Origin of the sequence: Pseudomonas putida NBRC 14164 (genome assembly GCF_000412675.1) — a bacterium.
Taxonomy (GTDB): domain Bacteria; phylum Pseudomonadota; class Gammaproteobacteria; order Pseudomonadales; family Pseudomonadaceae; genus Aquipseudomonas; species Aquipseudomonas putida.
In genome coordinates this window covers 4,449,770-4,504,281 of record NC_021505.1, presented here as the reverse complement: position 1 = coordinate 4,504,281, position 54,512 = coordinate 4,449,770, and the positions used below count along the sequence as shown (strand labels likewise).

Genomic DNA, 54,512 nt, shown 5'->3' with positions numbered 1-54,512 from the left:
ATTACCTGGCCCAGGGCCACGGGAGGGATGTAGGACTTGCCTTCGTTCATCCAGCCGCGCATGGCCGGGTCCAGCGACAGGTACAGGTTGCGTACCAGCACCTGGCCTTCGCCGGGTTGTTCGGCAGGCACGCTTTCAAAGGTGAAGTCGTCACGGCGCACGGCTCCGACCGGGCGTTTGGCGAGCAGGAAGCGGCGGTTGGTCTGGGTCATGGCGGGGTCCTTGTGGGCAGTGGAAGATGCTAGGTGTTCAATCTACCTTGTTGATGTAGGCAGGTGGTTAACATCACTGACAAGCATGGTAGCCCAACCGTTGGTGTGATGATGCTGCCCGGCCAGACGGTGGCTGACTATGCTCTGAACCCCACCATCCCCTTCAGGAGCACGCAATGAGCATGACCTTTTCCGGCCAGGTAGCGCTGGTCACCGGCGGCGCTGCCGGCATTGGCCGGGCAACGGCCCTGGCGTTCGCCCGCGAGGGCCTGAAGGTGGTGGTGGCCGACCTCGATCCGCTGGGTGGCGAGGCCACCGTCGCGCAGATTAACGCCGCAGGCGGCGAGGCGTTGTTCATTGCCTGTGACGTCACCCGCGACGCCGAGGTGCGCCAGTTGCACGAGCGGCTGATCGCCGCCTTTGGCCGGCTGGACTATGCCTTCAACAACGCCGGCATCGAGATTGAGCAGCACCGGCTGGCTGAAGGCAGCGAGGCGGAGTTCGATGCCATCATGGGCGTGAACGTGAAGGGCGTATGGCTGTGCATGAAGTACCAGTTGCCCTTGCTGCAGGCCCAAGGCGGTGGGGTGATCGTCAATACAGCCTCGGTGGCGGGGCTGGGAGCGGCGCCGAAGATGAGTATCTACAGCGCCAGCAAGCACGCGGTGATCGGCCTGACCAAGTCGGCAGCCATCGAATACGCGAAGAAGGGTATCCGCGTGAATGCCGTGTGCCCGGCGGTAATCGACACTGACATGTTCCGCCGCGCCTACGAGGCCGACCCACGCAAGGCCGAGTTCGCCGCGGCCATGCACCCGGTGGGGCGCATTGGCAAGGTCGAGGAAATCGCCAGCGCCGTGCTGTACCTGTGCAGCGATGGCGCGGCGTTTACCACCGGGCATTGCCTGACGGTGGATGGCGGGGCCACAGCGATCTGAGCCAACTCAGATTCCCTGTTCTGGCCCTATCGCCGGCAAGCCAGCTCCCACAAGGCCCGCGGGTACCCGAAGTTAACGCGAACCCTGTGGGAGCTGGCTTGCCGGCGATAGGGTCCGGCCAGACCAACACAATGCCAGCCCAACCGCTGCACTGCCCACTACCAACACCCCGCCAAACACCAGCAACGCCATCCGTGACCCCAACCGGTCACTCAGCAACCCGGTAAAGATTACCGGCAAGCTGAACCCCAGGTACGCCAGCAAGAAGAACCCGGCACTGGCCCGTGTTTTCTCACTGCCAGCCAACCGGTTCACCGCCGCCAGCCCACCCAGGTAGATAAACCCGTAGCACGCACTGCTGGCCGCCAAAGCACCCAGCAATACCGCACTCAGTTGCCCGCTGTCCGCGCCCCAGGCCAGCACGGAATAGCTGCAGGGCAGTATCAGTAGCCCCAGCAGCGTGGCCGTGCGGCTGCTCAGGCGCCGGGCCATTGGCTGGAACAACAGCCCGCAGCTGATCACGCAGAAGGTCGAAAACCCTGACCAGGCACTAAGGCCATGCTGGCGCAGGATGCTTGGCAGCAAGGCGATGACCAGGCCCACGCAGGCCCATGCCAGCAAAATGGCCAGGCCATAGGCCACGCTGCCACGCGGGTAGCAGGGCAGGCGCAGCATGGGGTTGTGTTGTGCCGGGCGGGGGTCGGGCAGGCGCCATACCAGCACGATGGCCAAGGCTGCCAACAGCAGTTGCAGGTGGAAGCTGCCGGGAGTGAGGTTGGGGCCGCGCAGCAGGAACAGGCTGGTCAGCGCTGCGCCCAGGCCAAAGCCCAGCGAGGTGCTGGCAGTGACCCAGTTGGCGGCCCGGGGGCTTTGCTCGCTACCCATCAGCTCGCCCATATAGGCGGTGGCCGTCGCCGAAGCCAGCCCGGTGCCCAGGCCCAGGAACAGCCGGGCAAGGCCGAGGGTTTGCAGGCTGGGGGCCAGCAGCATCAGCACGGTGGCGATCATCGACAGGGCAAGTGCCGCCACAATCAGTGGCCGGCGCCCGACCCGGTCGGCCAGGCCGCCCAGGGCCAGTAGCACGGGCAGTACGCCCAGCACATACCCGGAGAACGCCACCGCAGTGGCAGCGGCGCCCTGGCCGGAAAGGTCGGCGTAGGTGATGTACAGCGGGGCCTGCAGGTTGACGGCCAGGGTGATCAGGCAGAGGGCGAAGGCCAGACGGGCCGGGGCGGAGGGCATGGGTAGGGGTCCTGGTTTCTCTAGTGGCTGTACCGGCCCTTTCGCGGGTGAACCCGCGAAAGGGCCGGGCCTGCTCACTCTGATGCCAGGCTATTCCACCTGCCAGACACACCGTCACTCCATTTATGCTTAACTGTTCGCTCAAAATCTGCGAACACTTACCCATGCACTTCTCCCTCGATCGCACCGGCCCCGCCCCATTGGTGCAGCAACTCACCGACCACCTGCAAGCCTGGATCGACCAGCAACGCCTGCGCCCCGGCGCACGCCTGCCATCGATCCGCGCGCTGGCCCGCAGCCAGGCGGTCAGCGCGTCCTGTGTGATCGAGGCCTACGACCGCCTGGTCGCCAGCGGCTGGCTGGAGGCCCGCCACGGCACCGGCTTTTTTGTCGCCGAGCGCAAGCCCGGGCCCCCGGCTGACGATACGCAGCCTTGGGGTGAGTCTGGCGACGGCAACTGGCGGCAGTTTCGCGAGGGCCATGACGAGTTGCTGAAACTGGGCTGCGGCTGGCTGCCCAGCAATTGGCGCGCTGCAACCGAGCTGGCCCAGGCGGTGCGGCAGGTAAGCCGCGGCGCCCCGCAGGATCTGTTCGACTACTGCCCACCCCTGGGCCTGGCCAGCCTGCGTCAGCAATTGCACAAGCGCCTTGCGCAGCTGGGCATCGCTGCCGGCCCCGAGCACATCCTCACCACCCACGGCGCCAGCCACGGTCTGGACCTGCTGGTGCGTACCCTGCTGCGTCCAGGCGACACGGTGTTGGTGGAAAACCCTGGTTACTACAACCTGTACAACCTGCTGCGTCAGCACCAGGTGCACATGCTGCCGGTACCGCGTACCGCAGAGGGCCCTGACCTGGCGGCCATCGAAACCCTGCTGGCCACGCACAAGCCGCGCTGCCTGTTCATCAACAGCCTTTACCAGAACCCTACCGGCACCAGCCTGACACCCAAAGTCGCCTACCGCCTGCTCGAGCTGGCCCGTGAACATGATCTGCGCATTGTCGAGGATGATATCTACGCCGACTTCCAGGAGGGCCCGGCTACACGCCTGGCCACCCTCGACAGCGAGCAACGGGTGATCTACATGGCCAGCTTTTCGAAAACCCTCAGCAGTTCGTTGCGGGTCGGCTACCTGGTCGCCGACCCTGCGTTGCTGGCGCGTCTGGCCGAGCTGAAGATGGTCAGCGGTATCGGCACGTCACGCTTTGCCGAGCAGGTGGTGGGCCAGATGCTCGCCAATGGCAGCTACCGCAAGAGCGTGCAACGCCTGCGCGTACGCCTTGGCCAGCACATGGCCAAGCTGCTGGGCCAGTTGGAGCAGGCGGGTTGGCAGGTATTTTGTGAGCCTTGTGGCGGTATGTTCGTCTGGGCGCGCGTGCCCGGCCGGGACTTCGCCAGCCTTGAGCAGGTGGCGCGGGAGCATGCGGTGCTGCTTACCCCGGGCAGCGCGTTCGATTACCAAGGCACGCCCAGCAGCTGGCTACGCATAAATGTCGCCTATGGGCAGGATTCCCGTGCCCAGGCCTTCCTCCAGCATGCGGGGCGACCTCTGCCAAGCTGAAAACGACACGCCCATAGCTATTTGACACTATCCTGACGCCAGGCCCTTGTTCATCGGCGGGCAACGTTGCCACCCTTGGCCTTCGGGATAACCTCGCACGCAGAAGGGGAATCGGCGATGGGCGCGAGCAAGCACAGTGTGCTGGCCAACCTGGGCATGGCCCGCAAACTCGGCCTGGGCTTTGCCTTGGTGCTGGTGCTGACCCTGGCGGTGGCGGCCATCGGCATCGCCGCGCTGCACAGCGTGGGCCAGCGCTTCGACAGTTTGCGCCAGCTGGCACAGTTCAATACCGACCTGCTGCGTTTGCGTCAGCATGAGCAGGCGTTTGCCCTGCGCTCCGATATCCAGCAGGCCGAGGCCTTGCGCAGCGGCTTGCAGGGCTTGGCCGAGCGGGCCCGAGGCCTGCCGGCGCTGGTGGCGGCCGAAACCGATCTGGCTGCCTACGGCCAGGCGTTCGAAGCTTATGTGGCGGCGGTGCAGGCCAAGGAGCTGGCGCTGGACATGGCCAGCTGGTCGGTGTCCAGCGTCGCCAATAACCTTGATGTGCTGCAGGCCGGCCTGGCCGACGACGGCGTATACACACTCAAGCAGTCCCAGGGCCAGCAGGGGGGCGAGTTTCTTGAGCAGGCTGCGCAAGTGGCGCAGGTGTCGCGGCTGATGTTGCAGGCCATGGACGAAGCGCGGGTGCGCCTGGAAAAAAGCCGCAAGGGCGAAGAGGGCGTAAGCCAGGAGCGTATCGCCCAGACGGTGGAGGCCGCCAGCCTGGTTGGCCAGTTGCAGGCCGCGGTCAGTGATGCCGGTTACCAGAGCGTGCTGGGCGAGGTGGCGGGGCACATCGGCAGCTTCTCGGAAAAACTCAACGAATACACCGACCAGTTGGCCCGCGAGCAAGGGCTGAAAGCCCAGTTGCAGGCCAGTGCCGAGCAAGTCACCGGGAGGGTCGACCAGGCTTACCTGGGGCAGGAGCAGGCGCTGCAGGGTGAGCTGCAACGCAATGCCGTGGCCATTGCCCTGGCCACCGGCCTGGCACTGCTGGTGGGTGTGCTGGCCGCCTGGCTGATCACCCGCGCGGTGGTCGGCCCGCTCAAGCATGTGATCGCCCGCGCCCAGCGCATTGCCGCTGGCGAGCTGGGTTTTGACGCCCAGGCACCGCGTGGTGACGAGGTGGGGCAGCTGATGCAGGCCATGCAGCAGATGGCCGCAGGCCTTTCAGGCATTGTCAGCGGCTTGCAGCAAGGCATCGAACAACTGGCGGGTAGCGCTCAGGCGTTGTCGGCAGTGACGGAGCAGACCAATCGCGAGGTGGGCAGCCAGAAGGAGGAAACCGAGCAGGTGGCCACTGCCATGCAGCAGATGACTGCCACCGTGCACGATGTGGCGCGCAATGCCGAGGAAGCGGCGCAGGCGGCCCAGGCGGCGGATGACAAGGTTGAGTCGGGGCAACAGGTGGTGCGCCAGAGCATGCAGCGCATCGAGCAGTTGGCGGCGGCGGCAGAAACCGCCAGCGCCGGCATCGACAGCCTCAGTGCCGAAATCCATACCATTGGTGACGTGCTGGAAGTGATCAAGAGCGTGGCCGAGCAGACCAATTTGCTGGCGCTGAACGCCGCCATCGAGGCTGCCCGCGCTGGCGAGCAGGGGCGTGGTTTTGCTGTGGTGGCCGACGAGGTGCGTGCGTTGGCGCGGCGTACCCGGCAGTCTACCGAGCAGATCGAGGTACTGGTTGCCAGCCTGCGCGGTAACGCCCAGCAGTCGGTGGCGCAGATTCGTGGCAGCACTGAACTGGTTCGCCTGGCAGTGGCTGATGCGCTGCAGACGGAGAGCGCGCTGGGCAGCATTGCGGCTGCGGTTTCATTGATCCAGCAGATGAACCAGCAGATTGCCGCGGCAGCCGAGCAGCAGAGCTCGGTGGCGGAAGAGATCAGCCGCAGTGTCACGCAGATTCGTGGCAGTGCGGACCAGGCGGCGCTGGCGATGCAGGACAATGCCCGGTCGAGTGTGCAACTGGCGCAGTTGGGCACCGATTTGAAGGGGATGGTGGGGCATTTCAGGTTGTGAGCCTGGCCCGGAATGTCTGCTGCCTGTGCGGGCCTCTTCGCAGCACAAGGCTGCTCCTACAGGAATATCATTGGGCCTGAGGGCTGTGGTGCCCTTGTAGGAGCAGCCTTGTGCTGCGAAGAGGCCCGCACAGGCACCAATAAACCTTAGGCCTTGCGCGGGTTGAGGATCATCAAGGCCAGCACCCCCGCCACAATCCCCCAGAACGCCGAGCCAATCGAGAACAACGTAAGCCCCGAGGCGGTGACCATGAAGGTAATCACTGCCGCCTCCCGCTCGCGCGCTTCGCTCATGGCCACCGTCAGCCCGTTCATGATCGAGCCGAACAGTGCCAGTGCGGCAATCGACAGCACCAGCTCTTTCGGCAACGCTGCAAACAGCGCCGCCAACGTCGCGCCGAACACCCCGGCAATACCGTAGAAAATCCCGCACCACACCGCGGCGGTATAGCGCTTGCTCGGATCTTCATGGGCGTGCGGCCCGGTGCAGATCGCTGCGCTGATCGCCGCCAGGTTGACCCCGTGCGAGCCGAATGGCGCCAGCAGCAGGGAGGCAAAGCCCGTGGCCGAAATCAGCGGCGAGGCTGGCACCTGGTAGCCGTCGGCGCGCAGCACGGCCACGCCGGGCATGTTCTGCGAGGTCATGGCCACCACGAACAGCGGAATGCCAATGCTGATGGTGGCCGCCAGCGAGAAGCTCGGAGTGGTCCACACCGGCTTGGCCACTTCCAGGTGGAAGCCGCTGAAGTCCAGCAGGCCCAAGGCGCCGGACAGTGCCGTGCCCACCAGCAGCGCCGCCAGTACGCAGTAACGCGGCGACAGCCGCTTGACCAACAGGTAGCTGAAGAACATGCCCAGCACCAGCAATGTGCGATGCTGCGCCGCAACGAAGATTTCGCTGCCGATCTTGAACAGGATGCCCGCCAGCAATGCCGAGGCCAGCGAGGCCGGGATACGCTTGACCAGGCGCTCGAAGCTGCCAGTGAGGCCGCAGATCAGCACCAGCACGGCACAGGTGATGTAGGCACCAATGGCTTCGCCATAGCTCACCCCGCCCAGGCTGGTGATCAGCAGGGCGGCGCCGGGGGTAGACCAGGCCACGGTGACCGGCGTGCGATAGCGCAGCGACAGGCCGATGCTGCACACCGCCATGCCGATCGACAGCGCCCAGATCCATGACGAAATCTGCGCGGTGGTCAGCCCGGCCGCCTGGCCAGCCTGGAACATCAGCACCAGCGAACTGGTGTAGCCGGTGAGCATGGCGATGAAGCCGGCGACCACCGCCGACGGGGAGGTATCTGCCAGGGGCCGCAGGCGTGCGGAAGTGGCATCGGTCATGAACAAAGTCCTTGTAAAGGTGTAAGCAGTTTTTTCAGACTACAGCGAGCAAGATTGATCCTTGCCATACAGCGGCCATTGCTTTTAGCCGTACAGTCGCCAACTATTGGGCGCAATTGCGAAACTGCTTGGGAGGGGAGGGGCGATGTACAAGGTCTATGGCGACTACCAGTCGGGCAACTGCTACAAGGTCAAGCTGATGTTGAGCCTGCTGGGCCGGCCGTATGAATGGCACCCGGTGGACATCCTCAAGGGCGAAACCGAAACGCCCGAGTTTCTGGCGATGAACCCCAACGGCAAGGTGCCCGTACTGGAGCTGGAGGACGGCAGCTACCTGTGGGAGTCCAATGCCATTCTCAACTTCCTGGCCGATGGTAGTGAGTTCCTGCCCAGCGAACCGCGCCTGCGCACGCAGGTGTTGCAGTGGCAGTTCTTCGAGCAGTACAGCCATGAGCCGTACATTGCCGTGGCGCGCTTTATCCAGTTTTACCTGGGGCTGCCGGATGAGCGGTTAGACGAGTACCGCAAGCTGCACAAGGGCGGCTACAAGGCACTGAGGGTGATGGAGCGACAGCTGCAGATGACGCCTTACCTGGTAGGTGACCAGTACTCGATTGCCGATGTGGCCTTGTATGCCTACACCCATGTGGCGCAGCAGGGCGGCTTCGACCTGGCCGAATACCCGGCGGTCCGGGCCTGGCTGGAGCGTGTCAGCAGCCACCCGCGGCACGTGCCGATGGTGGGTTGATTTTCATCCTGTGCTGGCCTCTTCGCGGGCATGCCCGCTCCCACAGGTACTGCACAGGCTTCAGCCCTGCGGTAAACCTGTGGGAGCGGGCGCGCCCGCGAAGGGGCCGGCACAGGATTGCTAACAACAGTCAGGCCGAGGCAAACCGCTCATCGAGGTAGGCAATGATGGCTTTGGACTCATACATCCAGGTCACCTTGCCGGCCTCTTCAATGCGCAGGCACGGCACTTTCACCCGGCCGCCACCTTCCTGCAGGGCCTGGCGGTGCACCGGGTCGTTCTTGGCATCGCGCAGCGCCACCGGCACGTTCAGCCGGTGCAGGGTACGGCGGGTCTTGACGCAGAACGGGCAGGCATGGAACTGGTACAGCTCCAGGCCCTTGGCCGCCTGCTCGACGCGGGCCTGGGCAGCGGCGTCGCGCTTGCGCTTGGCCGGGCGGCTGATCCAGTCAGCGAACACGATGAGCTGGCCGAGGCCAACCCGCAGGGCTTTGACGATCATGGGCAACTCCTGAAATGCAAAAGCCGACCCGGAGGGGGTCGGCTTGGGGTCAGCAGCCAATCACTTGATCAGGCTGAGGAACTCGCTGCGGGTGGCGGCGTTATCGCGGAACTCACCCAGCATCACCGAGGTGATCATGGTCGAGTTCTGCTTCTCGACACCGCGCATCATCATGCACATGTGCTTGGCCTCGACGACCACGGCTACACCGGCGGCACCGGTGACCTGCTGCACGGCTTCGGCGATCTGGCGGCTGAGGTTTTCCTGGATCTGCAGGCGACGGGCATACATGTCGACGATGCGCGCTACCTTCGACAGGCCCAGTACCTTGCCCTTGGGCAGGTAGGCCACGTGTGCCTTGCCGATGAACGGCAGCATGTGGTGTTCGCACATCGAATACAGCTCGATGTCCCGGACCAGCACCATTTCGCTGTTGTCAGAGCTGAACAAAGCGTTGTTGGTGACTTCTTCCAGTGTTTGCTCATAACCGCGGCAAAGGTACTTCATCGCCTTTGCAGCCCGCTTGGGCGTGTCGAGCAGGCCCTCACGGGAGACGTCCTCGCCAATCTGGCTGAGGATCTCGGTGTAGTTCTGTTCCAGGGACATGGATCTACCTGTGGGAAAAAATCGCAAAAACGAAGGTTACGGCGGTGAGGGCGGCGCTGCAAGCGCGGCGTTACTCGTCGCGGCCTTCGAGCATGGTTCGCTTGAGCATCACATACACCGCGCCAGTGCCGCCGTGGCGGGCGCTGCACGAGGCAAAACCGAGCACTTGCGGGTGCTGGCGCAGCCAGGTGTTGACGTGGCTCTTGATCATCGGGCGCTTGCCGTCCAGGCGTGCCGCCTTGCCGTGGGTAACCCGTACGCAACGCACTTCCAGCCTGGTGGCTTCGGCTATGAAGTCCCACAGGGTTTCGCGGGCCTTTTCCACGGTCATGCCGTGCAGGTCGAGGCTGCCCTCGAACGGGATCTGGCCCAGCTTCAGCTTGCGCAGCTGGCCTTCCTGCACGCCGTCGCGGCGCCACATAAGCTCGTCTTCGGCGCCAACGTCGATGACGAACTGGTCGGACATGCCGTCGATGACCAGGGCCTTGTCACTGCGCACGGTTGCAGCCTGGCGCAGCCCGGCCAGCTTCTGGCGGTCGGCCTTGGGCTTGCCGACTTCGGCGCGGTCGTGGCGAATTTGCTTTACGCCACGCACTTCGGCCTTGAACAGGGAAAAATCGTCGTCTTGCATGATGCCTCCACGTGGGCGGCGTAGTTTACGCGACTGTGGGGCCATGTGCAGCCTGTGCGGGCCTCTTCGCGGGTGAACCCGCTCCCACAGGGATATCACTGAACCTGAGGGCAGCGGTGTACCTGTGGGAGCGGGTTTACCCGCGAAGAGGCCCGCACAGGCGACATAAAATCATCAGTCGTGCTTTTTCATCAGATGCGGCGACAGGTTCAGTTCCCGCCCGCGACGCAAGCGAATGCGGCTGCGCCGCCAGAAACGCACGCCCAGCCACAGCAGCAACAAGCCAGCCCCGGTGAGGATGCTGGACAATGGCTTGTTGGTATTGAGTTCTTGCAGGGCAGGGTAGTTGCCCAGCAGGCCTGCGACGCCGGCCATGGCCAGCAGCACGCCCAGGGTCGCCAGCAGCGCCGACAGGCCGGCCGCCAGGCGGGCACCCCAGTTACGCGGCTGGCGCGTGCGCAGGCGCTTGGCGTCGAAACTGCCTTTAAGCTTCATTCCGCTCTCCTCTGTGGATATCCGGAATTCGACCTGCCGCCGCCCATCGGGTTCCGCCCGGCTGCCGGGCGGTCATGCCCAGCCGCTCAGATCAGGCTGGCGGTGGGGGCCACGCAAGCGAAGTTGTCGGCCATGACGGCCATTTCGCACTGGTGAATCTGCGCCGCCGGGATGACGCCATCCTTGAAGGCCAGGTCGCGGGTTGCCGAGGCGTCTTCCACCAGGGTGCACCGGTAACCATAGTCCTTGGCGCGGCGAACGGTGGTGCTGACGCTGGAATGGCTCATGAAGCCGCAGACAATCAGATCGAGATGGCCAAGCGCCTGCAGCGTTTCGTGCAGCTGGGTGTTCTTGAATGCGTTGGGCATGCGCTTTTCAATGACGATTTCACCTTCCAGTGGCTCCAGCCCCGGAATGAACTGGCCGGCAGGCCCCTGTGGATCGAAGCGGCCACCGACTGTGCCCAGGTGGCGAACATGGATGATCGGACGGCCGCTCTTGCGGGCGGCGTCGAGCAACCTGGCGATGTTGGCCACGGCCTCGTCCATGCCCGACAGCTGCAGGGGCCCACTGAGGTACTCCTTTTGCGCATCGATGATGATCAGGCTGGCGTGGCTCAGCTTGGCCGGCGGGTAGTCGCGGCCAGTGAGGCGGAACATCGTGGTTGGAACGGACATCAAGGGCTCCTTGGAAGGGCTTTTGTATACCTATTGTCCCCTGCCTTGACGCCAATGGGAATGGTTGACAACGCAAGCGGCATGGTTACTGGCCTGTGGCTAGCCTTTGGGCGCTGCAAACGAACAAATGTGCGGGTGGGGCTGTTAGACTTTTGTCCGGTCTGAAATAGGAGTACCCCGTGATCACATCCCGTCTGCGCACGTTGCGCGACTACATCCGCTGGGCGGTCAGCCGCTTCCACGAGCACGACCTGTTCTTCGGCCACGGTGCCGACAACGCCTGGGACGAGGCCCGCCTGCTGGTGCTGGGCGCAGTGCACCTGCCATGGGAGGTGGCCGACAGCTACCTGGACTGCATGCTCGAGGACGACGAGCGGGTACGCCTGCAGCATTTGCTCAAGCGCCGTATCGAAGAGCGGGTGCCAGCCGCCTATCTGTTGGGCGAAGCCTGGTTCTGCGGCATGTCGTTCATCGTCGACGAACGTGTGCTGGTGCCGCGCTCGCCCATTGGCCAACTGATCGAAAAACGCTTCGAGCCGTGGCTGGCGAGCGAGCCGGCGCGCATTCTCGACCTGTGCACGGGTTCGGGCTGCATCGGTATCGTCGCGGCCGACGTGTTCCCCGAGGCCGAGGTGGTGCTGGCCGACCTGTCGTTCGAGGCCCTTGAAGTGGCCAACCAGAATATCGAGCGCCATGGCCTGGACGGCCGTGTGTACACCGTGCAGGGCGATGGCTTTGGCGGTTTGCCGGGGCAGCGTTTCGACCTGATCCTGTCCAACCCGCCGTATGTCGATGCCGAAGACTTCGACGACATGCCGGCCGAGTACCACCACGAGCCAGAACTGGGCCTGGCCTGCGGCAACGACGGCCTGGACCTGGTGCGGCGCATGCTGGCGGAAGCTGCAGACCACCTGACCGACAAGGGCTTGCTGATTGTTGAAGTGGGCAACAGCCAGATCCATGTCGAGGCGTTGTACCCCGAGGTGGACTTTGCCTGGCTGGAGTTCGAGCGTGGCGGGCATGGGGTGTTCATGCTCACCGCGGAGCAGTGCCGCCAGCATCAGGAATTGTTCAAGGCCCGCGTTTAGGTCGGGAGGGGCTGCGTTGCAGCCCAATCGCCGGCAAGCCGGCTCCTACAGGTTATTCACAATATTCAAGCCTGTGGTAATCCTGTGGGAGCTGGCTTGCCGGCGATGGCCGCGACGCGGCGTCAGCGGGTGGCTATCCAGATCAACAACCCCGCCTGAAACACCGCAAACGCCACCAGGCAGGTAATGGTAAAGCGCAGGCCGCTGTCTTCGCGGTGGTACTTGGCCACCCGCTCATCGCGCTCGCGCAGTTGCCCTTCCTTTTCCTGCAACTGCTGGTCCGCCTGCTGCAGCAGGTTGGCAGCATCCAGAATGTCCACCCGCTGCAAGCGCTCGTTGCTCCATGCGGCCTTCAGCTGGCCGACGGTCATGTCCACGGTACGTCCCTTCAGGTGCTGACCGTCCTCGTACTCCACCTCGATACCCACCCCGCGCAAGCAGTGGTCACGGCGCAGGCGTGAGTCCTCGTTGAGGGAATCCTTGCTCGGCAGCGCCATGCCTTCCACCCGGTAGTGCGGCCATTTGCGCTGCAGCCACTGTGCGGCCTGGGCCAGCATGAAGCGGCCGATGCCACGGTTCACCGGCTCCAGTTGCAGGCCATGTTCACTGCCAATGCGCACCAGTCGCTCGGCATGGTCGACGCGGATATCCAGGCGGTTTTGCTCTTTGTGCACCTTTTGCCCAGGCAACTGGATTTCCATGCGCAGCAGGCTGTGGGCCTTGTCGTGGCGCTCGGCATAGCCGAACTGCACAAAGCGCAGCGGCCGTGCGCCGGTGCTGCGGTCGGTGGGCAGAGCGGCCAGGCGCAGCAGCTGGAAGTGTTCGGCGGCCAGCTCGGCCCAAGGCAGGGCAGGGCTTTCCTGGGGTTCATCGGCCGGCTCTACGGCGGCGGGGGCTGTGGTCATCAGGCTTGTCCTCGGCTATGCCTGCTGTATCGGCAGGCTTGCCACGGACCTGAGCCCATACCTCACGCCGAAGGCAAATGCTGGATGAACGTCACAATTCGCTCCCCCAGCTCGCGCGCCAGCGGCAGCTCGGGGTTGAGGTAACTGTCGCGCTGCTGGCTCATGCCCCTGGGGCTGATGCGCAGCATGTGGTTCATGCCGTCGATCAGCACAAGCTGCGCATCCGGCTTGGCCGCCTTCAGCCGTTCGGCGTCGGTCACGTCCACCTGCACGTCGTTGCGCCCCTGCACGATCAATGCGGGCATGGGCAGGCGGGCAAAGGCTGCCGCCGGGTTCTGCTGGAACAGCGAGATCAGGTACGGCTGCACGCTGGGGCGGAACACCTGGCGCAGTGGCGCGGGCACTTCCAGGCTGGTTTGCCCGGCCTGCAGGCGGTCGAGCAGGGCGCTGCCACCGGCCAGTTGCGCCGGGGGCAGGCGCTGGGCCAGTTGCTCGCGCAGTACGTCGGCCAGCGGCCTGCCGCTGCCGGCCAAGGTGATCACTGCGCTGGCGCCGGCCTGCTCGGCGGCCAGGCTGGCGATCAGCGCGCCTTCGCTATGGCCGACCAGGATCAGCGGGCCGAAGCGCGGGTCGGCCTTGAGTTTGTGGCTCCAGGCGACCACATCGGCCACGTAGCGCTCCACGCTGAGGTCGCGCTCATCGGGCGTGGCCGGCTGGCTGGCAGCCACCCCGCGCTTGTCGTAGCGCACGCTGGCGATGTGCTCGCTGGCCAGCAGCAGGGCCAGCCGCTTGAGGTTGTCGATGCGGCCCGACGCCGGGTTGTTGCCATCGCGGTCGGTGGGGCCGGAACCAGCGATGATCAGCACCACCGGCGGCGGGGTGGCCTGTTGCGGCAGCAGCAGGCTGCCGTGCAGCACGCCCTGGCCAGTGTCCAGGTCGATCGGGCGTTGCAGCACGGTAGGGGCGGCGGCCTGGGCCAGGCCGGTGCACAGCAGGAAGAGCAAGGCGACGAGGCGCGACATCATGCGGTACTACATGGGGAGATGAAGGTTTGACCCAGTGTTTGCGGGAAGGTTCTAGGGTTGTGTGTTGCAGGCTCGGCCCTATCGCCGGCAAGCCAGCTCCCACAGTTCTGCAACAGGCCCAGGCCTCGTAGATTATCTGTGGAGCTGGCTTGCCGGCGATAGGGCCAGTACAGACAACCAATCCATCTGTATACTGCCGCTTTCGTCCATTTCAGGCAGAACTCGCGGAGCGTCCATGTCCGGTAATACCTACGGCAAGCTGTTCACTGTCACCACCGCTGGCGAAAGCCATGGCCCGGCGTTGGTCGCCATTGTCGATGGATGCCCACCGGGCCTGGAAATTTCCCTGGCCGACCTGCAGCACGACCTCGACCGGCGCAAGCCCGGCACCAGCCGGCACACCACCCAGCGCCAGGAAGCCGATGAGGTGGAAATCCTTTCCGGCGTGTTCGAAGGCCGCACCACCGGCTGCTCGATCGGCCTGCTGATCCGCAACACCGACCAGAAGTCCAAGGACTACTCGGCCATCAAGGACCTGTTCCGCCCGGCCCACGCCGACTACACCTACCACCACAAGTACGGCATCCGCGACTACCGCGGCGGTGGCCGCAGCTCGGCCCGCGAAACCGCCATGCGCGTGGCCGCCGGTGCCATCGCCAAGAAGTACCTGGCCACCCAGGGCATCACCGTGCGTGGCTACATGAGCCAGTTGGGCCCGATCGAAATCCCGTTCAAGACCTGGGAGTCGGTGGAGCAGAACGCCTTCTTCAGCCCCGACCCGGACAAGGTGCCGGAGCTGGAGGCGTACATGGACCAACTGCGCCGTGACCAGGACTCGGTGGGTGCCAAGATCACCGTGGTGGCCGAGGGCGTGATGCCGGGCCTGGGCGAACCGATCTTCGACCGCCTGGACGCAGAACTGGCCCATGCGCTGATGAGCATCAACGCGGTCAAGGGCGTGGAAATCGGCGCCGGCTTCGCCAGCGTGGCCCAGCGCGGCACCGAGCACCGTGACGAGCTCACCCCGGAAGGCTTCCTCAGCAACAACGCCGGCGGCATCCTGGGCGGCATTTCTTCGGGCCAGCCAATCGTTGCCCACCTGGCGCTGAAACCGACCTCCAGCATCACCACCCCGGGCCGCTCGATCGACGTCGACGGCAACCCGGTGGACGTCATCACCAAAGGCCGCCACGACCCGTGCGTGGGCATCCGCGCCACGCCGATCGCCGAGGCGATGATGGCCATCGCGCTGATGGACCACCTGCTGCGCCACCGCGCACAGAATGCCGATGTGAAGGTAACCACCCCGGTGCTGGGCCAGCTCTGATTCACCTGCACAGGCCTCTTCGCGGGCTTGCCCGCTCCCACAGGTATTACGCGGCCCTCGGGTCCTGTGATATCCCTGTGGGAGCGGGCAAGCCCGCGAAGAGGCCACTGCAGGACACAACGTGATTGGCTGAACCCATGCCCGCAATTCCCTACTGGCGCCTGTCCAGCTTCTACCTCTTTTACTTCGCCCTGCTAGGCTCCACCGCCCCCTTCCTGGCGCTGTACTTCGACCACCTGGGCTTCTCCCCGGCGCGCATCGGCGAGCTGGTGGCCATTCCCATGCTGATGCGCTGCATCGCCCCCAACCTGTGGGGCTGGCTGGGCGACCGTACCGGCCAGCGCTTGCTGATCGTGCGCCTGGGCGCGTTGTCTACCCTGGCCACCTTCGCCCTGATCTTCTTCGGCAAAAGCTACGCCTGGCTGGCGCTGGTGATGGCCCTGCATGCGTTCTTCTGGCATGCCGTGCTGCCGCAGTTCGAGGTCATCACCCTGGCCCACCTGCACGGGCAAACAGCGCGCTACAGCCAGGTGCGCCTGTGGGGCTCGATCGGCTTCATCCTCACGGTGGTTGGCTTGGGCCGCCTGTTCGAATGGCTGAGCCTGGACATCTACCCGGTGGCCCTGGTCACGATCATGGCCGGCATCGTCGCCGCCAGCCTGTGGGTGCCCAATGCCCAGCCGGTGGAGCAGGGCGAGCGCAGCGGGGCGGGTGGTTTTGTGCAGCAGTTGCGTGCCCCGGGGGTGATCGCGTTCTACGCCTGTGTGGCGCTGATGCAACTCAGCCACGGGCCGTACTACACCTTCCTTACCCTGCACCTTGAGCACCTGGGCTACAGCCGCAGTGCCATCGGCCTGCTGTGGGCGCTGGGGGTGGTGGCCGAGGTGCTGATGTTCATGGTCATGAGCCGGCTGTTCGCGCGCTTCAGTGTGCAACGCGTATTGCTGGTCAGCTTCCTGCTGGCGGCGCTGCGTTGGGTGTTGCTGGGCAATCTGGCCCAGGAACCGGCCGTGCTGATCTTCGCCCAGCTGCTGCACGCGGCCACCTTCGGCTGCTTCCACGCTGCCAGCATCGCGTTCGTGCAAGCCAGTTTCGGCGCCCGCCAGCAGGGCCAGGGCCAGGCATTGTACGCGGCGCTGTCGGGCACCGGCGGTGCGCTGGGGGCATTGTATTCGGGCTACAGCTGGAAACTGCTGGGCCCCACCTTCACCTTTGGTATGGCCAGTGCCGCAGCCTTGGCTGCAGCCGTTATCATTGCCCTTTGTTCGCAACCGACCAGGACCCGCCCCTGATGAGCATTCTCAGCGTTTTCCACCTCGCCAGCCCGGAACTGCCGAACAAGGTGCTGACCCACCACGAGGACATCGCCGCCACCCTGGCCGAACAGGGCGTGCGTTTTACCCACCGCGAGCATGGCCTGCGGGTGCGGCCCGGCACAGCGCAAGACGAGGTGCTGGACGTATGCCGTGAGCATCTGGACCAGTTGATGACAGCACACGGCAGCAAGGCCTGCGTGTTGTTGAACCGTGACGGTGAAGCCCCGGTGCAGGCCGATGTACGCGATGAGCATGTGCATGGCGCCGAAGAGGTGTTTGCCGTGGTCAGTGGACGTGCTCAGGTTGGCCTGCGGTTGGGCGACTGGGTGTACTCGGTACTGTGCGAGAAGGGTGATCAGCTAGTGATACCAGCGGGCACGCGTCGCTGGGTAGAGCTGGGCGATACGCCGTTTTGCCTGGCGCTGCGTCTGTACGGCAGCGAGCAAGGCGTGAAGGCGCAGTTTACCGGGGATGCGACTGCGCGGGCGTTTCTGGGGATTGACCAATTCTGACGGCCTTGCCGTCCTCTTCGCAGCACAAGGCTGCTCCTACAGGAGATCGCGTCCGGTCGGCGGTCGCGCTCACTTGTAGGAGCAGCCTTGTGCTGCGAAGAGGCCAGATCAGGCAATACAAAACTCAGCGGTAGGTCGGCAGGGCAAACCGTTGCTGGCTTTGCAGCATGCCAATCACCGGCAATTCACTGGCCTGTTCAGCCAAGTCACGGCGGATGGCGCTGATCGCCCAGGACAGCTGTTCGGCGCTGTGCAGTTGCCCATAGGTCAACACCCGGCGGGTCACCTTGCCATCCGTCGCGCGCAGGGTAAGCAACACCCCGCCATCAGGGCGCGCCTGGGTGTTCACTTGATAGGCCGAAAATACCGAGACGAACTTTTGCTGGATGAGGTCCATATCAACTCCTGGCTGTTATGTGGCAGACATGAGTTGATGGTTGCAGCGACCGTGCCAGAACTTGATCGAAAGAAAAATCCAGTAAATTCAGGAACTTATGGGTTGTTTTCAGAGGCGGCACCGTGCAGGTTGCATGGTCGTGCATTTTGCACAGTGCATTTTGCACGGATCCGGCTTTGCCTATCGGCCCTATAGAATCTGAACCTTTGACCGCAATGGCGTGCCTGACAAAGACTTGGGCAATCATTTATGCCAGGAGGTTCCCGATGTCCAGCCAATCCGCACCCGCCACCATGACCGATGACGAAACCGCTGCATTCGCAGAGCAGGTATTCGAACGTGCCCGCCAGGGCGATGCCGAAATGCTTGGGCGCTTGCTCGCCAGCGGGCTGCCGGCCAACCTGCGCAACCACAAGGGTGACACGCTACTGATGCTGGCCAGCTACCACGGCCACCACGAGGCGGTGCGCGTGCTACTGGCGCAAGGTGCCGACCCGCTGATTGCCAACGACAACGGCCAGTTGCCCATTGCCGGAGCCGCGTTCAAGGGGGACCTGGCCATGATCCGCCTGCTGCTGGAGCACGGCGTGCCGGTGGACGCCGCTGCGCAGGACGGGCGCACCGCGTTGATGCTGGCGGCCATGTTCAACCGCAGCGAAATCCTTGAATACCTGTTGGCCCAGGGCGCCGACCCGGCGCGCCAGGATGCCCGCGGCGCCACCGCGCTGATGGCGGCGCAAACCATGGGTGCAGTGGACGCTGCTGCACGCTTGCAAACGCTGGCCGGCTAACCGCAAGGGGGCATTTGCGGCTATCCTTGGCGACTTTTCACCCGTCGCAGGCCCCCTTTCATGAAAACTCAGTTGCTCGAATTCATCAGCCTCATTGGCGCCGGCTGCATGCGTGAGGCCGACATCGAGCGCATCGCCGACGAGGCCGCCCAGGCCTACGCCGACCCGGCCGCTTTCTTGGCAGCCAACCCGGATATCAACTACGACGACAGCTTCCCCATCCCCTTGGGCGAATGGGTGGTGCTGGGCAGCCTGCCGGACACGGTGGTGTTCCAGGCCGACAGCTACCAGGACCTGTTCCAGCAGATCAGCGACTCGTTCGACAACAGCGTGCCGTTCACCCTCAAGCCCAAGCAGCTGGCCCGCACCGAGCCACTCACCGCGCTCAACCGCATCCAGGTACAGATGGGCGCGTTGAACAAAGAAGCCGGTGGTTATGTGCTGTTGAACTTCAGCCAGCTGCTGGATGACGAGCTGCAGGTGGTGATGGTGGGCCAGAACGACCTGGCGCGGGTGCTGGAGCTGGGGGCCGAGCTGGGCATCAAGGTTGAGCCGGCCCTCGAAGCCCTGAAAGTCGCTGTACACGTCTGATTTCATCGTTTGTTTCTTCGCGGGCTTGCCCGCTCCCAAAGGTATAACACTGGGCCTGAGGACAGCGGGGTTCCTGTGGGAGCGGGCAAGCCCGCGAAGAGGCCGGCACTGGCAAACTCAAAACTTCAGCCCAGCGCGGTATCCAGAAACATCATCACCGCAAACCCGCCCATCAAGCCCAGGGTCGCCGCCGTCTGGTGCCCGTTACGGTGGGTTTCGGGGATCACCTCGTGGCTTACCACAAAGATCATCGCCCCCGCCGCCAGTCCCATGCTGATCGGGTAGGCAAGGGCAAAGCCGGTCGAAATCCCAAGCCCGATTACCGCACCCAGCGGCTCCATCAGCCCGGACCCGATCGCAACCAGTGCGGCTTTCATGTTCGACAGCCCGGTGGCGCGCAGGGCCAGCGCGACGGCCAGCCCCTCAGGGATGTCCTGAATGGCGATGGCGCTGGTCAGTGGCAGCCCGATGTTCAAGTCGCCATTGGCGAAGCTCACGCCAATCGCCATGCCTTCGGGGAGGTTGTGCAGGGTGATCGCCAGCACGAACAACCACACCCGGCTGATGCGCTCGGCCTCAGGGCCGCACGGGCCGGTACTTTCGTGCTCATGCGGGGTGAAACGGTCCAGGCCCAGCATCAGCAGCACGCCCAGGCCCATGCCTAACACCACGGTAAAGGCCGCAGCGGGGCCGTTGCCGGTGATCTCGCGGGCGGCGTCCAGGCCCGGCAGAATCAGCGAAAACGAACTGGCGGCCAGCATCATGCCGGCGGCAAAACCAAGCATCACATCCTGGTTGCGGGCGCTGACGTCGCGCAGCACCACTGCCAGCACCGCACCCAGTGCGGTGGCGCCAAAGCCGGACAACCCACCCAGCACGGCCAGGTGCAGGTTATCGGCATGGTCGCCGTTAACCGCATTCCAGAAGCTGGCCGCCAGCAGTGCGACCACAGCCAGCAGGCTCAGGCCCAGACCGGCACTGAGCCAGGGGGTGTTGGCAACCTGCTGGCGCCAGGCGTGCAGCAGTGACGATGGGGCGGCGCTTTGGCTGTGTGCGGGGGGCATGCGAACCTCGAATCAATTATTGCAGTCAGTCTACTCAGGGACCTGCGCCAACGGCCAAGGATTCCCTTCTATTGGTGCGATAGCTGGCTATGCTGTGCAGCAAAGCCTCTGGGCAAGGAGTTTAAGCATGGGGTCTACATTCAACAGCCTGGTCGGGCTGATCATTCTGGCGCTGGATATCTGGGCCATCCTCAATGTGATCAAGAGTGGCAGCGAGGTGGGTATCAAGGTGTTGTGGATCTTGTTGATCGCACTGCTGCCGGTGGTGGGGCTGGTGATCTGGGCGATTGCCGGGCCGCGGGGGAATGTGCGCATCTGAACGCCTGTGCCGGCCTTTTCGCGGGCTCGCCCGCTCCCACAGGTATTGCGTCGCTCTCAACAGTTGTGGGGCTCCTGTGGGAGCGGGCAAACCCGCGAAGAGGCCGGCACAGACAAAAGCCGCAACATCCCAGTGACAAAATTTTCACATTGGTTTAAACAGAATCCGCACCCGCACAATGCTGCGTTGGTCTAGCGCCAGCGCCTCTTCGCAAACCGCAATCCTAGGACCTTCCCATTCATGGCTAACACGGACGCCTTGAAGCAACAGGGCGCGCGAACGTCGTTTTCGCCGACCCTGAAATCCCACCTGGCCTACACGCTGCTCAGCGGCCTTGTGATCATGCTGATGCTCAGCCTGGTGCGCCTGGCGCTGCTGGTCTACAACAGCGACATGATCGGCGATACCCCTTATTCGACTGTCGCCGAGGGCTTCCTCAACGGCTTGCGCTTCGACCTGCGGGTAGTGGTGTACCTCAGCATTCCGCTGCTGCTGGCCATCCTCAGCCCTTGGGCGATGGCCCGGCGTGGCGTGTTCCGCTTCTGGCTGACCCTCACCTCGAGCGTGGTGATGTTCCTCGGCCTGATGGAAATGGACTTCTACCGCGAGTTCCACCAGCGCCTCAACGGCTTGGTGTTCCAGTACATCAAGGAAGACCCTAAAACCGTCATGAGCATGCTCTGGTACGGTTTCCCGGTGGTGCGCTACCTGCTGGCCTGGGCCTTCGGCACCTGGCTGCTGAGCCTGCTGTTCAAAGGGATCGACCGCGCCACCCGTGGCGATGGCCTGCACCGCGTTGCCCCGTGGTACAAACGCGTGGCAGTGTTCATGGTGATTTTGCTGGTGGCCGTGGTCGCTGCCCGTGGCACCCTGCGCCAAGGCCCGCCAATGCGCTGGGGTGATGCCTTCACCACCGACTCCAACTTCGTCAACCAGCTGGGCCTGAACGGTACCCTGACACTGATCGACGCCGCCAAGAGCCGCTTTGGCGAAGACCGCGCCAACATCTGGAAGCCGGTGCTGGAGCAGAACGTGGCCACGCAAAGCGTGCGTGAACAGCTGCTGACCCCCCACGACACCCTGGTCGATGCCGACGCGGCTGCCATCCGCCGCGACTTCGTGCCGCCGGCTGAGCGCACCCTGCCGATCAAGAACGTGGTGGTGATCCTGATGGAAAGCTTCGCCGGCCACTCGGTGGGCGCGCTGGGCAGCCCCAACAACATCACCCCGTACTTCGACAAGCTGGCCAAAGAAGGCCTGCTGTTCGACCGCTTCTTCTCCAACGGCACCCATACCCACCAGGGCATGTTCGCCACCATGGCCTGCTTCCCCAACCTGCCAGGCTTCGAATACCTGATGCAGACCCCGGAAGGTGGCCACAAGCTGTCTGGCTTGCCGGCACTGCTCAGCGCCCGTGATTACGACGACGTGTACGTCTACAACGGCGATTTTGCCTGGGATAACCAGTCCGGGTTCTTCGGCAACCAGGGCATGACCACCTTCATCGGCCGTAACGACTTCGTCAACCCGGTGTTCTCCGACCCGACCTGGGGCGTGTCCGACCAGGACATGTTCGACCGCGGCAACGAGGAACTGGCCAAGCACGACGGCAAGAAACCGATCTACGCGCTGCTGCAGACCCTGTCCAACCACACCCCGTACGCGCTGCCCAAAGACCTGCCGGTCGAGAAGGTCACCGGGCAAGGCCGCCTGGACGAGCACCTCACTGCCATGCGTTATTCGGACTGGGCGCTGGGCCAGTTCTTCGAGAAGGCGCGCAAAGAGCCTTACTTCAAGGAAACACTGTTCGTCATCGTCGGCGACCATGGTTTTGGCAATCACCAGCAAGTCACCGAGCTGGACCTGGGCCGTTTCAACGTGCCGCTGCTGCTGATTGCCCCGGGCATTCAGGAGAAGTTTGGTGCGGTGAATCACACCGTGGGCACCCAGGTCGACATCGTGCCGACCATCATGGGCCGCCTGGGTGGCGAGACCCGCCACCAGTGCTGGGGGCGCGACCTGCTCAACCTGCCTGAGGGTGACCAGGGCATGGGCATGATCAAGCCCTCGGGCAGCGAGCAGATCGTCGGCCTGGTGCAGGGCGACCGCATCCTGATCGAGTCCAAGGACATGACCCCGCGCATGTACCGCTACCAGCTGGGCAGCGAGTTCAAGGCCGAGCTGATCGAAAGCCCGGACCAGCCGGAAATGCTGAAGAAGCTGGAAGCGTATATTCAGACGGCGACCAAGAGCCTGCTGGATAACACGGCCGGTGTGGTACACGGCACACCGAAGTAAGGCTGCAAAAGGGGCCGCTTTGCGGCCCGTTCGCGGGGCAAGCCCGCTCCCACAGGGATAACATCGCAATCCCGCCGTTGATATCCCTGTGGGAGCGGGCCTACCGCGCGAAGAGGCCCTTACAGACTGAACATTTTCCCAGCCCCAAGGTCAGTTGATCAGGCATCACACCTTGGTGTCTCTGGATTGGGAGGACTTGTTCAATGAAAGAGTGGGAAGTCACTTTTGCCGATCAAAAAGGCGAACCGTCCACCATGATGCTGCGGGCTGAGCATCGTCCCAGCGAAGAGGAAGCCGCAAGGGCCATCCGTTCGCAGCTGTTCCCGGTTATGGATGAACTGGACCTCAACGACTTCCAGGACCGCACCATCTCCCCGACCGCCCGCTGGCTCAAGGAGCATAGTGGGGTGACCATCACCAGCATCCACGAAGCGCCTTGACCCACACGTTTGCGTGGCGCCTGTTCAGGCGCTACGATGATGAAAGGTGCCCGCCTATTCTGCGGGTTGGCGCCGTTTCAATTCGCGTCTTGCATCAGCTCGAACTGTTCGGCCATTGATTGCCGGCAGGTGCGTAGTGCACGGAAAGTCTATCCATTGCTTTATTCAGGAGGACGATTCATGAGCAGCCAGAACGACGATATCAGCACCAACGTCCTGCGCCAGATGAAAGCAGGCGGTTTCGACTTCACCCAGATCCACCCCATCGAGTTCTATGCCGTATTCCCCGACGAAGCAGGGGCCCGTCGTGCCGCCGGGCAGTTTCGTGGCGAATCGCTCAATGCCCAGGTGAAAGAGCTGGGCGACGGTGCCTGGCACCTGGAGCTGAGCAAGGTCATGTACGCCACCTATGGCGGTATTGGCGACTTTGAAGAGACCTTTGAGCAGCTGGTGACACCTTATGGGGGGGAGGTGGAAGGGTGGGGCGTCAAGCACGAACGGCAGACTGCCTGAAGCTATCCGTTGCCTTTTTCGCGGGGCTCCCAGAGGTATCTCACAATGTTTAGCCCTGTGGTGATCCTGTGGGAGCGGGCAAGCCCGCGAAAAAGCACACGCTGCGCTTACGGTTTACGCCCGGCCATGTGCCCCAGATAGGCCAGCAAGGCATCCAGCTCCTGTTCACTCAGTACACTTTCAGTAAACCCCGGCATCTTTGCCTGTGGCCACTGCCGCAGGCTTTGCGGGTCGCGAATCAACTTGCGCAAATAACCCGGTTGAAAATACTCGGTCGGGTTGTGCGGCATATTCAAATCCGGCCCCATCTGCGCATCCCCGGCGCCGTTCAGGCGGTGGCACGCCATGCAGTTCTGCTGGAACAAGGCAAAGCCCTCGCGCACGGAGCTGTCAGCTGGCAACTTCGGGTCGGGTAGCAATGCCGGGAACCGCGTCTCGACAGCCGCCAGTTTACGCAGGGTAGAAATCTGGAATGGCCACTGCTCCGGGCGGATGCCGCTGGCCCGGGGTTCAGTCCACACGAGATAAAACGGCCCCGCGCTGGGTTTGCCCTTGCCCAGTGCGGGCCAGGGCTTGTCGGGGTCTTCCACGGCCAGCCAGGCCCGTGCCGGCCCTTGCTGCAGCAGCGGTGCGGCGGGCATCTCGGCGGCAAAGCCATCCAGTGCCACGGCTTGCAGGTGATCGCTGGGGCTCACGCCTACAAGCAGTGTGGCCAACGGCACCGCCCGATAGTGCATGGGGCGTTTGTAGGAAACATCCTGGTCGACGCTGATATCCTGCGCCTCTGGGTGGCCGAGCAACTCGGCGCTGCTCCACTCGCGCGCGCTGGCACCCAGTTCAAGGTGCAGTTGCGCCGCCGACAGCGGCAGGCTCAGGAACAACGCAAACAGGGCAAGGCAGTGGCGCATGGGCAATCTCCGACCATCAAGGCCGGCAGGTTACCTGTGTGCTGCCTGTTGGCGCCACCGCCGCTGTCAGCCGAACAAACGTGTCAGGTTCGGCAAAATCAACAGCAAAGTTGTGGCAAAGAGAATGAGCCCAGCTTGGCGAATTTTCGATTGTCTGAACATGGCGGACCGCCTTCTTGTTGTTATTCCTGAATACCCGTTGGCTTCCTTGTCGCGCTTCGGGTCGATCACAGTGGCACCGCGTGGTGCCTCAACTGCCTGCCTCTTGAAAGTGGATATACAACCAACAGTAGGGTGTGTGTGATCCATGTTTGAGAACCCTTTGTTCTAATTGTCTGGGTCAGTGATTTCCATTCGCTATGAGGCCATGTGCCATCTGGCTGGCATGCTCTGGCTAGACAGTGGCGCAAGTGCCAGGCGGTTACCGACGAAATGTGACCGTTCGTCAGTGCAGCCTACTTGCTTGTACGTGCCTTTCGCGTCAGTCTCTACAGCAGATTCCCACCCATGTCGTTCAGGACTACCCCTATGTCGTTACGCATCTGCATCCTTGAAACCGATGTCCTGCGACCGGAGTTGACGGCGCAGTATCAGGGCTACGGCAGGATGTTCGAGCAGCTCTTCTCGCGTCAGCCGATCGCCGCCGAATTTCGTGTCTACAACGTGATGCACGGCGACTACCCCGCCGACAATGAAGTGTTTGATGCCTACCTTGTGACGGGCAGCAAGGCCGATTCGTTCGGTACCGATGCCTGGATCCAGACACTCAAGGCCTACTTGCTGAAACTGTACGAGCGTGGCGAGAAGCTGTTGGGTGTGTGTTTTGGCCATCAGTTGCTGGCGTTGACCCTGGGTGGCAAGGCCGAGCGGGCCGACAAGGGCTGGGGCGTGGGCATCCATCGCTACTCGCTGGCGGCCCATGCGCCGTGGATGGACCCGGAGGTGTCGGAGCTGACCTTGCTGATCAGCCACCAGGACCAGGTGACCGAATTGCCGGAAGGCGCCACGGTGATTGCTTCAAGCGATTTCTGCCCGAATGCGGCGTACCACATTCGTGACCAGGTGCTGTGCTTCCAGGGCCACCCGGAGTTCGTGCACGACTACTCCCGCGCGCTGCTGGATGCCCGCCAGGAGTACCTGGGGGATGAGGTGTACCACAAGGCCGTGGCCAGCCTGGCTAGCGAGCACCAAGGCGACCTGGTGGGGGAGTGGATGATGCGCTTTGTCCAGCAGCCAACGAGCAAGCATAACGCGGCGTAGTGGCAGGGGCTGCCTTGCAGCCCAATCGCCGGCAAGCCAGCTCCCACAGGACTGCACTGCCTGGGAGGCCTGTGGAGCCCTTGTGGTGCTGCCTTGCAGCCCGATCGCCGGCAAGCCAGCTCCCACAGGACTGCACTGCCTGGGAGGCCTGTGGAGCCCTTGTGGTGCTGCCTTGCAGCCCAATCGCCGGCAAGCCAGCTCCCACAGGACTGCACTGCCTGGGAGGCCTGTGGAGCCCTTGTGGTGCTGCCTTGCAGCCCAATCGCCGGCAAGCCAGCTCCCACAGGACTGCACTGCCTGGGAGGCCTGTGGAGCCCTTGTGGTGCTGCCTTGCAGCCCAATCGCCGGCAAGCCAGCTCCCACAGGACTGCACTGCCTGGGAGGCCTGTGGAGCCCTTGTGGTGCTGCCTTGCAGCTCAATCGCCCAAGCCAGCTCCAACAGGACTGCACTGCCGGGAGTCCTGTGGAGCCCTTGTGGTGCTGCCTTGCAGCTCAATCGCCGGCAAGCCAGCTCCCACAGGACTGCACTGCCTGGGAGGCCTGTGGAGCCCTTGTGGGGCTGCCTTGCAGCTCAATCGCCCAAGCCAGCTCCCACAGGACTGCACTGCCGGGAGGCCTGTGGAGCCCTTGTGGGAGCTGGCTTGCCGGCGATTGGGCCGCAAAGCGGCCCCAGTAATCTCAGAGCCAGCCAGACTTCTTGAAGCTGGCAAACAACCCCGTACACCCCAGCACGATTACCCCCAGTACCCCGAAATACCCATAGTGCCACCCCAGCTCCGGCATGTTCTGAAAGTTCATGCCGTAAATCCCGGCAATCGCCGTAGGGAACGCCAGGATCGCCGCCCAGGCCGCGAACTTGCGTTGCACGATGCTCTGCCGTGACGACTCCAGCAGCATGCCGATCTCTATGGTCTGGCTGGCGATGTCACGGATGCCGGCCAGGTCTTCCATCTGCCGTGTCACGTGGATCTGCACATCTCGAAAATACGGGCGCATGTTCTTGTCGATAAACGGGAAGCTCAGGCGCTGCAACTCCTCGCTCACTTCCACCATCGGCGCCACATAGCGGCGCAGGCGCAGGATGTCGCGACGCAGGCTGTGCAGGCGGCGGATGTCGTCTTCCTGCAAAGAACCGCCGAGCACGCTTTGTTCCAGCTCTTCGATCTCGCCATGAATGGCCTCGCTGACCGGCTGGTAGTTCTCGGTGACGAAGTCGAGCAGGGCGTACAGCACAAAGTCTTCACCGTGCTCCAGCAGCAGCGGCCGGGCCTCGCAGCGCTGGCGCACCAGGGCGTAGGACTTGGAGTGGCCATTTCGGCAGGTGATGATGTAACCGTTGCCGGCAAAGATATGGGTTTCGATGAACTCCAGCTTGCCTTCGTGGCGCACTGGCGAATAGGTGACGATGAACAGCGCGTCGCCGAAGGTTTCCAGTTTGGGCCGGCTGTGCTTTTCCAGGGCGTCTTCGATGGCCAGTTCGTGCAGGTTGAACTGGCGTTGCAGGTTGGCCAGCTCCTCGGCGTTGGGCTCTTCCAGGCCGATCCACACAAAGTGCCCCGGCTTGCGCGCCCACTCGCTGCCTTCGTCGATGCTGATGTTGGTGACCTTTCTGCCGGCGCTGTACACCGCCGATGCCACGACTCGACCCATGGTTGCCCGCTTATTCCGGTTGAACACGGGGTACAGCTTGGGCCGTACCCGGCCCAAGAGCAACCCGCTTCAGGCCAGCTCGTGTTCCATGCGGTCGATGCATTGCTGCATCTGCACCCGGCACTGCTCGATCAGCGCCGGAATGTCCTTTTGGGTCATGCCGGCGGTGGCGATGGGCGGCAGTGAGCGCACTACTACCGTGCGCTGGCGCCAGCTGTTCAGGTTCATGCGCGTGGCGTAGCGGCTGACGCACACCGGCACAATCGGCACACCTGCCTCGATGGCCATGTGGAACGCGCCTTTCTTGAAGGGCAGCAAGTGTTCGCCAGGGTTACGCGTGCCTTCGGGGAATACCCAGATCGAGGTGTCATCCTGCAGCACGCGGGTGGTTTCCTGCAGCGCCTTGCGGGCCTGGTAGCTGTTCTTGCGGTCGATCAGCACGTTGCCGCCCAGCCAGAACAGCTGGCCGAACAACGGCACCCAGCCCAGGCTCTTCTTGCCAATGGCCACGGTGCGTCGTGGCACCGCTTGGCCCACCACGAACAGGTCGTAGTTGGATTGGTGGTTGGCGATGATCACGCAACCGGGGGGCTGGTCCCACAGCGGGCCGACCTCGGCCTTGACCTTGATGCGCATCAGCCAGGTGGCCGGCCGGCTGTAGAGGTGGGCGAATATCCTGCTGTTGTCGGGGTTGAAAGGGCGGCACAGGCCAATGACCAGGCCCACGACGCCAACCACAAGGAAATGCAGCGCCAGCAGAAGCATGCGCAAGGAATAAAGCATGGTACGACTCACACCAGACGGTCGCCGGAGTGTACGGGTGTGCACTGGTTCGGGCAAACCTTGGTGTAGGTCTGGGCCGGCCCTTTCGCGGGCACGCCCGCTCCAACAGCATTACCACATGCCTGAAGATTGTGGTTTTCGTGTGGGAGCGGGCGTGCCCGCGAAGAGGCCGGTGCGCCTAGCCCATATGGTGCTGGTCCAGCTCGATCGCCTTGTCCAGCGCCTCCAGCAGGCCTTTACGCACTTTCAGCTTGGTGTTCTTGTGCGCCAGCATGTTCAGCTTCTTCAATTCACGCGCCGCCGTCAGTGCCGCTTCTTGCAGCTGCTCGGCAGGCACCACCTTGTCCAGGAAGCCGGCATCGACCGCCGCGTGCGGGTCGAACACCTCGGCATTGATCACCGCGCGGTGGAAGGCTGCGGGGCTCAGGCGGTCGCGGGCCAGTTCGATACCGGCATGGTGCATGGTCATGCCGATCTGCACTTCGTTCAGGCACACCTTGTACATGGGCCCTTTGGCTTCTTCGACTCCAATGCGGTAATCGGCCGATAGCAGCAGGAAGGCACCCTTGGCCACGGCATTGCCCGGGCAGGCAACCACCACCGGGAACGGGTGCGACAGCAGGCGGCGGGCGAGGGTGGAGCCGGCAGTGACCAGGCCGATGGCCTCTTTCGGGCCGCTGGTCATCACCTTAAGGTCGTAACCACCCGACAGGATGCCTGGCTGCCCGGTGATTATCACCACTGCACGGTCTTCGATCGCGCGGTCGAGCGCGGCGTTGAAGGCGGTGATGACGTCTGGCGAGATGGCGTTGACCTTGCCGTTGTTCAGGGTCAGGGTGGCGATGCCGTCTTCGGCGTGGTAGGTAATCAGCTCGCTCATGGCAGAGTCCTTTTGTTGGCGTGGCGACGACGTTACCCAGCGCCAGAGGCCAGGTAAAGCAGCAAGGCTGACTGGTCGGTCAGTGTTCACCGCGGTCCAAATGCAAATACATGAAAAATTTGAAAAAAGTGCTTGCCAAAGGGAATGTCTTTCACTAAATTAGCGCACCTCGACGGGCCGCAAGGCTTGAAGAGAAACGGTGAAGTGTCCGAGTGGTCGAAGGAGCACGCCTGGAAAGTGTGTATACGAGAAATCGTATCAAGGGTTCAAATCCCTTCTTCACCGCCACATTCTACGAAGAGCCCCCGCGCTGAAAAGCCCGGGGGCTTTTTGTTTTCAGGGCCATTGGGGCCGCTTTGCGGCCCATTCGCAGCGCAAGGCTGCTCCTACAGGAGGGAGCGAGCCCTGCAACTGGCGCAGTCCCTTGTAGGAGCAGCCTCGTGCTGCGAATGGGCTGCAAAGCAGCCCCAACAAACCTAGAAGCTGACGGAGGCCGACAGCCGAGCCGTGCGTGGCGCGCCCTGGAACAGGTAGTTATCCCCCAGGTAATCCCCCACATCGCGCCAATAGCGTTTGTCGAACACGTTATCCACGGTCAGGCGCAGCACCGTGTCATACCCGCCAATGCGCGTACGATACCGGCTCCCCACATCGAACACGGTGTACCCGCCAACTTCCACATTGCCCGCCTGGCTCGCATACTTGCTGGCGCTGTAACGCGCCCCGCCCAGCAGTGCCAAGCCCGGTACCGGCAGCGAGTATTGCACGTGCAGTGCTGCCCGGAACCTGGGCACATTGATTGCCTGATGGCCTTCATAGGCATCGGTACCGCTGTTTTTCACCCGCGCACGAATGGCTGCGGCGCTGGCCTGCACTTGCAGGTTCTGGCTCACCCAGCCGCTGGCGCCCAGCTCCAGGCCGGTGTTTTTCTGCTGGCCCTGCTGTACGTAGGTGAAGTTGCCAGCACCGTCCGGGCGTGCGTACTGGTAGGCCTGGCGGATCTGGAACAGCGCGGCGCTGAAGCTCACGCCTTGCCAGTCGTGCTTGAGGCCAAGTTCCAGTTGGTGCGCAGTCGTGGGCGCGAGGATTTCAGCGGCGTTGCTGGCAAACCAGGGTGCCGTGCCGCCGGCAGAAAGGCCCTTGGCGTAGCTTGCGTATAGCGTGGTGTCTGGCTGCGGCTTGTAGATAAGTGCAGCAGTGGGCAGCAACTCGTATTGGCGGGTATGGCGCCCGGCAACACCGTTCTCGTCCCAGGTCTTTTCATCCAGGCGCACTTCACGGGCGCCCAGCACGGTCTGCCACTGTTCGTTGAAGTTGATGCGGTCGCTGACGAACAGGCCGTACTGGCGGCTGTCCAGCCGGCGTTCGCTGGCGCCGACGGTTTTGTCGGACGGGTCGAAGGCGGGGGCGCCGGTGTAGATGTTGCCGGTACCAAGCCACTCGTTGTAGTACGGCCGTTGATCCAGCGTGCGCCGCTGCGCACTGGTGCCCACGGTCAGTTCATGCCCCACGCCCAGCGCATCGAAGTGCCCGTTGAGCATGGCCTGTGCTTCATCGGTGCGGCGGGTGTCGTCGGGGCTGCGGAAGTCGTAGATGTCGTAGTCGCCGTTGCTGCCAAAGAACGCGCCTTCGCTCGAACCCCAGGCAAACGCGCTGTAATCGTCGATCACCACCTTGCTGCGCGAGGCACTCAAGGTGCCGGTCCAGGCCTCGTTGAAGCGGTACTCGAAGCGCCCGCCCAGGTTCAGCGAGTCGTTTTGCACAGGCTTTGCCCAATCCTGGTAAGCCAGGCGGTCGTCCGGGTCGATGCCGTGGGGCACTTCGGTGCCACCCAGCAGTTGATAACCCGGCACCGAGCGCTGCTCGCGGTGCTGGTATTCGGCATCCAGCTGCAGGGTGGCATCCGGGCTGATCTGCCAGTCGAATGCCAGCGAAGCGAAGTCGCGTTTGCCATCTGCGTGGTCGACGTAGGAGCGGATGTCTTCATGGGCGAGGTTGGCGCGCAGGCCGAACTGTTTTTCGCTGCCAAACCAGCCGCCCAGGTCGGTGGCCAGGTAGCGTTCGCCTTGTTCGTTGGTCGACACCGTCACGCTGCGCACATCTTCGGCGCGCTTGGTTACGTAGTTGATCAGCCCGCCCGGCTCCGACACACCGCTTTGCAGCCCCGACAAGCCCTTTAGCAGCTCTACCTGCTGCTTGTTCTCAAGGGCCACGTTCTGCTCGCCAGCGATGGTCTGGCCGTTGATGCGGTAGCTGCTGGCGGCATTAAGCTCGAAGCCTCGGACGTTGAAGTTTTCGTAGTAGCCGATGGGGGCGTAGCTTTCGCCAACCGAGGCATCGCTTTGCAGCACTTCGCTGAGCTTGCGCACCTGGCGGTCTTCCAGCAGTTGCTGGCTGAACACGCTGATGGTGGCAGGGGTATCAAGCAAGGGCGCGGGCTGGAAGCTGCCCACCGCTGCCTGGCGAGCCTGGTAGCCGTCGTTGGCATAGGTGTCGGACACCTGCAGTGGGGCCAGCACCACGCTGTCTTCGGCGAGCACATGGGGGCAATGCAGGGCCAGGCCCAGGCTGAGCAGGCTCAGGGGCAGGCGGGGGTGACACGGGGGCATGCGGGGCTCCTGGATGGGCACAGGCCATGAAAAAGGCGGCATCTTAGCAGCCGCCTTCAGCATAAAACGATCCAGGCCCCGCTATATTCAGCCCTGGTTGGCGGGGCGCTTGTGCTGGCGCCAGCTGTCATCGATCTTCGACCAGGTCTTGCCGTCGGTAATGGCCATGAGCTTGCGCCCATCCTTGAAGGTGGCCAGGAAGGTGGCTTCTTGCTCCTTGCCGCCTAGCCACAGCCCGGCAAGCAGCCCCACCGGCCCGGCCACCAGGGCCCCGGCGACGCCCCAGCCCAGGGCGCTGCCCAGGCTGCGGTTGGTTTCGAGGCTGGCCAGCCTGAGGTCGCTGATGCGGGCCAGGGAAATCCGCTCACCCGGGGAAGGGCTGCGCGGGGTCTTGAGTGTGAGCGATCCATTGCGATACTCGCCTTCACCTTGCAAGAAATCGCCGGATTGCACCGTGAGTCTTGTCATAAAGTCGTCCTGTCAGGAAAGGGCATTGACCAGCGCCTAATGAGCGCTGCACGGGCAGGCAAGTCAACGACCATGCGACGGAGGGTAGTGCGGTGCATTGTCGCCGTGGCTAATGGCCTCTTCGCGGGCACGCCCGCTCTCACAGGCTTGTCACTGCCCTGAGGTTTGTGATGCACCTGTGGGAGCGGGCGTGCCCGCGAAGAGGCCAGCAAGAAACTTTCAGGCCACCTGCAAGGTGTTCTTGCGCTTACGCTCCGTCAGGCCCCACACCAGCAACGCCAGCCCGCCAATCACCAGGCCCGCCACCACAATGCCCATCCAGCCCTGGTACTGGAACAACTGCGTGCCCAGCAACGACCCCAGCGCCCCGCCAATGAAGTAGCAGGTGATGTACCCGGCGTTCAGCCGCGTGCGTGCCTCGGGGCGCAGGGCGATCACCGCGTTCTGGTTGCTCACGTGTACCAGTTGCACTGCCAGGTCGAGCATCAGCACACCCAGCAGCAGGGCCAGCAACGAGTGCTCGGCAAAGCCCAGCGGCACCCACGACAGCAGCAACACCACCAGGCCCACGGTAGTACCCAGCGCGCCCTTGCCGCGGTCGGCCAGGCGCCCGGCCCAGTTGGCCGACAGCGCACCGGCCGCACCGGCCAGGCCGAACAGGCCGATTGCCGCATCGGAGTAATGGTACGGGCCCTTGGTCAGCAGGAACGCCAGGGGCGTCCAGAACAGGGCGAACAGGCTGAACGCCAGCAGGCCGAGCAGCGAGCGCAGGCGCAGCACCGGTTCTTCAATAAACAGCCGGAACACCGAGCCGATCAGCGCCGGGTACTTCAGCCCGGCATGGCTGTGGTGCTGCGGCAGGCTGCGGTACAGCGCCACGGCGGTGATCGCCATCAGCACAGCGGCGAGCACGTAGATGCTGCGCCAGCCGCCCAGCTCGGCCATGAAGCCGGCAGCGGTACGTGCCAGCAGAATGCCCAGCAGCAGGCCGCTCATCAGCGTGCCGACTGCGCGCCCACGCTGATGCGGCTCGCTGAGGGCCGCGGCCATGGGCACGAGGATCTGCGCCACCACCGAGAACAACCCGGTCAGCGCCGTCCCGAGGAGCAGCCAGGGCAGGCTCGGCGCACAGGCACTGATCACCAGGCCCAGGGTAGCAATGGCGGTCATCACGGTGATCAGCCGGCGCTGCTCGAACAGGTCACCCAGTGGCGCCAGCAGCAACAGGCCGGCGCCATAGCTGAGCTGCGCGGCGATGACGATGCTGCCGGCGCTGGCAGTGCTCAGGCCGAACTGCTGGGCGATGCTGTGCAGCAGCGGTTGGGCGTAGTAGTTGCTGGCCACGGCCAGGCCGGTGGCGGTGGCCATCAGCAGGATCAGGGCGCGGCTGAGAGTGGGGGCGTTCATGGGGATCTCGTGGCGGGCAGTAGTCAAGCGGGGGGAATTATCAAGAAGTATCAGGCATGACACCAATGTTTAGTTTTCAATCAACCATCCTGTACTGGCCCCATCAGGGACACCACATGTTCAAGGCCTGTGGAGTTCCTGATGGGGCCAGTACAGGCAACCCATCAAATCAAGCTGCAAACCCACCATCAATCGTCAGACTTGCCCCGGTGACATACCCTGCCTCTGGCCCCGCCAGGTACGCCACAAAGCTGGCAATTTCCTCCGGCTCGCCATACCGCCCGATCGCCATCAACGGGATCAGGCTCTCGGCAAACTCGCCGCTGGCGGGGTTCATGTCGGTGTCCACCGGCCCCGGCTGTACGTTGTTCACGGTAATGCCCTGTGGCCCCAGGTCACGCGCCATGCCACGGGTCAGGCCAACCAGCGCCGACTTGCTCATGGCGTAAGGCGCCCCACCGGCAAAGGGCATGCGTTCGGCGTTGGTACTGCCGATATTGATGATGCGCCCGCCCTGGCCCATGTAGCGCGCTGCGGCCTGGCTGGCGACAAACACGCTGCGCACGTTCACCGCCAGCATGCGGTCGAAGTCGGCCAGGTCGAATTCGGTCACCGGTGCCACCGTCAGCACACCGGCGTTGTTGACCAGGATATCCAGCCTGCCGAAGGCCTTCACGGCGTCATCCACTGCCAGTTGCACGGCCGCTGCGTCGGCGCTGTCGGCCCGCAGCGCCAGGGCTCTGCCACCGTTTTCGGTAATTTCTCGGGCCAGCTCTTCTGCCGGGCCTGCGGAGCTGACATAGGTGAAGGCCACCTGCGCACCTTCGCGGGCCAGGCGCCGCACGATGGCTGCGCCTATGCCGCGGGAACCACCCTGAACCAGGGCCACTTTGCCTTCGAGTGAAAGTTGCTTGGACATGCTGATCTCCTGCTGGAAGCCAGGCCGAAATGCCTTGGATGGGCAAAGTATCGGCGCTTGATTACCTGCTGATAAGATGGCAATCACTATCAGCAGAGTAAACCTTTGGTTGCTAATCATGGCCGTGGAATCGTTCAATGCGTTGGAATGCTTCATCCGCAGTGCCGAAGTTGGCAGTTTTGCCGAGGCTGCCAGGCGCCTGAGCATTACCCCTGCCGCCGTGGGCAAGCATGTGGCCCAGCTGGAGGCGCGCCTGGGCGTGCGGTTGTTCCAGCGTAGTACCCGCAAGCTGACCCTGACGGAGGCGGGGCAGCGTTTTCTTGGCGAGGTCGGCGACAGCTTCCGCACTATCCAGTACGCCGTGGCCAACCTGGCCAGCGCCGAAGGCCAGCCAGCCGGGCTTTTGCGGGTGAGCATGGGCACGGTGTTCGGGCGTTTGTATGTGTTGCCTTTGCTGGGCGAGTTCTTGCGCCGCTACCCGGCCATCACCCCGGATTGGCATTTCGACAACCGCCAGGTCGACCTGATCGGCCAAGGCTTCGATGCAGCGATTGGCGGTGGTTTCGATCTGCCGCCGGGGGTGGTTGCGCGCAAGCTGACCCCGGCCCACCGGGTGCTGGTGGCTGCACCGGCCTACCTGGAGCGGCACGCACCGATCCACGACCCGCAGGTGCTGCAGCGGCACGATGGCATCCTGATCCGCTCACCGCAGACCGGGCGGGTGCGCTCGTGGCCGTTGACCAGCCGCTGGCAGGTGCAACAGCCGATGCAACTGCGCCAGGCGATGACCATGAGCGATTCGGACGCGGCTTGCGCGGTGGCCGAGCAGGGGCTGGGGATTGCCCTGGTGAGCCTGCCGTTTGCCGTGCCTTACTTGCAGGCTGGCCGGCTGCGGCGAGTGTTGCCGGACTGGTACGTGGATGACGGGCATATCAGCCTGTATTTTTCCGAGCACAAGCTGATGCCGGGCAAGACCCGGGCGTTTATCGATTTTGTGGTGGAGCAGTTTGCCGAACAGGGGCTGGCGGGGCGGTTCGATGCCTTGCAAACCCTAGAGGTGTGTATTGGCTGACCGGGCCCTATCGCCGGCAAGCCAGCTCCCACAGGTTTACCACAGGCTGGAATACTGCGGGATCCCTGTGGGAGCTGGCTTGCCGGCGATAGGGCCCGGTCAGGCAATACCGGTAATGAGCAATGCCTGCGCCCCCAGGCGCACCTCATCATCCACCCGCTTGCCCATCAATTGCTGCCCTAGCGGTGAGCGCGGGGTGATCACGGTCACCAACTCATCCCCCTCGCCAATCTTCAACCCCGCCGCCTCAGGCCCGAGGAACAACCGGCGCTGCCCGCCAGCGTCATCCTCCAGGGTCACCAGGTTGCTGATCTGCACCCCGCGCGCCGGGTCATGGTCGCGCAGCAGCAATTGCTGGTAGATCAGCAGCGCCTGGCGGATTTCGGCGCTGCGGCGGGCCTGGCCGGTGGCCAGGTACGAAGCTTCCAGGCCCAGGGTGTCGTACTTGTTCTCGGCAATGTTCTCTTCGGCGGTGGCAGTTTCGTAGGCGCTTTGCGCCGCACGGGTCAGCACGTCGAGGTCATGCTCGAGGGTGGCGACGATCTGCGCCAGCAGGCGGGTCTTGTCCATGGTCAGTAGCAGAACTCCAGCACATTGGCCTGGCTTTTGTCGGTGGGGGCGGTACGGTTCTGCTGCATCCAGAACTGGCATTTGGGGTTGTTGAGGTTGCGCGGGTTGCCCTGGGCGGCCTCGGCGGCCTGTTGCAGTTCCTGTTTGCGCAGCATGTCCTTGTAGTGCTCGAACATTTCGGCCTGGGCGTCTTGTGCCGGGGCTGGCGCCGAGGGGGCGGCAGGCCGGTACACGCTGGGGGCCACGGCCTGGGCCAGCGGCTGCACCTGCTGTGGCCACAGTTGCAGCGCCAGCCACAGGCTCGCGGCAATGGCCACGGCGCCCAGCCACAGGCCAAAGGCAACGCATACAATCAACGGCAGCGGCTTGAGGGTGATTTTCAGTTCACGGTGGCGGGCCATGGCAGCCTCCTGGCAGGGTAGGTCGGGTGCATTGTCGCATGCGCTTGGGCATTTTTCCGTGCGGGTGCTTTTGTCGGCGACAATTTATCCGCAGAATTCGCGGTTTTTGCACCAGAACGGGAGGGGCGCATGAAAGCCACCTGGGACATTTTCTGCAGTGTCGTCGACAACTACGGCGATATCGGTGTGACCTGGCGCCTGGCCCGGCAACTGGTGGCTGAGCATGGCTTGGCGGTACGCCTGTGGGTAGACGACCTGCAGGCCTTCACGCCCATGTGCCCAGGGGCGGATGCCAGCGCTGCGCAGCAGTGGCAGCACGGTGTGGATGTGCGTCAGTGGCCGGCGGCCTGGCTGCCGGTGGCACCGGCGGATGTGGTGATCGGTGCCTTCGCGTGCCAGTTGCCGGCGGCTTACGTAGAGGCAATGCGTGCCCGCGCCACGCCGCCGCTGTGGCTGAACCTTGAATACCTCAGCGCCGAGGACTGGGTGGAGGGCTGCCATGGCTTGCCTTCGCCGCAGCCCAACGGCCTGCGCAAGGTGTTTTTCTTCCCCGGCTTTACCGAGAAAACCGGCGGGCTGCTGCGCGAGGGCTCGCTGCTGGCGCGGCGCGACACGTTCCAGCAATCGGCCGAGGCACGCCAGTCGTTTCTGCAGGGGCTTGGTGTAGAGCCCGAGCAGGGGGCATTGCTGCTCTCGCTGTTTGCCTACGAAAACCCGCAATTGGCCAGTTGGCTCGATGCCTTGGCCACAGGCGCGCAACCGTGCCACCTGCTGGTGCCGCAAGGGCGCATCGTCGCGGGGCTGAGCCAGTGGCTTGGCGAGGCACTGCTGCCAGTGGGCAGCATGCGCAAGCGCGGGGCGCTGACCGTGCAGGTGCTGCCTTTCGTCAGCCAGGACGACTTCGACCGGCTGTTGTGGAGTTGCGACTTCAACGCGGTGCGCGGCGAGGACTCGTTCTTGCGTGCGCAGTGGGCCGGGCAGCCGATGCTGTGGCACATCTATGTGCAGGACGAGAACGCCCACTGGGAAAAGCTCGAAGCGTTTCTGGCGCATTATCGACGCGGCTTGTCAGATGAAGCCGATGCCGCCCTACTGGGCCTGTGGCGTGCCTGGAACATGGACCGTGACATGGGCCAGGCGTGGCAGGCAGCCCGCCATCACTTGCCAGAACTGCAACAGCATGCCCGGCTGTGGGCGGTTCGACAGGCCGCTCAGCTGGACCTTGCCACAGCGCTAGTACACTTTTACCGAAATTCGCTATGATACGCGGCCTCGATTTTTATAAATCCATCCAGATTCGGATACTTCGTAATGAAAACTGGTAAAGAGCTGAAACCCGGTACCGTCCTGCGGATCGACAACGACCCGTGGCTGGTTCAAAAAGCTGAGTTCACCAAGTCGGGCCGTAACAGCGCGATCATGAAGACCAAGCTGAAAAACCTGCTGACCGGCTACAAGACCGAAACCGTATACGGTGCGGACGACAAGCTGGACGACGTGATCCTGGATCGCAAAGAAGCGACCCTGTCGTTCATCAGCGGTGACACATACACCTTCATGGACACCACCGACTACACCATGTACGAGCTGAACGCCGAAGACATCGAGGCCGTTCTGCCGTTCATCGAAGAAGGCATGGAAGACATCTGCGAAGCTGTGTTCTTCGAAGGCCGTCTGGTATCGGTAGAGCTGCCGACCACCATCGTGCGTAAGGTTGCCTACACCGAAGGTTCGGCTCGTGGCGACACTTCGGGCAAAGTCATGAAGCCTGCCAAGCTGGCAAACGGTACTGAACTCAGCGTTGCTGACTTCATCGAAATCGACGACCTGATCGAAATCGATACCCGCGAAGGCGGTTCGTACAAAGGCCGTGCCAAGAAGTAATTCTTCTTGCAATGTGCACAAAAAACCCGGCCTCGGCCGGGTTTTTTGTGCCTGCGACTTAAACCGTCACATGCAGGCGCACATCCACGTTCCCGCGGGTAGCGTTGGAATACGGACAAACTTTGTGAGCCTTTTCCACCAAGCCTTCGGCGTCGGCCTGGGCCAGGCCCGGCAGGCTGATGTGCAGGTCGATGTCCAGGCCGAAACCGCCCGGGATCTGGCCAATGCCCACCTTGGCGGTGATCGAGGCATCGGCCGGCAGGGCTTTCTTCTCTTGCCCGGCTACAAATTTGAGGGCGCCGATGAAGCACGCCGAGTAACCGGCGGCGAATAGTTGCTCGGGGTTGGTGCCGTCACCGCCAGCGCCACCCAGTTCCTTGGGGGTGCTCAGGCTGACGACGAGCTTGCCGTCGCTGGACTTGGATTTGCCGTCGCGCCCACCGGTGGAGGTAGCTTCTGCGATATACAGCGGAGTGACCTTTTGCATCTTGAGCCTCGCTAATGTGCTGTGCGCTCCCGGTTGAAGGAGGGCGCGGGTTGGTGTGGGATTTAAGTTAGCGCGCAATTAATTAGTGCGCAAGATAAATCGGCACCGCTCGTCCGAACGGCCATTGCACAGCATAGCTATCAGAGGTTTTTCTGCAGGTTCTCGCGCAGGTTCAGCAGGTCGGCTTGCAGTTGCTGCAACTGCTCCAGGCTGCGCCCGCTGGCCTTGAGGATGCACTGCGGCACTGCTTTGGCTTGTTGTTGCAGCGCGCGGCCCTTGTCGGTCAGTTGCACCATCACCACCCGTTCGTCTTCCCGGCTGCGGTTACGCTGCAGCAGGCCTTCGCTTTCCAGGCGTTTGAGCAGCGGGGTGAGCGAGCCCGGGTCGGTCAGCAGGTGCTGGCTGATTTCGCCCACGGTCAGGTCGTCGCGCTCCCACAGCACCAGCATGGCCAGGTACTGCGGGTAGGTCAGGCCCAGGGCCTGCAGCAGCGGTTTATAGACTTTGGTCATCAGCAACGAGGTGGAGTGCAGGGCGAAACAGACCTGGTTGTCCAGCAGCAGCTCGTCACAGGAGGCTTGGGTGTCGGCGTTCATGCAGGTCCTTGAAGTAATCAATGGGAAATTCTGGCACGCTGATCGTTAGTGCGCACATCACTCACGCAGTTCACTGCGCAGGGCCAGGTCCCAGGGTGGAATCGGGCTGAAGCGGCTCTTGAGGAATTCGAGCAGCAAACGGCTGCGAGAGTTCGTTTCATGTTCCAGGCGTAGCGCATAAATGCCGCTGGACTCGGCTTCGGGCAGGCCGCCGTCGCAAAACAGCGGCACCAGCTCGCCCCGCAGCAGGTATTCGCTGATCAGCCAGGTGGGCAGGTGGGCAACACCTAAGCCGGCGAGGGCGCCGAACAACAGGGTTTCGGCGTTGTTGGCGGCCATGCGCATGCGCGCGGGGCGGTACAGGCGGGTTTGCCCGGCCACGTTGAAGCGCCAGGCGAACGGCGGTGCCAGGCCGTCCCAGTCCAGGCCGTCGTGCCCGGGCAGTTCGCTGGGGCATGTGGGCACACCGCGGCTGGCCAGGTAGGCCGGGCTGGCGCAGGCGATGCGCACCATGTAGGCCAGTGGCGTGGCGACCAGCCGGGTGTCGGCCAAGGGGCCGGCGCGCAGCACCAGGTCGACCTCGCCCAAGTGGCTGCCATGCAGGTCGACGAAGCTGTCGATCAGGCGCAGTTGCACGTCCAGGCCTGGGTAGGCCACCAGGAAGTCGGCGATGGCCGGGGCCAGGTGGCGGCGGCCGAACGCGGCGGGCGCGTCGATGCGGATCAAGCCTTCAGGGGCGTTGCTCAGCGATACCGCTTCTGCCCGGGCCAGGCGCAGCTCCTCGATGATGCGCCTGGCCCGTTCGGCAAAGGCATTGCCGGCGGGTGTGGCGCGCACCGCGTGGGTGCTGCGGGTGAACAGGCGGCTGCCGACGGCATTTTCCAGGCTATCGATGCGTCGGGCCACCGCGGACGGGGTCAGCGGATGGCGCCGGGCGGCGGCGGAAAAACTGCCGGTCTCCAGCACATCGAGGAACAGGCTCAACTGGTCGGTGAGGGTATCGGGGCTCATGGCTGCCTTGGTTTTGCGAAAAACGCACAGCCATTGTGCGCTGCTGTGCGTTTCCCCGCCAGCACCCAGCCGTTAGCATGCTCGCATTATCTGTACAGGCGAACGAGGCCCTGATGATTGAGTGGTTGTTGTATATCGTGCTGGGCGCTGCCCTGGGCACCATGGGGGGCTTGTTCGGCATTGGTGGCGGGCTGATCGCGATTCCCGCGCTGGGTGTGCTGTTTGGCCTGGACCAGCAGTTGGCGCAGGGTACGGCGTTGGTAATGGTGGTGCCGAACGTGCTGCTGGCGTTATGGCGCTATCACCAGCGCAACCGCATCGAATTGCGCCATGCCTTGCCGTTGTCGGCGTGCAGTTTCCTGTTCGCCTGGCTGGGGTCGATCTGGGCCGTGGGGCTGGATGCGCACTCCATGCGCCTGGGCTTTGTCGGCTTTCTGGTGGCCTTGGCGGTATGGAATGTGGCGCGGATGTTCATGAAAGTGTCGCCGCCCAGTGCCGAGCTGCGTCATGCATGGCCATGGCTGGGTGTGCTGGGCAGCTTTGCCGGCACCATGGGCGGCTTGTTCGGCGTCGGCGGGGCGGTGGTGGCCACGCCGATCCTGACCAGTGTGTTCGGTACCACCCAGGTGATGGCGCAGGGGCTTTCGCTGGCGCTGGCTGCGCCGAGTACCTTGGTGACGTTGGTGACCTATGGCGTGCACCACAGTGTTGACTGGGGCGTGGGGATTCCGCTGGCGGTGGGGGGCTTGCTCAGCATCAGCTGGGGGGTGAAGCTGGCCCATGCGTTGCCGGAGAAGGTATTGCGGGCGATGTTCTGTGTGTTTTTGGTGGTGTGTGCGGTGATGCTGGGATTTGAGTTGTGAGATTTGGGGCCGCGTTGCGGCCCATCGCGACGCAAGGCCGCTCCCACACGGTAATTACTTGAACCCTTCGATGATGTAACCGGCCATGCAGTCGGTAATTGGCGATGGGTTCTGTGTGCTGCGTACCAGCATCACATTGGCCACCGGCAGCTGCGGCAGGCCGTCCTGTTCACCCAGTATGCGGATGTTCCCGGTAATCAGGCTTTGCAGCTGCGCCGTCACGGCCAACCCTGCCGTGACAATGGCAAAGATCGCCGCCAGGCTGGGGCTGGTATAGGCAATGCGGTAGTCGATACCTTGTGCTTCCAGGGCATTGCAGGTCCAGGCCCGGCAGAAGCAGTCGGTGTTGAACAGCGCCACCGGCATCGGTCGCTGTTCCTGTGGGCAAAAACCTTCGGCGGCGGCCCATACCAGGCGCTCCTGGCGCAGCAGTTGGCCAACCTCGTTACCTGGCTCGCGGGTGACGATGGTCAGGTCCAGGTCCTGGCGCAGCATGAGTTGCTTGGACGAATCGCAATGCACCTCTACCTGCACCAGCGGGTAGGCCTGGGCAAAGCTCGACAAGATGGTCGGCAGAAAACGCATGGCATAGTCGTCGGGCGTGCCAATGCGCACCAGCCCGACCATGTGCGGCATACGCAGGGTGTTGAACACCTCGCCATGCAGCTTCAGGATGCGTCGGGCATAGCCCAGCAGCACCTGGCCCTCGGCGGTCAGGCGTACCTGGCGGCCGTCGCGCTCGAACAGCTGGCGCTGCAGGATGTCCTCCTCCAGGCGCTTCATCTGCATGCTCACCGCCGACTGGGTGCGGTTGACCACTTCGCCGGCGCGGGTGAAACCGCCTTGCTCGGCAATGGCGACGAAGGTGCGCAAAACGTCCGCATCGAGGCTCTGGTACTGGGACATTGCATCAATCTCCGAGATGCATGGCATCAGAAACATTCGTTGGATTGATCTTAAGCCCGGCGCGAGACTGAGGCCATCCAACACGGAGGGCTTCACGATGAAAGGTCATGTCAGCAGCATCCAGCAACCTGCCTTTTCCCTGAACCACCTGTGGCATGCGGCCCTGCAACGCCCGGCGCGCTGGCTACAGCTGTACCGCCAGCGCCAGGAGCTGGCCCGCCTGAGCGATGCAACCTTGCACGACCTGGGGTTGAGTCGGGCGGATATCCAGCAAGAGGCCGAGCGGCATTTCTGGGATGATCCGCTGAGGAAGTGAGTGTGGGCCGGGGCGCCTGGCCTCTCAAGGCATGCGCCCCAGCGTCACCGCCGTACCTGCTTCAACGTCTCGGCAATCAAAAACGCCAGCTCCAGTGACTGATCGGCATTCATCCGCGGGTCACAATGGGTGTGATACCGGTCAGACAACGCATCTTCGGTGATCGGCCGGGCGCCGCCGATGCATTCGGTGACGTTCTGCCCGGTCATCTCGATATGAATGCCGCCGGCATGGCTGCCCTCTGCCTGGTGCACCTGGAAGAACTGCTTCACCTCGTCGAGAATTTGCGCAAAGTCGCGGGTCTTGTAGCCGCTGCTGGCCTTGATGGTGTTGCCGTGCATCGGGTCGGAGCTCCACAGCACCTTGCGCCCCTCGCGCTCGACGGTGCGGATCAGCCCCGGCAGGTGGTCGCCAACCTTGCTCGCGCCCATGCGCACGATCAGGTTCAGGCGCCCGGCGTCGTTGGCCGGGTTCAGCGTGTCGATCAGGCGGATCAGCTCTTCGGGGTTCATGCTGGGGCCGACCTTCACCCCGATCGGGTTGTGCACGCCACGCAAAAACTCCACGTGGGCGCCGTCGAGCTGGCGGGTGCGGTCGCCGATCCACAGCATGTGCGCCGAGCAGTCGTAGTAGTCGCCGGTCAGGCTGTCCTGGCGCACGAAGGCTTCTTCATAGTTCAGCAGCAGCGCTTCGTGGGCAGTGAAAAAGCTGGTTTCGCGCAGTTGCGGCGCGCTGTCCAGGCCGCAGGCACGCATGAATGCCAGGGTTTCGTCGATGCGGTTGGCCAGTTGGTGATACTTGTCGGCCAGCGCCGAGTTGGCGATGAAGTCCAGGTTCCACTTGTGCACCTGGTGCAGGTCGGCAAACCCGCCCTGGGCGAAGGCGCGCAGCAGGTTGAGGCTGGCAGTGGACTGGTGGTAGGCCTGCAGCAGGCGCTCCGGGTCGGGGATGCGGCTTTTCGGGTCGAAGCCGATGCCGTTGACGATGTCGCCGCGGTAGGCGGGCAGGGTGATGTCGCCAATGGTTTCATCGCCCGAGGAGCGTGGTTTGGCAAACTGCCCGGCCATGCGGCCGACCTTGACCACCGGGCAGCCGGCAGCAAAGGTCATGACGATGGCCATCTGCAATAGCACCTTGAAGGTGTCGCGGATTTTTGCCGCAGAGAACTCGGCGAAGCTCTCGGCGCAGTCGCCACCTTGCAACAGGAAGGCGCGGCCTTCGGTAACCTCGGCAAACTGCCTGCGCAGTTCGCGCGCCTCGCCCGCAAACACCAGCGGCGGGTAGCTGGCCAGGGTCTGTTCGACCTTCAGCAGGTGCGCGGCATCGGGGTAGGTCGGTTGCTGCTGGATCGGCAATGCGCGCCAGCTGTCAGGGCTCCACGGTTGGTTCATCTCGTGCTCGGTCTTGTAGGTTATAGGCTATAGGCCATGGTAACAGTTGGCGCTGCGCTTGTTGCATCAAGGGCGTTGACGGACAATGCGCGTTTTTGCGCGGGTAGGTGGTAAGCATGACGGCGGAACGGGAAGAGCGGCTACTGGCACGGGTAGAGGACGCTTTTGGCGTCATCAGCGTGTATGAAGTAGACGACTACCGCTTTCTGGAATTCGGCGATGCCATCGAGCAGAGCTGCGTGTTCACGGCCGACCCCAGCTGGCTGGAGTACGACTACACCCGCGCCATGTTGGTGGGGGCGCTGTGCCATGACCAGCCCGAGAGCGCGTTGTTTCTCGGCCTGGGTGCCGGCACGCTGACCCAGGCGTGCATGAAGTTTCTGCCGCTTGAGGACATCGAGGCCATCGAACTGCGCCCGGACGTACCGCGCTTGGCCATGGAACACCTGGGCCTGGATGACGACCCTCGGTTGTACGTGCGCATCGGTGACGCCATCGAGTTGCTGCCCACGGCGGAAAAGGCTGACTTGTTGTTTGTCGACCTGTACACCGACCACGGGCCGGGCGTGGGGCACCTGGCGTGGAAGTTTCTGGAGAACTGCCAGCAGCAGTTGAACCCGGGCGGCTGGCTGGTGATCAACCAGTGGGCCACCGACGACGGCAGGCCGCTGGGCGCAGCGTTGTTGCGCGGGCTGTACCACCGGCATTACTGGGAGCTGCCGGTGAAGGAGGGCAATGTGATCTTGCTGGTGCCGGCTGACCTGGAGCAGGCGCTGGACCTGGAGGGGCTGCGGGCCCGGGCCGAGGCGCTGGCGCCGCAGCTGGGTTATAGCCTGGATGGGTTGATCAAAGAGATTCGGCCAGCTACCTGAGAGGCTGGCACGGTCCCTGTAGGAGCGGCCTTGTGCCGCGAATGGGGTGCGAAGCACCCCCAAGAATTTCAGCTTCGCCGCATACGTTGCCGGGGCCGCTCTGCGGCCCTTTCGCGACACAAGGTCGCTCCTACAGGGAATTATCGATTCAGCGTGGATTGATTGATGGCCCGGTAATGGCCTTGCACCCTGAAAAAATTCCTCACGGCTTCCACTATTTCGGGTATAGTACGCGCCGGTCTTTTAGCGGGCCGCAAAATCAGGTGGTGCAAATCCTCCGAGTCCAGCTTCGGCTGCACGTCCGCTAGGCGGACCTTCCCACGTTTTCTTTTTCAATCGTTTTCGCAAATCCCCGCCGCCAAAGCTGCCTGGGTGACCTGACGGTCTTTCAAGGCATGTGCAGCTTTGGAGCATGGGTCTTTGCGGATGCACCTAGAGGCAGACCCATGACCCAGGAAACCGGCGGCTTCGCCGCTCTCGATCTTAATCCGAACATTGTTGCTGCTGTTGTGGCTACCGGCTACGAAGAGCCGTCCGCCATTCAGCAACAATCGATCCCGATCATCCTCGCCGGTCACGACATGATCGGCCAGGCGCAGACTGGCACCGGCAAGACCGCTGCCTTCGCCCTGCCGATCCTCAACAAGATCGATGTGAGCAAGCGCGAACCGCAAGCCCTGATCCTGGCGCCAACCCGTGAGTTGGCGCTGCAAGTTGCTACCGCTTTCGAAACCTACGCCAAGCAGATGCCGGGCGTGAACGTGGTTGCCGTATACGGTGGCGCCCCGATGGGCCCACAACTGCGTGCAATCCGCAACGGCGCGCAAATCGTCGTGGCCACCCCAGGCCGTCTGTGCGACCACCTGCGTCGTGACGAAAAAGTCCTGTCCACCGTGCAGTACCTGGTACTGGACGAAGCCGACGAGATGCTGAAGCTGGGCTTCATGGATGACCTCGAAGTGATCTTCGACGCAATCCCGGCTACCCGTCAGACCGTACTGTTCTCCGCTACCCTGCCGTCGTCGATCCGCTCGATCGCCGAACGTCACCTGCGCGAGCCCAAGCACGTCAAGATCCAGACCAAGACCCAGACCGTTACCGCGATCGACCAGGCCCACCTGATGGTCCACGCCGACCAGAAGATCCCGGCTGTGCTGCGTCTGCTGGAAGTGGAAGAGTTCGACGCGCTGATCGCCTTCGTGCGTACCAAGCAAGCCACCCTGGACCTGGCCGCCGCGCTGGAAGCCAAAGGCTACAAGGCTGCTGCGCTGAACGGTGACATTGCCCAGAACCAGCGTGAGCGCGTGATCGACTCGCTCAAGGATGGCCGCCTGGACATCGTCGTCGCCACCGACGTCGCTGCCCGTGGTCTGGACGTACCGCGCATCACTCACGTGTTCAACGTTGACATGCCGTACGACCCGGAGTCCTACGTGCACCGTATCGGCCGTACTGGCCGTGCCGGTCGCGAAGGCCGTGCGCTGCTGCTGGTCACCCCGCGTGAGCGCCGCATGCTGCAGGTGATCGAGCGTGTGACCGGGCAGAAAGTTGCCGAAGCCCGCCTGCCGAATGCCCAGGCCGTGCTGGATGCCCGCATCAAGAAGCTGACCTCGAGCCTGGCGCCGCTGGTAGCCGAAGCAGAAGCCACCCACGGCGAGCTGTTCGACCGCCTCACCACTGACCTGGGTTGCAGCGCGCGTGCCCTGGCTTCGGCCCTGCTGCGCAAAGCCACCAATGGCCAGGCGCTGGACCTGGCTGCGGTAGAGCGTGAGCAGCCGCTGGTGCCGGGCGTTGGTGCCCCGCGTGGTGAGCGCAGTGAGCGCCCTGACCGTGGCGAGCGTCCTGACCGTGGTGACCGCGAGCGCCGTGCGCCGCTGCCGCTGGCCGAAGGCCGTGTACGTTGCCGTACCGCCCTGGGTGCTCGTGACGGTATTGCTGCCAAGAACCTGCTGGGTGCGATCCTCAACGAAGGTGGCCTGGCGCGTGACGCCATTGGCCGTATCCAGGTACGCGACAGCTTCAGCCTGGTCGAGCTGCCGGAAGATGGCCTCGAGAAGCTGCTGTCCAAGCTCAAGGACACCCGCGTGGCTGGTAAGCAGCTGAAGCTGCGCCGCTACCGCGAGGATTGATCCTGGCGCACTAAAAAAATCCCCGGCCTAGGTCGGGGATTTTTTTTGCCTGTACCGGCCCTTTCGCGGGCAAGCCCGCGAAAAGGCCCTTCAGTCGAACCGATAGATATCCATCCCCAGCGCCCCCAGGGTAAACCCCTGATGCACCACCCCAAACCTGCTCCCAGCCCCCAGGGCAAAGAACAACGGCAGCAAATGCTCATCACTGGGGTGGTTACGCACTGCATACGGCGCCTGCCGGCGATAATCCAGCAATGCCACCTGGTCACCTTCCTGCAGCCGCTCCACCACCCAATCCCTGAACGCCAGCGCCCACGGCTCGATCACATCCGGCCCTGCATGCCAGTCCAGTTCCCCAAGGTTATGGGTGATGCTGCCCGAACCAACCAGCAAGATGCCCTCGGCACGCAAGCTCGCCAGCGCCTGGCCCACCTTCACCTGCAGCGCCGGCCCCATGTGGCTGGGCAGGGAAGCCTGCACCACGGGAATGCTTGCGTCCGGGTACATCAGCGACAGCGGTACCCAGGCGCCGTGGTCGAAGGGTCGCTGAGCGTCCAGCCGGGCTGGCAGCCCGGCAGCCTTCAGCAACTCGCTGACCTGGCCTGCCAGGGAAGGCTCGCCCGGCGCCGGGTATTGCACCGCATACAATGCCGGTGGAAAGCCGTGGAAGTCGTGCCAGGTTTCTGGCTGTGCGCTGCTGGTCACCAGCAGCTCACGGCTCTCCCAGTGCGCCGACACCACCACGATTGCCTTTGGACGTGGGAGCCTGTTGGCCAGCCCGGCCAAGGCCGGCCCGCTGGCGCCCGGGTGCAGGGCGAGCATGGGGGAACCATGGGAAATGAACAGGCTGGGCAGCATGGCAAGGTCCTGAGGGTTAAGATGCACTCATCTTCGATCAGGAACTGATCGATATCCATCGCAAGTTTTACGCGTTTTCTATCGGTTTACTCGATAAACAAGGAGCAACCATGGAGCCAGCGTTCTGGCACAAGCGGTGGGCCGATAACCAGATCGGCTTTCATCAGGGGCAGGTCAATTCGTACCTGGAGGCGCACTGGCCGTCACTGGGCCTTGAGCCTGGTAGCCGAGTGCTGGTGCCGCTGTGCGGCAAAAGCCTGGATTTGGTCTGGCTGGCCGGGCAGGGCTACCGAGTGTTGGGTGTGGAGCTGTCGCGGCGGGCGGTAGAGGATTTCTTCCGCGAGCACGGGCTGGAAGCCGAGGTGCAGCAGCGCGGGGACTTCGAGGTTTGGCGCAGTGGTGACGTAGAGCTGTGGTGTGGTGATTTCTTTGCGTTGCGTGCGCAGGATATCGGCGACTGCGTGGGGCTGTATGACCGGGCGGCGCTGATTGCGCTGCCGGCGCAAATGCGCGCGATGTACATGCAGGCGCTGACGGCATTGCTGCCGGCGCATTGCCAGGGTTTGGTGGTGACCCTGGATTATGACCAGTCACTGCTGCCCGGGCCGCCGTTTTCAGTCGGTGACCCAGAGGTGCGGCAGGGGTTTGCAGGGTGGCAGCTGCATGAGCTGGAGGCGGTCGAGGTGATTCAGCAGAGCCCCAAGTTTGTGCAGGCCGGGGTTTCCAGCCTGTTGGAGCGGGTTTACCGGCTTGGCCGGTAATACGAAGAAGGGCGACCGAAGTCGCCCTTGCTGTATTGCCCGATGGATCAACCGCGACGGCGCAGGGCCTCGATACGGTCTTCCAGTGGCGGGTGGCTCATCAGCAGCCCGGCCAGGCCATGCTTGAGGCCACCGTTGATGCCAAAGGCCTTCATGGTGTCGGGCATGTGCACCGGCAGGCCTTGCTCCACACGCAGGCGCTGCAGCGCTCCGATCATGGCCGAGGTGCCGGCCAGCTGTGCACCGGCTTCGTCGGCGCGGTACTCGCGGCGGCGCGAGAACCACATCACGATCATGCTGGCCAGGATGCCCAGGATCAGCTCGGCAACGATGGTCGCCACGTAGTAGGCAATGCCCTGGCCCTCTTCGTTCTTGAAGATGACCTTGTCGACGAAGTTGCCGATGATGCGTGCGAAGAACATCACGAAGGTGTTCACCACGCCTTGCACCAGCGCCAGGGTGACCATGTCGCCGTTGGCTACGTGGCCGATCTCGTGGGCCAGCACTGCCCGCACTTCATCGGGCGAGAAACGCTCCAGCAGGCCCTGGGACACGGCGACCAGTGCGTCGTTGCGGTTCCAGCCGGTGGCGAAGGCGTTGGCCTCGTACGCCGGGAAGATACCCACCTCGGGCATTTTGATGCCCGCTTCACGGGACAGCTCTTCGACCGTTTGCAGCAGCCACTGCTCGTGGCGGGTGCGCGGCTGGCTGATGATCTGGGTGCCGGTGGTCATCTTCGCCATCCACTTGGAGATGAACAGCGAGACGAGGGAGCCGGCAAAGCCGAACACGGCGCAGAACACCAGCAGGCTGCTGAGGTTCAGGTCGACCCCGTTGGCGGCCATGAACCCGTTGAAACCGAACAGGCTCAAGGTAATGCTTGCAACCAGCACCACCGCAAGGTTGGTGGCCACAAACAACAGAATGCGCATCATGGTTGTTACGTTCTCCTGACGGATGAATTGTCGCTTACTGCGGGGTATATAAGGGGCCTGTCGCGTGGATTCAATCGTGCGACTATTTCAAACTGTGTACGGCGGAGTATGGCAGAGGATGGCGCGGGGGCAGTGGGATAGAGCATTGCAGGATGTAAGAAACACCCTGTGGGATTGCAAGGGGCTGCTGTGCAGCCCGTTCGCAGCGCAAGGCTGCTCCTACAGGAAAACGCGTACACCCGTAGGAGCAGCCTTGTGCTGCGAAGAGGCCATCATTTACTGCGAATAAGTCCGCAGGAAATTGCCGATCCGGCCAATCGCCGCTTCCAGGTCATCCACCCGCGGCAAGGTCACAACGCGGAAGTGGTCCGGCCACGGCCAGTTGAACGCCGTACCTTGTACGATCAGCAGCTTTTCCGACAGCAGCAGGTCAAGGGCGAACTTTTCGTCGTTGAGAATCGGGCACACCTTCGGGTCGATCCGGGGGAACGCATACAGCGCACCCATCGGCTTCACACAGCTTACGCCCGGGATGTCGTTGAGCAGCTCGTAGGTACGGTTGCGTTGCTCAAGCAGGCGGCCTGGCGGCAGCACCAGGTCGTTGATGCTCTGGTAGCCGCCCAGTGCGGTCTGGATGGCATGCTGGGCCGGCACGTTGGCGCACAGGCGCATGTTGGCCAGCATGTCGATGCCTTCGATGTAGCTTAGCGCGTGGTGCTTGGGCCCGGAGATGATCAGCCAGCCGGAACGGAAGCCCGCCACCCGGTACGACTTGGACAGGCCGTTGAAGGTCAGGCACAGCAGGTCGGGGGCCAGCGAGGCGGTGCTGATGTGCACGGCTTCGTCGTACAGGATCTTGTCGTAGATCTCGTCGGAGAACACCACCAGGTTGTGCTGGCGGGCCAGCTCCAGCATGCCCAGCAGCAGCTCCCTGGAGTACACCGCGCCGGTCGGGTTGTTCGGGTTGATGATCACCAGGGCCTTGGTGTTCGGGGTGATCTTGGCCTTGATGTCTTCAAGGTCGGGGAACCAGTCGGCCTGTTCATCGCACAGGTAGTGCACCGGCTTGCCGCCAGCCAGGCTCACTGCGGCAGTCCACAGCGGGTAGTCGGGGGCCGGGATCAGCACTTCGTCGCCGTTGTTCAGCAGCGCCTGCATCGACATGACGATCAGCTCGGACACACCGTTACCGAGGTAGATGTCCTCGATAGTGACGCCTTCGATTTCCTTTTGCTGGCAGTACTGCATCACGGCCTTGCGTGCGCTGAACAGGCCTTTGGAGTCGCTGTAGCCCTGGGCGGTAGGCAGATTGCGGATCACATCCTGGAGGATTTCATCAGGCGCCTCGAAGCCAAACGGCGCCGGGTTGCCGATGTTCAGCTTGAGGATGCGGTGGCCTTCCTCTTCCAGGCGCTTGGCGTGCTTGAGCACTGGGCCGCGAATGTCGTAGCAGACATTGGCGAGCTTGTTCGATTTGCTGAACTGCATGATGGGATCCCGATATGAGAAAACGCGCTACGCCCCGCCGAAAGGTTTGAAACGGCAGGAAGCGGGTGCCAGACTGAACGCCTGGCACACGAAGCCAACTAATATACGTGCCACCCGCGCCCCGGAAAAGACGGTGCGGGGTGAAATTCAGCCTGCCGAGGTTTCCACATGAAAAAGATTGAAAAAACCCTGGATGAATGGCGGTCGATGCTCGACCCCGAGCAGTACCAGGTATGCCGCCTCAAAGGCACTGAGCGGCCGTTCAGCGGCAAGTACAACAGCGAGCGCCGCGATGGTATCTACCACTGCATCTGCTGCAGCGCGAAACTGTTCGATGCGCAGACCAAGTTCGATTCCGGCTGCGGCTGGCCAAGTTTCTACGCGCCGATCGAAGACAGCGCGATGATCGAGATCCGTGACACCTCCCACGGCATGATCCGCACCGAAGTCACCTGCGCCCGCTGCGACGCGCACCTGGGCCACGTGTTCCCCGATGGTCCGCCACCAACTGGCCTGCGCTACTGTATCAACTCGGTGTGCATCGACTTGCGCCCGCGTGACTGACCGGAGCCCGAACATGGCTGGATCGATGCTGGACATCCCCTGCGTGACCCTGGGCGGCGAGCACAAGAAGCTCGGCGACTTCCCGGGCAAGGCGTTGCTGGTGGTCAATACCGCCAGCCAGTGCGGCTTTACCCCGCAGTACAAGGGCCTGGAACAACTGTGGCAGGCCTACCACGAACGTGGCCTGGTGGTACTGGGCTTCCCGTGCAACCAGTTCGGCAAGCAGGAACCGGGCGATGCGCGGGACATTGCGCAGTTCTGCGAGCGCAACTTCGGCGTGAGCTTCCCGCTGTTTCGCAAGGTCGAGGTCAACGGCCCGGGCGCCCACCCGCTGTTCGTCGAGCTCAAGCAGCGCGCACCGGGCATTCTGGGCAGCCAGAAGATCAAGTGGAATTTCACCAAGTTTCTGGTCGACCCGGCCAGCGGCCAGGTGACGCGTTATGCCCCCACTACCAAGCCACAGGCCCTGGAAGCAGACATCGAGCGCCTGCTCAGCCGTTGAGCGGCACCCAGTGCTCGACCAGCGCCAGTAGCTCTTCGCGGCGGAACGGCTTGGCCAGGTAGTCGTTCATGCCCGCAGCCCGGCAGCGTTCGCGCTCCTCGGGCATGGCATTGGCGGTGAGCGCGACAATCGGCAGGTCGGGCCAGCGGCCGCTCTGGCGGATGCGCCGGCTGGCTTCGTAACCGTCCATCACCGGCATGTTGCAGTCCATCAGCACCAGGTCGAAGTCGTCCAGTTCCAGCAGCTCCAGGGCCTCGGCGCCCTGGGTGGCCAGTTGCACCTGGCAGCCGAGCTTGGCCAGCATGCCCTTGGCCACCAGCTGGTTCACCGGGTTGTCTTCCACCAGCAGAATCCGTGCACGGCCTGCCTCAAGGGTGATGGCCGGGCTGGCCAGCGGGTGTTCGGGGTCAAAGCCTTGCAGGGTGCGACGCAGGGTCTGGTACAGGGCGTTGCGCGCCAGCGGCCGGGCCAGTTGATGGAGCGGGGCGAGGGCGGCCGATTGCTCGCTGGGCAAGAAGTTACCGTAAGCGGTCACCAGCAGGATGGGGGTTTTCAGCGTTTGGCGCAGTTCGAACAGGCGGTCGACATCGTCGGTAATCAGCAGGTCCATCGCCGTGGCGTCCAGCGTCGCGCTGCTGTCATGCCGCTGGTAGGCCAGGCCCCAGGCGGGCAGCAGGCCCTGCAACAGTTCGTTAAGCCCGCTGCCTGCAGCGCTCAGGGCGGCTACGCGCCCGTGCAGCGGCAGCGGGGCGATGGCTTCGGTGTGCTCGGCCAGCGGCAGTTCGGCGCTGAAGCAGCTGCCAAAACCCGCTTCGGAGCGAATGTGCAAATGGCCTTGCATGGCCTTGCACAGGTTGCGCGTCAGGGCCAGGCCCAGGCCCGTGCCGCCGTACTGGCGGGTGATGCCGGCGCCGGCTTGGGTGAATGGCTGGAAGATCCGCGCCTGGGCCTCTTCGGGTATGCCGATGCCGGTGTCGCGCACTTCCAGGCGCACACCGCCGACGATGCTCACCAGGCGTAAATCGACACGGCCAAAGCGGGTGAACTTCAACGCGTTGGACAGCAGGTTGCTGACGATCTGCCGCACCCGCGTGGGGTCACCAAGCACGCTGCTGGGGAAGTCACGGGCAATCAGGCAGGTCAGCTCCACGCTCTGTGCGGTGTTCTGCGAGAGCAGGTTGGCGGTGTCTTCCACCATCGAGCCCATGTCGAACGGGATGCGTTCCAGCTCCAGCTGACCCGCATCGAACTTGGACAGGTCGAGGATATCGTTCAGCAATTCCACCAGCACTTTGCCCGAGTCGTGGGCAATCGCCAGTTGCTGGCGCTGCTCGCTGGGCAGCGGGCTGTCCAGGGCCAGGGCGATCATGCCGAGCATGCCGTTGAGCGGGGTGCGGATTTCGTGGCTCATGTTGGCTAAAAAGGCAGCACGCGCCTGGGCCATGTCCAGTGCGCGGCGGCGCGCTTGTTCCAGCTCCTGGTTGGACAGGCTCAGGCTGCTGTTGCTGGCCTTCAGTTCGTTGGTGCGTGCCGAGACGATGTCTTCCAGTTCGTTCAGGTACTGGGTAAGGCGGTTTTCCGCAGTGCGCCGCTGCTCGATCTCGGTGGCCATGCTGACGAACTGCTGGTTCGCGACTTTCACCAGCACGCCGATTTCGTCGTGTTCGTGGCCGTGTGGGCAGTCCAGGCGGGTTTGCCGGGGTTTGCGCGGGTCGCTGCCGCTGAGCGCGCCGATCACCGTGACCAGCGGTTTGGTCAGCATCATGTAGAACAGCGCCAGCAGGATGCCGGTGAGCACCAGGCTGCGGGCAAAACCGTTGAGCAGGGTGATGCCGGCGCGGTCGAGAAAGCGGCTGCCGAAAGCAAAGGTGTCGACGTCCAGGTACAGCGTGCCCAGGTATTCCTCCGGCATGTGCGTCAGGTACAGGCGTGCCTTGAACTGACGCTGCTCACCGAACAGGAAGTCGCTCAGCGGCCGGTAGCGGTCCTGCAGCCTGGGCCGCTCGACATCGGCCAGCACGGTTTCGTTGTTGTCGATCAGCCGTGCACGGATGACGGCCGGCGACTGCAACAGGCCGCGGGTCAGCTCCAGCGCCAGCTCCGAGTCGATGTTGTAGGCGATGCGCGAGGCCGGGTTGTGGCTGATTTGCAGCAACGCGTTCACTTCACGGTTGATGGACGCGTCTTCGCTGGCATAATCGATGCCGATCTGGATGAGACTGAGCAATGTTCCCAGGATGAAGCCGACCAGGACTGTCAGCCGGGCTTGCTTGTATGACAGGCGATTGGTGAACTTTATATCCATGAGTCCCGAGCCGGTTTTCACGTTCCTTGCGCTGCGCAAGCATAGCCGAATAGCCCCGGCTGCTGGCGGGTCTGTCTGTTCATTTCAGTTGATCGCCAAGCGGGGGCCGCGCTGCGCCCCTTC

General features: G+C 63.5%; 55 protein-coding genes, 1 tRNA gene and 2 pseudogenes (1 of these 58 cut by a window edge). 27 read left to right on the top strand and 31 right to left on the bottom strand.

Annotation, left to right across the window (positions count from 1 at the left end; all coding sequences use genetic code 11):
• Positions 1-212: the start of an NADP-dependent oxidoreductase gene (locus PP4_RS19980; protein WP_016500976.1), read on the bottom strand. 790 nt of this gene lie to the left of the window's left edge; only the first 212 of its 1,002 coding nucleotides appear in the window; the start codon lies at positions 210-212; its stop codon lies beyond the left edge, outside the window.
• Positions 213-388: 176 nt separating this feature from the next.
• Between PP4_RS19980 and PP4_RS19975 the strand changes: the two genes are divergently transcribed.
• Positions 389-1,150: an SDR family oxidoreductase gene (locus tag PP4_RS19975; RefSeq protein WP_016500975.1), complete on the top strand. Its 762-nt coding sequence runs from the start codon at positions 389-391 to the stop codon at positions 1,148-1,150.
• Positions 1,151-1,222: 72 nt separating this feature from the next.
• Here the strand turns inward: PP4_RS19975 and PP4_RS19970 are convergent, their stop codons facing one another.
• Positions 1,223-2,392: an MFS transporter gene (locus tag PP4_RS19970; protein WP_016500974.1), complete on the bottom strand. Its 1,170-nt coding sequence runs from the start codon at positions 2,390-2,392 to the stop codon at positions 1,223-1,225.
• A gap of 164 nt (positions 2,393-2,556) precedes the next feature.
• On the opposite strand from PP4_RS19970, the gene PP4_RS19965 reads away from it, so the two are divergent.
• The 3 genes and pseudogenes from PP4_RS19965 to PP4_RS29900 all read left to right on the top strand — a co-directional run bounded on the left by PP4_RS19965 (position 2,557) and on the right by PP4_RS29900 (position 6,012).
• Positions 2,557-3,954 carry an aminotransferase-like domain-containing protein gene (locus PP4_RS19965; RefSeq protein ID WP_016500973.1) on the top strand — a complete coding sequence of 466 codons (1,398 nt, stop codon included), beginning with the start codon at positions 2,557-2,559 and terminating at the stop codon, positions 3,952-3,954.
• Between the two features lie 117 nt (positions 3,955-4,071).
• Positions 4,072-5,151: pseudogene (locus PP4_RS29905) on the top strand (HAMP domain-containing protein); the annotation flags it as partial.
• Positions 5,131-6,012: a methyl-accepting chemotaxis protein gene (locus tag PP4_RS29900; protein WP_371321159.1), complete on the top strand. Its 882-nt coding sequence runs from the start codon at positions 5,131-5,133 to the stop codon at positions 6,010-6,012. The pseudogene PP4_RS29905 and the gene PP4_RS29900, both read left to right, overlap by 21 nt.
• Positions 6,013-6,158: 146 nt before the next feature.
• Here the strand turns inward: PP4_RS29900 and PP4_RS19955 are convergent, their stop codons facing one another.
• A complete protein-coding gene (locus PP4_RS19955) occupies positions 6,159-7,349 on the bottom strand; it encodes a benzoate/H(+) symporter BenE family transporter (protein WP_016500971.1) in 1,191 nt (396 codons plus the stop codon).
• Positions 7,350-7,494: 145 nt separating this feature from the next.
• Here PP4_RS19955 and PP4_RS19950 point away from each other — a divergent pair, with 145 nt between their 5' ends.
• The gene (locus PP4_RS19950) at positions 7,495-8,097 is read left to right on the top strand and encodes a glutathione S-transferase family protein (protein ID WP_016500970.1); all 603 of its coding nucleotides are present in this window, start codon (positions 7,495-7,497) and stop codon (positions 8,095-8,097) included.
• 130 nt (positions 8,098-8,227) lie between these two features.
• Here PP4_RS19950 and PP4_RS19945 read toward each other — a convergent pair whose 3' ends face one another.
• The 5 genes from PP4_RS19945 to PP4_RS19925 all read right to left on the bottom strand — a co-directional run bounded on the left by PP4_RS19945 (position 8,228) and on the right by PP4_RS19925 (position 11,008).
• Positions 8,228-8,599: a glutaredoxin family protein gene (locus PP4_RS19945; RefSeq protein WP_016500969.1), complete on the bottom strand. Its 372-nt coding sequence runs from the start codon at positions 8,597-8,599 to the stop codon at positions 8,228-8,230.
• 60 nt (positions 8,600-8,659) lie between these two features.
• Positions 8,660-9,205 (bottom strand): GTP cyclohydrolase I FolE, encoded by a 546-nt coding sequence (gene folE / locus PP4_RS19940; protein ID WP_003252789.1) that lies wholly within the window; start codon positions 9,203-9,205, stop codon positions 8,660-8,662.
• A gap of 70 nt (positions 9,206-9,275) precedes the next feature.
• Entirely contained in the window at positions 9,276-9,836 is a 561-nt protein-coding gene (locus PP4_RS19935) for a Smr/MutS family protein (protein ID WP_016500968.1), read from the bottom strand.
• Positions 9,837-10,010: 174 nt separating this feature from the next.
• Entirely contained in the window at positions 10,011-10,331 is a 321-nt protein-coding gene (locus PP4_RS19930; protein WP_016500967.1) for a hypothetical protein, read from the bottom strand.
• 86 nt (positions 10,332-10,417) lie between these two features.
• Positions 10,418-11,008, bottom strand: coding sequence for a cysteine hydrolase family protein (locus PP4_RS19925; RefSeq protein WP_012271080.1), 591 nt, complete (start codon positions 11,006-11,008; stop codon positions 10,418-10,420).
• 179 nt (positions 11,009-11,187) lie between these two features.
• On the opposite strand from PP4_RS19925, the gene prmB reads away from it, so the two are divergent.
• Positions 11,188-12,096: a 50S ribosomal protein L3 N(5)-glutamine methyltransferase gene (prmB, locus tag PP4_RS19920; protein WP_016500966.1), complete on the top strand. Its 909-nt coding sequence runs from the start codon at positions 11,188-11,190 to the stop codon at positions 12,094-12,096.
• Positions 12,097-12,218: 122 nt separating this feature from the next.
• Here prmB and PP4_RS19915 read toward each other — a convergent pair whose 3' ends face one another.
• Both PP4_RS19915 and PP4_RS19910 read right to left on the bottom strand, forming a co-directional pair.
• Complete coding sequence (locus tag PP4_RS19915; RefSeq protein ID WP_016500965.1) at positions 12,219-13,001, bottom strand: hypothetical protein; 783 nt, start codon at positions 12,999-13,001, stop codon at positions 12,219-12,221.
• Positions 13,002-13,063: 62 nt separating this feature from the next.
• Positions 13,064-14,026 carry an alpha/beta hydrolase gene (locus PP4_RS19910; RefSeq protein ID WP_016500964.1) on the bottom strand — a complete coding sequence of 321 codons (963 nt, stop codon included), beginning with the start codon at positions 14,024-14,026 and terminating at the stop codon, positions 13,064-13,066.
• 235 nt (positions 14,027-14,261) lie between these two features.
• On the opposite strand from PP4_RS19910, the gene aroC reads away from it, so the two are divergent.
• The 3 genes from aroC to PP4_RS19895 all read left to right on the top strand — a co-directional run bounded on the left by aroC (position 14,262) and on the right by PP4_RS19895 (position 17,181).
• Positions 14,262-15,353, top strand: coding sequence for a chorismate synthase (gene aroC / locus PP4_RS19905; protein WP_016500963.1), 1,092 nt, complete (start codon positions 14,262-14,264; stop codon positions 15,351-15,353).
• Positions 15,354-15,490: 137 nt separating this feature from the next.
• Positions 15,491-16,645, top strand: coding sequence for an MFS transporter (locus PP4_RS19900; protein ID WP_016500962.1), 1,155 nt, complete (start codon positions 15,491-15,493; stop codon positions 16,643-16,645).
• Positions 16,645-17,181 (top strand): cupin domain-containing protein, encoded by a 537-nt coding sequence (locus PP4_RS19895; protein ID WP_016500961.1) that lies wholly within the window; start codon positions 16,645-16,647, stop codon positions 17,179-17,181. The genes PP4_RS19900 and PP4_RS19895 overlap by 1 nt, the downstream gene beginning before the upstream one ends.
• A 124-nt stretch (positions 17,182-17,305) precedes the next feature.
• Here the strand turns inward: PP4_RS19895 and PP4_RS19890 are convergent, their stop codons facing one another.
• Positions 17,306-17,578: a DUF3509 domain-containing protein gene (locus PP4_RS19890; protein WP_016500960.1), complete on the bottom strand. Its 273-nt coding sequence runs from the start codon at positions 17,576-17,578 to the stop codon at positions 17,306-17,308.
• Positions 17,579-17,844: 266 nt separating this feature from the next.
• Between PP4_RS19890 and PP4_RS19885 the strand changes: the two genes are divergently transcribed.
• Complete coding sequence (locus PP4_RS19885; protein ID WP_016500959.1) at positions 17,845-18,369, top strand: ankyrin repeat domain-containing protein; 525 nt, start codon at positions 17,845-17,847, stop codon at positions 18,367-18,369.
• 60 nt (positions 18,370-18,429) lie between these two features.
• Positions 18,430-18,960: a hypothetical protein gene (locus PP4_RS19880; protein ID WP_016500958.1), complete on the top strand. Its 531-nt coding sequence runs from the start codon at positions 18,430-18,432 to the stop codon at positions 18,958-18,960.
• Positions 18,961-19,085: 125 nt separating this feature from the next.
• On the opposite strand, the gene PP4_RS19875 is transcribed toward PP4_RS19880, so the two are convergent.
• Entirely contained in the window at positions 19,086-20,024 is a 939-nt protein-coding gene (locus tag PP4_RS19875) for a ZIP family metal transporter (protein WP_016500957.1), read from the bottom strand.
• Positions 20,025-20,151: 127 nt separating this feature from the next.
• Here PP4_RS19875 and PP4_RS19870 point away from each other — a divergent pair, with 127 nt between their 5' ends.
• From PP4_RS19870 to PP4_RS19855, 4 genes are all read left to right on the top strand, one after another.
• A complete protein-coding gene (locus PP4_RS19870) occupies positions 20,152-20,343 on the top strand; it encodes a PLDc N-terminal domain-containing protein (protein ID WP_012271091.1) in 192 nt (63 codons plus the stop codon).
• Between the two features lie 240 nt (positions 20,344-20,583).
• On the top strand, positions 20,584-22,641 hold the full coding sequence (locus tag PP4_RS19865; protein ID WP_016500956.1) for an LTA synthase family protein: 2,058 nt from the start codon (positions 20,584-20,586) through the stop codon (positions 22,639-22,641).
• A gap of 203 nt (positions 22,642-22,844) precedes the next feature.
• Positions 22,845-23,081 carry a hypothetical protein gene (locus tag PP4_RS19860; protein ID WP_016500955.1) on the top strand — a complete coding sequence of 79 codons (237 nt, stop codon included), beginning with the start codon at positions 22,845-22,847 and terminating at the stop codon, positions 23,079-23,081.
• Between the two features lie 180 nt (positions 23,082-23,261).
• Positions 23,262-23,594 (top strand): ribonuclease E inhibitor RraB, encoded by a 333-nt coding sequence (locus PP4_RS19855; protein WP_016500954.1) that lies wholly within the window; start codon positions 23,262-23,264, stop codon positions 23,592-23,594.
• Positions 23,595-23,701: 107 nt separating this feature from the next.
• Here the strand turns inward: PP4_RS19855 and PP4_RS19850 are convergent, their stop codons facing one another.
• The gene (locus PP4_RS19850; RefSeq protein ID WP_016500953.1) at positions 23,702-24,502 is read right to left on the bottom strand and encodes a cytochrome c; all 801 of its coding nucleotides are present in this window, start codon (positions 24,500-24,502) and stop codon (positions 23,702-23,704) included.
• 528 nt (positions 24,503-25,030) lie between these two features.
• On the opposite strand from PP4_RS19850, the gene PP4_RS19845 reads away from it, so the two are divergent.
• Positions 25,031-25,762, top strand: coding sequence for an amidotransferase (locus tag PP4_RS19845; protein WP_016500952.1), 732 nt, complete (start codon positions 25,031-25,033; stop codon positions 25,760-25,762).
• Between the two features lie 678 nt (positions 25,763-26,440).
• Here the strand turns inward: PP4_RS19845 and PP4_RS19840 are convergent.
• The 3 genes from PP4_RS19840 to PP4_RS19830 all read right to left on the bottom strand — a co-directional run bounded on the left by PP4_RS19840 (position 26,441) and on the right by PP4_RS19830 (position 29,075).
• Positions 26,441-27,412 carry a magnesium and cobalt transport protein CorA gene (locus PP4_RS19840; RefSeq protein ID WP_016500951.1) on the bottom strand — a complete coding sequence of 324 codons (972 nt, stop codon included), beginning with the start codon at positions 27,410-27,412 and terminating at the stop codon, positions 26,441-26,443.
• A 69-nt stretch (positions 27,413-27,481) separates the two neighbouring features.
• Positions 27,482-28,195, bottom strand: a complete 714-nt coding sequence (locus PP4_RS19835; protein WP_016500950.1) for a lysophospholipid acyltransferase family protein — start codon at positions 28,193-28,195, stop codon at positions 27,482-27,484.
• A gap of 178 nt (positions 28,196-28,373) precedes the next feature.
• Positions 28,374-29,075 (bottom strand): crotonase/enoyl-CoA hydratase family protein, encoded by a 702-nt coding sequence (locus tag PP4_RS19830; protein WP_016500949.1) that lies wholly within the window; start codon positions 29,073-29,075, stop codon positions 28,374-28,376.
• A 198-nt stretch (positions 29,076-29,273) separates the two neighbouring features.
• On the opposite strand from PP4_RS19830, the gene PP4_RS19825 reads away from it, so the two are divergent.
• A tRNA-Ser gene (locus PP4_RS19825) sits at positions 29,274-29,363 on the top strand.
• A gap of 188 nt (positions 29,364-29,551) precedes the next feature.
• On the opposite strand, the gene PP4_RS19820 is transcribed toward PP4_RS19825, so the two are convergent.
• The 4 genes from PP4_RS19820 to PP4_RS19805 form a co-directional block, all read right to left on the bottom strand.
• Entirely contained in the window at positions 29,552-31,684 is a 2,133-nt protein-coding gene (locus PP4_RS19820; protein ID WP_016500948.1) for a TonB-dependent siderophore receptor, read from the bottom strand.
• 87 nt (positions 31,685-31,771) lie between these two features.
• Positions 31,772-32,152: a hypothetical protein gene (locus tag PP4_RS19815; RefSeq protein ID WP_016500947.1), complete on the bottom strand. Its 381-nt coding sequence runs from the start codon at positions 32,150-32,152 to the stop codon at positions 31,772-31,774.
• A 219-nt stretch (positions 32,153-32,371) separates the two neighbouring features.
• The gene (locus PP4_RS19810; RefSeq protein WP_016500946.1) at positions 32,372-33,559 is read right to left on the bottom strand and encodes an MFS transporter; all 1,188 of its coding nucleotides are present in this window, start codon (positions 33,557-33,559) and stop codon (positions 32,372-32,374) included.
• Positions 33,560-33,728: 169 nt separating this feature from the next.
• A complete protein-coding gene (locus PP4_RS19805) occupies positions 33,729-34,478 on the bottom strand; it encodes a 3-oxoacyl-ACP reductase family protein (protein ID WP_016500945.1) in 750 nt (249 codons plus the stop codon).
• A gap of 118 nt (positions 34,479-34,596) precedes the next feature.
• Here PP4_RS19805 and PP4_RS19800 point away from each other — a divergent pair, with 118 nt between their 5' ends.
• On the top strand, positions 34,597-35,550 hold the full coding sequence (locus PP4_RS19800) for a LysR family transcriptional regulator (RefSeq protein ID WP_016500944.1): 954 nt from the start codon (positions 34,597-34,599) through the stop codon (positions 35,548-35,550).
• Between the two features lie 99 nt (positions 35,551-35,649).
• Here PP4_RS19800 and PP4_RS19795 read toward each other — a convergent pair whose 3' ends face one another.
• Positions 35,650-36,120, bottom strand: coding sequence for a GreA/GreB family elongation factor (locus PP4_RS19795; protein ID WP_016500943.1), 471 nt, complete (start codon positions 36,118-36,120; stop codon positions 35,650-35,652).
• 2 nt (positions 36,121-36,122) lie between these two features.
• Positions 36,123-36,521 (bottom strand): hypothetical protein, encoded by a 399-nt coding sequence (locus tag PP4_RS19790; RefSeq protein WP_016500942.1) that lies wholly within the window; start codon positions 36,519-36,521, stop codon positions 36,123-36,125.
• 129 nt (positions 36,522-36,650) lie between these two features.
• Here PP4_RS19790 and earP point away from each other — a divergent pair, with 129 nt between their 5' ends.
• Both earP and PP4_RS19780 read left to right on the top strand, forming a co-directional pair.
• Positions 36,651-37,784 carry an elongation factor P maturation arginine rhamnosyltransferase EarP gene (gene earP, locus PP4_RS19785; protein ID WP_016500941.1) on the top strand — a complete coding sequence of 378 codons (1,134 nt, stop codon included), beginning with the start codon at positions 36,651-36,653 and terminating at the stop codon, positions 37,782-37,784.
• Positions 37,785-37,832: 48 nt separating this feature from the next.
• On the top strand, positions 37,833-38,405 hold the full coding sequence (locus tag PP4_RS19780) for an elongation factor P (protein WP_016500940.1): 573 nt from the start codon (positions 37,833-37,835) through the stop codon (positions 38,403-38,405).
• A 58-nt stretch (positions 38,406-38,463) separates the two neighbouring features.
• Here the strand turns inward: PP4_RS19780 and PP4_RS19775 are convergent, their stop codons facing one another.
• From PP4_RS19775 to PP4_RS19765, 3 genes are all read right to left on the bottom strand, one after another.
• Positions 38,464-38,892, bottom strand: a complete 429-nt coding sequence (locus PP4_RS19775) for an organic hydroperoxide resistance protein (RefSeq protein WP_016500939.1) — start codon at positions 38,890-38,892, stop codon at positions 38,464-38,466.
• 140 nt (positions 38,893-39,032) lie between these two features.
• Entirely contained in the window at positions 39,033-39,488 is a 456-nt protein-coding gene (locus PP4_RS19770) for a MarR family winged helix-turn-helix transcriptional regulator (protein WP_016500938.1), read from the bottom strand.
• Positions 39,489-39,545: 57 nt separating this feature from the next.
• A complete protein-coding gene (locus PP4_RS19765) occupies positions 39,546-40,499 on the bottom strand; it encodes a LysR family transcriptional regulator (protein ID WP_016500937.1) in 954 nt (317 codons plus the stop codon).
• Positions 40,500-40,612: 113 nt separating this feature from the next.
• Between PP4_RS19765 and PP4_RS19760 the strand changes: the two genes are divergently transcribed.
• Complete coding sequence (locus PP4_RS19760) at positions 40,613-41,362, top strand: sulfite exporter TauE/SafE family protein (RefSeq protein WP_016500936.1); 750 nt, start codon at positions 40,613-40,615, stop codon at positions 41,360-41,362.
• A 54-nt stretch (positions 41,363-41,416) separates the two neighbouring features.
• On the opposite strand, the gene PP4_RS19755 is transcribed toward PP4_RS19760, so the two are convergent.
• Entirely contained in the window at positions 41,417-42,268 is an 852-nt protein-coding gene (locus PP4_RS19755; protein WP_016500935.1) for a LysR substrate-binding domain-containing protein, read from the bottom strand.
• 97 nt (positions 42,269-42,365) lie between these two features.
• Here PP4_RS19755 and PP4_RS19750 point away from each other — a divergent pair, with 97 nt between their 5' ends.
• A complete protein-coding gene (locus tag PP4_RS19750; RefSeq protein WP_012271115.1) occupies positions 42,366-42,584 on the top strand; it encodes a DUF1127 domain-containing protein in 219 nt (72 codons plus the stop codon).
• A 44-nt stretch (positions 42,585-42,628) separates the two neighbouring features.
• Here the strand turns inward: PP4_RS19750 and PP4_RS19745 are convergent, their stop codons facing one another.
• The gene (locus PP4_RS19745) at positions 42,629-43,975 is read right to left on the bottom strand and encodes a class II 3-deoxy-7-phosphoheptulonate synthase (protein WP_016500934.1); all 1,347 of its coding nucleotides are present in this window, start codon (positions 43,973-43,975) and stop codon (positions 42,629-42,631) included.
• Positions 43,976-44,091: 116 nt separating this feature from the next.
• Here PP4_RS19745 and PP4_RS19740 point away from each other — a divergent pair, with 116 nt between their 5' ends.
• Complete coding sequence (locus PP4_RS19740; RefSeq protein ID WP_016500933.1) at positions 44,092-44,847, top strand: spermidine synthase; 756 nt, start codon at positions 44,092-44,094, stop codon at positions 44,845-44,847.
• 446 nt (positions 44,848-45,293) lie between these two features.
• Positions 45,294-46,976 (top strand): DEAD/DEAH box helicase, encoded by a 1,683-nt coding sequence (locus PP4_RS19735; RefSeq protein WP_016500932.1) that lies wholly within the window; start codon positions 45,294-45,296, stop codon positions 46,974-46,976.
• A gap of 90 nt (positions 46,977-47,066) precedes the next feature.
• On the opposite strand, the gene PP4_RS19730 is transcribed toward PP4_RS19735, so the two are convergent.
• Entirely contained in the window at positions 47,067-47,834 is a 768-nt protein-coding gene (locus PP4_RS19730) for a DODA-type extradiol aromatic ring-opening family dioxygenase (RefSeq protein ID WP_016500931.1), read from the bottom strand.
• 110 nt (positions 47,835-47,944) lie between these two features.
• Here PP4_RS19730 and PP4_RS19725 point away from each other — a divergent pair, with 110 nt between their 5' ends.
• Positions 47,945-48,595 carry a thiopurine S-methyltransferase gene (locus tag PP4_RS19725; RefSeq protein WP_016500930.1) on the top strand — a complete coding sequence of 217 codons (651 nt, stop codon included), beginning with the start codon at positions 47,945-47,947 and terminating at the stop codon, positions 48,593-48,595.
• Between the two features lie 47 nt (positions 48,596-48,642).
• Here the strand turns inward: PP4_RS19725 and htpX are convergent, their stop codons facing one another.
• Entirely contained in the window at positions 48,643-49,530 is an 888-nt protein-coding gene (gene htpX, locus PP4_RS19720) for a protease HtpX (protein ID WP_016500929.1), read from the bottom strand.
• 276 nt (positions 49,531-49,806) lie between these two features.
• Complete coding sequence (locus tag PP4_RS19715) at positions 49,807-51,018, bottom strand: pyridoxal phosphate-dependent aminotransferase (RefSeq protein WP_016485452.1); 1,212 nt, start codon at positions 51,016-51,018, stop codon at positions 49,807-49,809.
• A gap of 168 nt (positions 51,019-51,186) precedes the next feature.
• On the opposite strand from PP4_RS19715, the gene msrB reads away from it, so the two are divergent.
• Both msrB and PP4_RS19705 read left to right on the top strand, forming a co-directional pair.
• Positions 51,187-51,582 (top strand): peptide-methionine (R)-S-oxide reductase MsrB, encoded by a 396-nt coding sequence (gene msrB, locus PP4_RS19710; RefSeq protein WP_016500928.1) that lies wholly within the window; start codon positions 51,187-51,189, stop codon positions 51,580-51,582.
• Positions 51,583-51,595: 13 nt separating this feature from the next.
• Positions 51,596-52,084 (top strand): glutathione peroxidase, encoded by a 489-nt coding sequence (locus PP4_RS19705; RefSeq protein ID WP_016500927.1) that lies wholly within the window; start codon positions 51,596-51,598, stop codon positions 52,082-52,084.
• Here the strand turns inward: PP4_RS19705 and PP4_RS19700 are convergent.
• Positions 52,074-54,432 (bottom strand): annotated as a pseudogene (locus PP4_RS19700) (response regulator). The gene PP4_RS19705 and the pseudogene PP4_RS19700 sit on opposite strands and share 11 nt — an antisense overlap.
• Positions 54,433-54,512 lie beyond the last annotated feature (80 nt).

Coding starts and splice junctions, on each gene's coding strand:
- PP4_RS19735 (WP_016500932.1), top strand. CDS start 45,294: ATGACCCAGGAAACCGGCGGCTTCGCCGCTCTCGATCTTAATCCGAAC.
- PP4_RS19715 (WP_016485452.1), bottom strand. CDS start 51,018: ATGCAGTTCAGCAAATCGAACAAGCTCGCCAATGTCTGCTACGACATT.
- htpX (WP_016500929.1), bottom strand. CDS start 49,530: ATGATGCGCATTCTGTTGTTTGTGGCCACCAACCTTGCGGTGGTGCTG.
- aroC (WP_016500963.1), top strand. CDS start 14,262: ATGTCCGGTAATACCTACGGCAAGCTGTTCACTGTCACCACCGCTGGC.
- PP4_RS19805 (WP_016500945.1), bottom strand. CDS start 34,478: ATGTCCAAGCAACTTTCACTCGAAGGCAAAGTGGCCCTGGTTCAGGGT.
- PP4_RS19945 (WP_016500969.1), bottom strand. CDS start 8,599: ATGATCGTCAAAGCCCTGCGGGTTGGCCTCGGCCAGCTCATCGTGTTC.
- PP4_RS19855 (WP_016500954.1), top strand. CDS start 23,262: ATGAGCAGCCAGAACGACGATATCAGCACCAACGTCCTGCGCCAGATG.
- PP4_RS29900 (WP_371321159.1), top strand. CDS start 5,131: ATGCAGGCCATGCAGCAGATGGCCGCAGGCCTTTCAGGCATTGTCAGC.
- earP (WP_016500941.1), top strand. CDS start 36,651: ATGAAAGCCACCTGGGACATTTTCTGCAGTGTCGTCGACAACTACGGC.
- PP4_RS19750 (WP_012271115.1), top strand. CDS start 42,366: ATGAAAGGTCATGTCAGCAGCATCCAGCAACCTGCCTTTTCCCTGAAC.
- PP4_RS19875 (WP_016500957.1), bottom strand. CDS start 20,024: ATGCCCCCCGCACACAGCCAAAGCGCCGCCCCATCGTCACTGCTGCAC.
- PP4_RS19850 (WP_016500953.1), bottom strand. CDS start 24,502: ATGCGCCACTGCCTTGCCCTGTTTGCGTTGTTCCTGAGCCTGCCGCTG.
- PP4_RS19840 (WP_016500951.1), bottom strand. CDS start 27,412: ATGGGTCGAGTCGTGGCATCGGCGGTGTACAGCGCCGGCAGAAAGGTC.
- PP4_RS19930 (WP_016500967.1), bottom strand. CDS start 10,331: ATGAAGCTTAAAGGCAGTTTCGACGCCAAGCGCCTGCGCACGCGCCAG.
- folE (WP_003252789.1), bottom strand. CDS start 9,205: ATGTCCCTGGAACAGAACTACACCGAGATCCTCAGCCAGATTGGCGAG.
- PP4_RS19865 (WP_016500956.1), top strand. CDS start 20,584: ATGGCTAACACGGACGCCTTGAAGCAACAGGGCGCGCGAACGTCGTTT.
- PP4_RS19725 (WP_016500930.1), top strand. CDS start 47,945: ATGGAGCCAGCGTTCTGGCACAAGCGGTGGGCCGATAACCAGATCGGC.
- PP4_RS19790 (WP_016500942.1), bottom strand. CDS start 36,521: ATGGCCCGCCACCGTGAACTGAAAATCACCCTCAAGCCGCTGCCGTTG.
- PP4_RS19775 (WP_016500939.1), bottom strand. CDS start 38,892: ATGCAAAAGGTCACTCCGCTGTATATCGCAGAAGCTACCTCCACCGGT.
- PP4_RS19795 (WP_016500943.1), bottom strand. CDS start 36,120: ATGGACAAGACCCGCCTGCTGGCGCAGATCGTCGCCACCCTCGAGCAT.
- PP4_RS19925 (WP_012271080.1), bottom strand. CDS start 11,008: ATGTCCGTTCCAACCACGATGTTCCGCCTCACTGGCCGCGACTACCCG.
- PP4_RS19870 (WP_012271091.1), top strand. CDS start 20,152: ATGGGGTCTACATTCAACAGCCTGGTCGGGCTGATCATTCTGGCGCTG.
- PP4_RS19800 (WP_016500944.1), top strand. CDS start 34,597: ATGGCCGTGGAATCGTTCAATGCGTTGGAATGCTTCATCCGCAGTGCC.
- PP4_RS19970 (WP_016500974.1), bottom strand. CDS start 2,392: ATGCCCTCCGCCCCGGCCCGTCTGGCCTTCGCCCTCTGCCTGATCACC.
- PP4_RS19915 (WP_016500965.1), bottom strand. CDS start 13,001: ATGACCACAGCCCCCGCCGCCGTAGAGCCGGCCGATGAACCCCAGGAA.
- PP4_RS19810 (WP_016500946.1), bottom strand. CDS start 33,559: ATGAACGCCCCCACTCTCAGCCGCGCCCTGATCCTGCTGATGGCCACC.
- PP4_RS19820 (WP_016500948.1), bottom strand. CDS start 31,684: ATGCCCCCGTGTCACCCCCGCCTGCCCCTGAGCCTGCTCAGCCTGGGC.
- PP4_RS19860 (WP_016500955.1), top strand. CDS start 22,845: ATGAAAGAGTGGGAAGTCACTTTTGCCGATCAAAAAGGCGAACCGTCC.
- PP4_RS19835 (WP_016500950.1), bottom strand. CDS start 28,195: ATGCTTTATTCCTTGCGCATGCTTCTGCTGGCGCTGCATTTCCTTGTG.
- PP4_RS19705 (WP_016500927.1), top strand. CDS start 51,596: ATGGCTGGATCGATGCTGGACATCCCCTGCGTGACCCTGGGCGGCGAG.
- PP4_RS19900 (WP_016500962.1), top strand. CDS start 15,491: ATGCCCGCAATTCCCTACTGGCGCCTGTCCAGCTTCTACCTCTTTTAC.
- PP4_RS19815 (WP_016500947.1), bottom strand. CDS start 32,152: ATGACAAGACTCACGGTGCAATCCGGCGATTTCTTGCAAGGTGAAGGC.
- PP4_RS19950 (WP_016500970.1), top strand. CDS start 7,495: ATGTACAAGGTCTATGGCGACTACCAGTCGGGCAACTGCTACAAGGTC.
- PP4_RS19965 (WP_016500973.1), top strand. CDS start 2,557: ATGCACTTCTCCCTCGATCGCACCGGCCCCGCCCCATTGGTGCAGCAA.
- PP4_RS19770 (WP_016500938.1), bottom strand. CDS start 39,488: ATGAACGCCGACACCCAAGCCTCCTGTGACGAGCTGCTGCTGGACAAC.
- PP4_RS19745 (WP_016500934.1), bottom strand. CDS start 43,975: ATGAACCAACCGTGGAGCCCTGACAGCTGGCGCGCATTGCCGATCCAG.
- PP4_RS19955 (WP_016500971.1), bottom strand. CDS start 7,349: ATGACCGATGCCACTTCCGCACGCCTGCGGCCCCTGGCAGATACCTCC.
- PP4_RS19765 (WP_016500937.1), bottom strand. CDS start 40,499: ATGAGCCCCGATACCCTCACCGACCAGTTGAGCCTGTTCCTCGATGTG.
- PP4_RS19740 (WP_016500933.1), top strand. CDS start 44,092: ATGACGGCGGAACGGGAAGAGCGGCTACTGGCACGGGTAGAGGACGCT.
- PP4_RS19935 (WP_016500968.1), bottom strand. CDS start 9,836: ATGCAAGACGACGATTTTTCCCTGTTCAAGGCCGAAGTGCGTGGCGTA.
- PP4_RS19730 (WP_016500931.1), bottom strand. CDS start 47,834: ATGCTGCCCAGCCTGTTCATTTCCCATGGTTCCCCCATGCTCGCCCTG.
- PP4_RS19890 (WP_016500960.1), bottom strand. CDS start 17,578: ATGGACCTCATCCAGCAAAAGTTCGTCTCGGTATTTTCGGCCTATCAA.
- PP4_RS19755 (WP_016500935.1), bottom strand. CDS start 42,268: ATGTCCCAGTACCAGAGCCTCGATGCGGACGTTTTGCGCACCTTCGTC.
- PP4_RS19975 (WP_016500975.1), top strand. CDS start 389: ATGAGCATGACCTTTTCCGGCCAGGTAGCGCTGGTCACCGGCGGCGCT.
- PP4_RS19910 (WP_016500964.1), bottom strand. CDS start 14,026: ATGATGTCGCGCCTCGTCGCCTTGCTCTTCCTGCTGTGCACCGGCCTG.
- PP4_RS19845 (WP_016500952.1), top strand. CDS start 25,031: ATGTCGTTACGCATCTGCATCCTTGAAACCGATGTCCTGCGACCGGAG.
- PP4_RS19895 (WP_016500961.1), top strand. CDS start 16,645: ATGAGCATTCTCAGCGTTTTCCACCTCGCCAGCCCGGAACTGCCGAAC.
- PP4_RS19760 (WP_016500936.1), top strand. CDS start 40,613: ATGATTGAGTGGTTGTTGTATATCGTGCTGGGCGCTGCCCTGGGCACC.
- PP4_RS19885 (WP_016500959.1), top strand. CDS start 17,845: ATGTCCAGCCAATCCGCACCCGCCACCATGACCGATGACGAAACCGCT.
- PP4_RS19830 (WP_016500949.1), bottom strand. CDS start 29,075: ATGAGCGAGCTGATTACCTACCACGCCGAAGACGGCATCGCCACCCTG.
- PP4_RS19880 (WP_016500958.1), top strand. CDS start 18,430: ATGAAAACTCAGTTGCTCGAATTCATCAGCCTCATTGGCGCCGGCTGC.
- msrB (WP_016500928.1), top strand. CDS start 51,187: ATGAAAAAGATTGAAAAAACCCTGGATGAATGGCGGTCGATGCTCGAC.
- PP4_RS19780 (WP_016500940.1), top strand. CDS start 37,833: ATGAAAACTGGTAAAGAGCTGAAACCCGGTACCGTCCTGCGGATCGAC.